The organism is Rouxiella badensis (genome assembly GCF_002093665.1).
GTDB lineage: Bacteria > Pseudomonadota > Gammaproteobacteria > Enterobacterales > Enterobacteriaceae > Rouxiella > Rouxiella badensis.
Genome location: NZ_MRWE01000011.1, coordinates 1 through 57671 on the forward strand (window position 1 = coordinate 1; position 57671 = coordinate 57671).

General features: G+C 49.9%; 50 protein-coding genes and 1 pseudogene (1 of these 51 running past the window's edge). 39 read left to right on the plus strand and 12 right to left on the minus strand.

The annotated features are described in order from the left end of the window. Positions 1-1277: hypothetical protein (locus BS640_RS22050; RefSeq protein WP_158086748.1), on the plus strand; the 1277-nt coding region annotated here is incomplete at its 5' end. Here BS640_RS22050 and BS640_RS08230 read toward each other — a convergent pair. Genes BS640_RS08230 through BS640_RS08265 form a run of 8 tightly spaced genes read right to left on the minus strand, consistent with a single transcriptional unit; the run spans position 1278 to position 5561 of the window. Beyond that, positions 1278-1802, minus strand: coding sequence for a hypothetical protein (locus tag BS640_RS08230; protein WP_084912352.1), 525 nt, complete (start codon positions 1800-1802; stop codon positions 1278-1280). Next, entirely contained in the window at positions 1796-2032 is a 237-nt protein-coding gene (locus BS640_RS08235) for a hypothetical protein (RefSeq protein ID WP_084912353.1), read from the minus strand. The genes BS640_RS08230 and BS640_RS08235 overlap by 7 nt, the downstream gene beginning before the upstream one ends. 9 nt (positions 2033-2041) lie before the next feature. After that, entirely contained in the window at positions 2042-2716 is a 675-nt protein-coding gene (locus BS640_RS08240) for a hypothetical protein (RefSeq protein WP_017493219.1), read from the minus strand. After that, on the minus strand, positions 2691-3251 hold the full coding sequence (locus BS640_RS08245) for a hypothetical protein (protein WP_017493218.1): 561 nt from the start codon (positions 3249-3251) through the stop codon (positions 2691-2693). Before BS640_RS08245 ends, BS640_RS08240 begins: the two co-directional genes overlap by 26 nt. Beyond that, positions 3244-3966: a type III secretion system inner membrane ring lipoprotein SctJ gene (gene sctJ / locus BS640_RS08250; protein ID WP_026110715.1), complete on the minus strand. Its 723-nt coding sequence runs from the start codon at positions 3964-3966 to the stop codon at positions 3244-3246. Before sctJ ends, BS640_RS08245 begins: the two co-directional genes overlap by 8 nt. Then, positions 3963-4262, minus strand: a complete 300-nt coding sequence (gene sctI / locus BS640_RS08255) for a type III secretion system inner rod subunit SctI (RefSeq protein ID WP_017493216.1) — start codon at positions 4260-4262, stop codon at positions 3963-3965. The genes sctJ and sctI overlap by 4 nt, the downstream gene beginning before the upstream one ends. A gap of 34 nt (positions 4263-4296) precedes the next feature. After that, entirely contained in the window at positions 4297-4575 is a 279-nt protein-coding gene (sctF, locus tag BS640_RS08260) for a type III secretion system needle filament subunit SctF (protein WP_017493215.1), read from the minus strand. 14 nt (positions 4576-4589) lie between these two features. Then, positions 4590-5561 carry a PrgH/EprH family type III secretion apparatus protein gene (locus tag BS640_RS08265; protein WP_084912354.1) on the minus strand — a complete coding sequence of 324 codons (972 nt, stop codon included), beginning with the start codon at positions 5559-5561 and terminating at the stop codon, positions 4590-4592. A gap of 138 nt (positions 5562-5699) precedes the next feature. Between BS640_RS08265 and BS640_RS08270 the strand changes: the two genes are divergently transcribed. The 16 genes from BS640_RS08270 (at position 5700) to BS640_RS08345 (ending at position 22159) form a co-directional block, all read left to right on the plus strand. After that, positions 5700-6467 (plus strand): helix-turn-helix domain-containing protein, encoded by a 768-nt coding sequence (locus BS640_RS08270; protein WP_084912355.1) that lies wholly within the window; start codon positions 5700-5702, stop codon positions 6465-6467. A 35-nt stretch (positions 6468-6502) separates the two neighbouring features. After that, the gene (gene sctC / locus BS640_RS08275) at positions 6503-8161 is read left to right on the plus strand and encodes a type III secretion system outer membrane ring subunit SctC (protein WP_017493211.1); all 1659 of its coding nucleotides are present in this window, start codon (positions 6503-6505) and stop codon (positions 8159-8161) included. A 32-nt stretch (positions 8162-8193) separates the two neighbouring features. After that, a complete protein-coding gene (gene sctW / locus BS640_RS08280) occupies positions 8194-9303 on the plus strand; it encodes a type III secretion system gatekeeper subunit SctW (RefSeq protein ID WP_084912356.1) in 1110 nt (369 codons plus the stop codon). A 17-nt stretch (positions 9304-9320) separates the two neighbouring features. Continuing rightward, positions 9321-11372: an EscV/YscV/HrcV family type III secretion system export apparatus protein gene (locus BS640_RS08285; protein WP_084912357.1), complete on the plus strand. Its 2052-nt coding sequence runs from the start codon at positions 9321-9323 to the stop codon at positions 11370-11372. Between the two features lie 12 nt (positions 11373-11384). After that, positions 11385-12677 carry a type III secretion system ATPase SctN gene (sctN, locus tag BS640_RS08290; RefSeq protein WP_017493208.1) on the plus strand — a complete coding sequence of 431 codons (1293 nt, stop codon included), beginning with the start codon at positions 11385-11387 and terminating at the stop codon, positions 12675-12677. Then, positions 12667-13113 carry a hypothetical protein gene (locus tag BS640_RS08295; RefSeq protein ID WP_017493207.1) on the plus strand — a complete coding sequence of 149 codons (447 nt, stop codon included), beginning with the start codon at positions 12667-12669 and terminating at the stop codon, positions 13111-13113. Before sctN ends, BS640_RS08295 begins: the two co-directional genes overlap by 11 nt. Further along, a complete protein-coding gene (locus tag BS640_RS08300; RefSeq protein ID WP_084912358.1) occupies positions 13101-13964 on the plus strand; it encodes a SpaN/EivJ family type III secretion system needle length determinant in 864 nt (287 codons plus the stop codon). Before BS640_RS08295 ends, BS640_RS08300 begins: the two co-directional genes overlap by 13 nt. Beyond that, complete coding sequence (locus BS640_RS08305) at positions 13961-14896, plus strand: FliM/FliN family flagellar motor switch protein (RefSeq protein ID WP_084912359.1); 936 nt, start codon at positions 13961-13963, stop codon at positions 14894-14896. Before BS640_RS08300 ends, BS640_RS08305 begins: the two co-directional genes overlap by 4 nt. Beyond that, complete coding sequence (locus tag BS640_RS08310) at positions 14886-15551, plus strand: EscR/YscR/HrcR family type III secretion system export apparatus protein (protein ID WP_084912360.1); 666 nt, start codon at positions 14886-14888, stop codon at positions 15549-15551. Before BS640_RS08305 ends, BS640_RS08310 begins: the two co-directional genes overlap by 11 nt. A 9-nt stretch (positions 15552-15560) precedes the next feature. Then, on the plus strand, positions 15561-15818 hold the full coding sequence (locus BS640_RS08315) for an EscS/YscS/HrcS family type III secretion system export apparatus protein (protein WP_017494061.1): 258 nt from the start codon (positions 15561-15563) through the stop codon (positions 15816-15818). Positions 15819-15831: 13 nt separating this feature from the next. Further along, positions 15832-16593, plus strand: coding sequence for a type III secretion system export apparatus subunit SctT (gene sctT, locus BS640_RS08320; RefSeq protein ID WP_038328422.1), 762 nt, complete (start codon positions 15832-15834; stop codon positions 16591-16593). A 7-nt stretch (positions 16594-16600) separates the two neighbouring features. Next, positions 16601-17710 (plus strand): EscU/YscU/HrcU family type III secretion system export apparatus switch protein, encoded by a 1110-nt coding sequence (locus BS640_RS08325; RefSeq protein ID WP_017494063.1) that lies wholly within the window; start codon positions 16601-16603, stop codon positions 17708-17710. Positions 17711-17828: 118 nt separating this feature from the next. Next, on the plus strand, positions 17829-18314 hold the full coding sequence (gene sicA, locus BS640_RS08330) for a type III secretion system translocator chaperone SicA (protein WP_376783504.1): 486 nt from the start codon (positions 17829-17831) through the stop codon (positions 18312-18314). Beyond that, on the plus strand, positions 18307-20082 hold the full coding sequence (gene sctE / locus BS640_RS08335) for a type III secretion system translocon subunit SseC family protein (RefSeq protein ID WP_158086749.1): 1776 nt from the start codon (positions 18307-18309) through the stop codon (positions 20080-20082). Before sicA ends, sctE begins: the two co-directional genes overlap by 8 nt. 18 nt (positions 20083-20100) lie before the next feature. Continuing rightward, positions 20101-21114: a hypothetical protein gene (locus BS640_RS08340; RefSeq protein ID WP_084912362.1), complete on the plus strand. Its 1014-nt coding sequence runs from the start codon at positions 20101-20103 to the stop codon at positions 21112-21114. 28 nt (positions 21115-21142) lie between these two features. Further along, the gene (locus BS640_RS08345) at positions 21143-22159 is read left to right on the plus strand and encodes an IpaD/SipD/SspD family type III secretion system needle tip protein (RefSeq protein ID WP_017494067.1); all 1017 of its coding nucleotides are present in this window, start codon (positions 21143-21145) and stop codon (positions 22157-22159) included. A 26-nt stretch (positions 22160-22185) separates the two neighbouring features. Here BS640_RS08345 and BS640_RS22365 read toward each other — a convergent pair whose 3' ends face one another. Beyond that, complete coding sequence (locus BS640_RS22365) at positions 22186-22725, minus strand: winged helix-turn-helix domain-containing protein (protein WP_084912363.1); 540 nt, start codon at positions 22723-22725, stop codon at positions 22186-22188. 836 nt (positions 22726-23561) lie between these two features. Here BS640_RS22365 and BS640_RS08355 point away from each other — a divergent pair. The 19 genes from BS640_RS08355 (at position 23562) to BS640_RS08450 (ending at position 50201) form a co-directional block, all read left to right on the plus strand. Then, positions 23562-24770, plus strand: a complete 1209-nt coding sequence (locus tag BS640_RS08355) for an aspartate aminotransferase family protein (protein WP_017490316.1) — start codon at positions 23562-23564, stop codon at positions 24768-24770. A gap of 34 nt (positions 24771-24804) precedes the next feature. Beyond that, positions 24805-25878 carry an arginine N-succinyltransferase gene (gene astA, locus BS640_RS08360; protein WP_084912404.1) on the plus strand — a complete coding sequence of 358 codons (1074 nt, stop codon included), beginning with the start codon at positions 24805-24807 and terminating at the stop codon, positions 25876-25878. After that, complete coding sequence (gene astD / locus BS640_RS08365; RefSeq protein WP_017490318.1) at positions 25875-27356, plus strand: succinylglutamate-semialdehyde dehydrogenase; 1482 nt, start codon at positions 25875-25877, stop codon at positions 27354-27356. Before astA ends, astD begins: the two co-directional genes overlap by 4 nt. Before the next feature lie 24 nt (positions 27357-27380). After that, the gene (astB, locus tag BS640_RS08370; RefSeq protein ID WP_017490319.1) at positions 27381-28727 is read left to right on the plus strand and encodes an N-succinylarginine dihydrolase; all 1347 of its coding nucleotides are present in this window, start codon (positions 27381-27383) and stop codon (positions 28725-28727) included. Positions 28728-28752: 25 nt separating this feature from the next. After that, the gene (astE, locus tag BS640_RS08375; RefSeq protein WP_017490320.1) at positions 28753-29733 is read left to right on the plus strand and encodes a succinylglutamate desuccinylase; all 981 of its coding nucleotides are present in this window, start codon (positions 28753-28755) and stop codon (positions 29731-29733) included. A 234-nt stretch (positions 29734-29967) separates the two neighbouring features. After that, on the plus strand, positions 29968-31641 hold the full coding sequence (locus BS640_RS08385; RefSeq protein WP_227953359.1) for a chloride channel protein: 1674 nt from the start codon (positions 29968-29970) through the stop codon (positions 31639-31641). Positions 31642-31926: 285 nt separating this feature from the next. After that, on the plus strand, positions 31927-35676 hold the full coding sequence (locus tag BS640_RS08390; RefSeq protein WP_084912364.1) for a nitrate reductase subunit alpha: 3750 nt from the start codon (positions 31927-31929) through the stop codon (positions 35674-35676). Continuing rightward, complete coding sequence (narH, locus tag BS640_RS08395) at positions 35673-37214, plus strand: nitrate reductase subunit beta (protein ID WP_084912365.1); 1542 nt, start codon at positions 35673-35675, stop codon at positions 37212-37214. Before BS640_RS08390 ends, narH begins: the two co-directional genes overlap by 4 nt. Next, on the plus strand, positions 37211-37945 hold the full coding sequence (narJ, locus tag BS640_RS08400; RefSeq protein ID WP_084912366.1) for a nitrate reductase molybdenum cofactor assembly chaperone: 735 nt from the start codon (positions 37211-37213) through the stop codon (positions 37943-37945). Before narH ends, narJ begins: the two co-directional genes overlap by 4 nt. Then, positions 37942-38619: a respiratory nitrate reductase subunit gamma gene (gene narI / locus BS640_RS08405; protein WP_017490325.1), complete on the plus strand. Its 678-nt coding sequence runs from the start codon at positions 37942-37944 to the stop codon at positions 38617-38619. Before narJ ends, narI begins: the two co-directional genes overlap by 4 nt. Before the next feature lie 740 nt (positions 38620-39359). After that, positions 39360-40463, plus strand: a complete 1104-nt coding sequence (locus BS640_RS08410; RefSeq protein ID WP_017490326.1) for a porin OmpC — start codon at positions 39360-39362, stop codon at positions 40461-40463. 265 nt (positions 40464-40728) lie between these two features. Further along, positions 40729-41742 (plus strand): N-acetyltransferase DgcN, encoded by a 1014-nt coding sequence (gene dgcN, locus BS640_RS08415; RefSeq protein WP_017490327.1) that lies wholly within the window; start codon positions 40729-40731, stop codon positions 41740-41742. Beyond that, positions 41739-42704: an N-acetyl-D-Glu racemase DgcA gene (dgcA, locus tag BS640_RS08420; RefSeq protein WP_017490328.1), complete on the plus strand. Its 966-nt coding sequence runs from the start codon at positions 41739-41741 to the stop codon at positions 42702-42704. The genes dgcN and dgcA overlap by 4 nt, the downstream gene beginning before the upstream one ends. 33 nt (positions 42705-42737) lie before the next feature. Further along, positions 42738-44654: an ABC transporter ATP-binding protein gene (locus BS640_RS08425; RefSeq protein WP_017490329.1), complete on the plus strand. Its 1917-nt coding sequence runs from the start codon at positions 42738-42740 to the stop codon at positions 44652-44654. 111 nt (positions 44655-44765) lie between these two features. Beyond that, positions 44766-46310 (plus strand): glutathione ABC transporter substrate-binding protein, encoded by a 1545-nt coding sequence (locus BS640_RS08430; protein ID WP_017490330.1) that lies wholly within the window; start codon positions 44766-44768, stop codon positions 46308-46310. Between the two features lie 91 nt (positions 46311-46401). Then, positions 46402-47322, plus strand: coding sequence for an ABC transporter permease (locus BS640_RS08435; protein WP_017490331.1), 921 nt, complete (start codon positions 46402-46404; stop codon positions 47320-47322). 8 nt (positions 47323-47330) lie between these two features. Next, a complete protein-coding gene (locus BS640_RS08440) occupies positions 47331-48245 on the plus strand; it encodes an ABC transporter permease subunit (RefSeq protein ID WP_017490332.1) in 915 nt (304 codons plus the stop codon). Between the two features lie 61 nt (positions 48246-48306). Then, positions 48307-49368, plus strand: coding sequence for a DmpA family aminopeptidase (locus BS640_RS08445; RefSeq protein ID WP_084912367.1), 1062 nt, complete (start codon positions 48307-48309; stop codon positions 49366-49368). 11 nt (positions 49369-49379) lie between these two features. After that, positions 49380-50201: a M55 family metallopeptidase gene (locus tag BS640_RS08450; RefSeq protein ID WP_084912368.1), complete on the plus strand. Its 822-nt coding sequence runs from the start codon at positions 49380-49382 to the stop codon at positions 50199-50201. 52 nt (positions 50202-50253) lie between these two features. Here BS640_RS08450 and BS640_RS08455 read toward each other — a convergent pair. After that, positions 50254-51335: pseudogene (locus tag BS640_RS08455) on the minus strand (type I restriction enzyme HsdR N-terminal domain-containing protein). A 785-nt stretch (positions 51336-52120) separates the two neighbouring features. On the opposite strand from BS640_RS08455, the gene BS640_RS08460 reads away from it, so the two are divergent. Both BS640_RS08460 and BS640_RS08465 read left to right on the plus strand, forming a co-directional pair. Further along, a complete protein-coding gene (locus BS640_RS08460; protein WP_017490335.1) occupies positions 52121-53014 on the plus strand; it encodes a LysR family transcriptional regulator in 894 nt (297 codons plus the stop codon). A gap of 164 nt (positions 53015-53178) precedes the next feature. Next, the gene (locus tag BS640_RS08465) at positions 53179-54702 is read left to right on the plus strand and encodes a YchO/YchP family invasin (RefSeq protein WP_017490336.1); all 1524 of its coding nucleotides are present in this window, start codon (positions 53179-53181) and stop codon (positions 54700-54702) included. 2 nt (positions 54703-54704) lie between these two features. On the opposite strand, the gene narL is transcribed toward BS640_RS08465, so the two are convergent. After that, positions 54705-55355 (minus strand): two-component system response regulator NarL, encoded by a 651-nt coding sequence (gene narL / locus BS640_RS08470; protein WP_017490337.1) that lies wholly within the window; start codon positions 55353-55355, stop codon positions 54705-54707. Next, positions 55352-57151, minus strand: coding sequence for a nitrate/nitrite two-component system sensor histidine kinase NarX (narX, locus tag BS640_RS08475; protein WP_084912369.1), 1800 nt, complete (start codon positions 57149-57151; stop codon positions 55352-55354). The genes narL and narX overlap by 4 nt, the downstream gene beginning before the upstream one ends. A 181-nt stretch (positions 57152-57332) precedes the next feature. Here narX and BS640_RS08480 point away from each other — a divergent pair, with 181 nt between their 5' ends. Continuing rightward, on the plus strand, positions 57333-57671 hold the 5' portion of the coding sequence (locus tag BS640_RS08480) for a NarK family nitrate/nitrite MFS transporter (protein WP_017490339.1). It continues 1056 nt past the right edge of the window; 339 of the gene's 1395 nt are visible here — the first part of the coding sequence; the start codon lies at positions 57333-57335; the stop codon falls past the right edge of the window.

The window sequence follows — 57671 nt, forward strand, 5'->3', positions numbered from 1 at the left end:
GTATCCTTGAATCTATATCTTCTGAGCAACGATCATTGATTGGCATGCTGTTAAAACCTTATGACATGATTTATCATATTTGTGAAAAAGGTACTGAAAATATTAAGAAAAGTTATCAAGAAAGTATCCTGGAAGCCGTTCGTAATTTTGAAAATACTTTGATGGTTGCGAAGAGTGAGTTAGCAAAAGTTCTCACTAAGCGGGAGATGATTAAGCTAAGTGAGTTATATGATAATAAGCAAATAAATAATGATGAAACTTTCAGCGCCGAAATAAAAAAAATAATAAATTCGATGCCCCATATTAGTAAATCACGAGCGATAATGCAGATCCTGACAGAAGGAGCCAGCTTAAGAATACCTTTAATGCTTTTTCAGGGGGCTTTTTCAACGCCAATTCCGGCACTCCCATTTTGCTATTCAAAAGCCGGTATTCAGATGCAAGTTGTTATCTCTTCAACCGAGGTTCTCAGGAAATTATTTGGTGCCGAAAATCAATCAGTCGGTGAGGTGTATTTACAAGCTTTTTTACATCTAGAAGGTGGAGTGAGTGGAGAACTGAATCTGGGCGATTATATCGACCTACCGGTCAGCGTTAAAGGGGTTCTGACGGGTTTGCGGGTTAATCACTTCGGCCTTTGCGTGCAGATTAACATACAGAACGAAGCCTGGAGTGTGGGTAACCTTGAATACATTATCGAAACGGTCCATCGGGTAGAGGGAAACGCTAGTTTCGGTGCTGATGTCGGGCCGGTAAATCTTGCCGGACAGCCCAAAGTAGGGAGTGATACCGTGCGACAGCTGATTTTTCCCTGTAACAGCACGGAACATACGGCTAAATTTATCTCTCATTTAGCGTTAAGGGCACTGGGCGCTGGGTTTTTTGGCGCGTCCGCATTAACACTCGGCGTCGATAGTTTTTCCATAAAAGATGCCGCTATCTTTGGCATTAACGTGGCGGGAATATTGGTTGATATGAGTGGACGTTTTAAACCAGACAGGGTCGTTGATATCATAGAAACAGCGACCATTGGCTTTGATATCGCGGTGACTACCCCAGTTGATATCGCTTATCTTGGGGCGTTAAACCCGATGCTGATGTTGCGATATAACGGTGCTACGGCAATGGTGCATGATGTCCTGGACAAGAAAAAGCATCCTGAAAATGATAATCTCAAAAATCCGTTTCAGGAAAAAGACATGCAGTTAAGATATCGAAAAACCGCTACGCCGTTGAAAATAACCTCGGCGTTTGCGGAAGATGTGATACGTATCTAGTCAGTTCTGTTTATTGCAGTGCAAATAACCCTCTTTTGCCATGTCCCAAAATTGCTGATGTATTGGCGCATCATTTCTTGTCGTTTGGATTAGAGGAATGATTATTTGGGCACAGAGTCTGGCTTTAGCATCCGAATTATTTAAGTTCTGTTCCAGGCTGGTTGACAGCCTGGACTTTTGGGACTTATTTAACGCACCAAGTGATTCAGCTAATAACCCATTGTGACGGATCCTATTCGCTTCGGAACTCTCTACCAGAGAATAATACCAGGTCATCGTGCCTGCTTCAGCATAGAGAACCGTGACTTGCTGAGTGTTTCCGTCCTTAATGCACTGGGTCATCTGCTGATATAGAACTTCGGGCCTGCTGTCGAAATTTATGCTGTCAGTTACGCACCCTTCAACCACGGGCGGCAAAAATACAGAGGAAGAGGTCGAGGTACAGCCAGTCAGTGACATCAGGAAAATAGCCTTCGCTGCAAGAATACTCCGCTTATGGCTAAAATATTTTATCTTTTCTACCACTGAACAGGTTCCTTCAGTTCGTTCATACGCTGTTCAAAGTCGTTATTAATCTGCGTCATGATGAATTTTAAAAAACCAGCTCGTGCTTCCGCTTTCTCTTCCTCTGTAGCTTGAGTCTCTTTCTGCGGATTGCTGAGCCTTTTCATTCTCTCTTCAAGTGACAGTGGGGCAGACGTCGCTGCATTTTGAGTGGTTACTAAGCCTGGGCGTGCGATCATTATGTTTTGCATCATGATTCCTTAGGTTTTAACTAATCTTTTGGATAATTCATTGAGCAGTTGCTGTTTAGCCTGTTGGGAAAGACTTTCACAGTCCCTTTCCAACTGCTGTGTAAAGCTGGTATCTATTTTCTGTTGAGCAATCCATACCTCGGGTGAGAATTCGGCAAGGCTATTTCCATATTTCACCACAAAGCGGTTTTCACGATGTTGCTCAATAATCACCGCACCCTTCCAGATCGATTGAATGAAAGACAGCAGACCCATTTTCTCACGGTGGGAAGTCTCGGGTATGAGTACAAATAACGGGCTAATAGCATCTACAGGCGAAGTTTCCGCTATCCATTCCTGAAGCAGCTGCGGGAAAATCTCCGGTTTACCGAGTGCCTGCCGAAGGTTGGCCACCACGCTTTCATGCGCCTTGTTGCAAAAACTTTGATAAATTGACTGATTATTATCGAGATATTCTGCAACGGATTTAATCGATATCATCAAGCCGGCCTGATAGCCGGCCGAGCGAGCCGAATCTCGCAACAGCACCGCATCGGCATTCGCCTGCTTGATTATTTTTGCCGCATGATGCTGTGCCTGTTGCAGCAAGCTTTGAATCCGCTTGCTTTGTGCAAGGGAAGAGGCCGGGATCAGTACTCCTTCAATTGCTGTCGTTTTCTCAGAAAATAGGGCGGTTTTTGGCATATTCTATGGCTCGTTTGAGGTCTATTTCTGCAATCTCTGGCAAATCGTTGGTGCAGAATGCGGGCCTCGCGCTGGCGCTAAATAGCAGGGGTATTCTCTGTGACAGAGCCAGGGGAAGCTGTCTGGTCAATCCCTCGAGGATTTGCAGCCCGCCGTGCTCCAGTTCTTCGATATCAACGGGATAACCGAATCGGACGGGCTGTCTGAAGGACACCGATAACTCACTGAATTGCTGAGCATGCTGCGGCAATTTTTCGAAATCACCCTGATAAACCAGCGCTGCACGATAGTGGCGGCAGGCGAGAAGATAGGCTGTATGAGGCAGTAGTCGCCAGTTATCGACGACCTCAGCGGCAAACGTTCCCGGCACCGCATCCTGACAGGTTACTGACAGTTGGAAATGTTTTATCAAAATCTGATTCAGTACTTTCCGACAGTCGGCCGAGTCAAACATCTCCGGTATCCTGAGTTGTTTAGGATGGATCCACTGACAGGGATTGAACAAAATATCTTCCAGAGCGGTCATTTCATACATCAGAAACGCTCCTGACACTGCGTTTAACCCAATAGAGATAGCCAGCGGCAAGCCCCAGGAATAGAGGTAATAAGGCGACCCACCAGAATCGAATCAGCGAGGTTGACTGCACAACCGGCGTTTCCGCTGGCGGAGACGGCGTTGGAGAGCGCGTCAGAACCACCGAAATATCATCGTAATTGAGGTTATTGAAGCTATTTTTTATAAACCTCTTAATATCACTGATCATTAATGACGAATCCTGAGTACGATCGTAGCTAATCAACGCGGCGACATGCTCTTGTTCGTTCTTCCGACTGTTTCCGGAGGTATCTATGCGATAACTCACGTGAACCTGTGCCGATGTCACTCCCTCTAGAGCAAGCAGTGATTGCTCTAGCCGTTGTTCGATAGCCGAATAGAGTCTGGCCGTCTCCGCTAAGGGGGAAGAAATCAGAGAATCAGCAGGAAACATTGCCGCGATTTCCATTCGCGGCTTGGAAGGCAGGTTATAAATACGCAGCAGTTCGACCGCAGAACTGAAATCTTTCAGATCAACAAATATCTGATAGCCTTCTTTTGCCGTATCTTTTTTATTGGACGCAATATTATTTCTCAGCAGAAGAGAAATCACTTCATTGGCCTGACGTTGCTCTAAACCCTTCAATAATTCCTGTTGCTTACAGCCCGTCAATAACAATGTTGCGGCGAAAAGGAGTGAGTATAAAATTTTCATGCACGTAACAATGTCTCAACGGCACTGGTCGCTTTTCTGGTTAGTGCACTGATCAATGAAACTTCAATATTGTAGTCGGCGGTTTTTTGCTGAATTTCAAATAGCGCCTGCGGCGAGGTAACGGAGTCAGCATTGTTGATTTTTCTCAAGACTTGCTGCTTTTGCATATCATATTTTTCGATGCTGTTGGCCAGAGTCGAAATCAGTTTCTGATCGAGCGTTGTAAGACTAACGTCGGGAGACTCAGAAATGATATTTTTAGATAGCGTCGTCGTGACGTCAGGTGCATACAGCATAATTTCTCCTGCGGGTAATGATAAAGATTAAATGTTATCTAAAGTTGGAAATAGTGGCAGACGCGATGTCTTTATAGGCCTTTATGGTACTTGATTGCGCATTGCAAAAAAGTGTATAAGCAGAAAGGGCAGCCTGATACTCAGCCAGCGCAATAGGATCCGATGTGTTGCTGGGGTTACCGTCAGGACCCTCACCTCTAATTTTATCCAGGGCATCTTTCAATTTTTTATTTAGATCGGTGGCACCTTTGTTAAACTTATGGGACATATCAATGATAAATTCTGGGTCGACGGATTTACTTATATTAACCATGGTGACTCTCCACGTTATAGTTTGTTTATTAACCAATGTTCAGATGATATTTTTATGTAACCTTGATTTCCAAATTTAAACGACTTGTTAGCCCTGTAATCATCCTGTAAGTTCACGGTGAAGTTAACAGGTTGGTCTTTATAACTCACTACCAATAATTTTAATTGCTGTAACGACTCATCATTAATAAGACCGCTAATAATAAAGTTAACATTATTATTATTATTGGAACGAGTATAGGTTAAAGACATCCCTCGCAGCGCGTTCTCCGCATCATCTGCCGTGAGAATAACGTTAGAGAGTGACGGAGCTTCTGGTAATGAATGAATTAATTTTTGCGGTAGAAGGGGGGTCACAATAGGTTGAAATTTAATTTTCGACTCTAATGTTGCAGCAGCGCCACCTTTTAACCAGATACAAAAAGTGAAGAGCAATAAAAATAGGCTCATCAACGTCAAAATCTTCTTCTTAATGCCGAGAGAGAACCGCCTCCTGCGAAAAGCAATCGGCTGGTTAATCTCTGGCAACCATGCTTCATTAGCCGTTTTAATTACCACCTTGAGAAGGCCAATATTAATAGTGGTATGAAATTTAACCGTAGTGGTGGTTTGTCCCTCTGGACGCTGTTCACGTATCTTAATGCCATTATCAACTGAGCCATCATTGATAACTTGAAAATTCACTCCGCCTTCTTCAAGAGGAATGATAAAGGCATTCGCCAGAATGTGTGTTCCTTGTTCAAGAATTTTTTCTGGAGCGACAATAAATAACGTACTTTCTTTCGTTAGCTCAAACTCACAACCACTAAGTGGGCCGTTAAGTAAACGTATCGTCAGTTTTTTTCTCGAAGAGGATGATAAGACTGCATCCTTGTCATTCTTCATCTTAACGATAATTCCTGGTGATGATAAATCAGTGGAGCACAGGCTAATAAAATCACCTTTAGAGATCTTGATTTCATTATGATCAATTATGATGATTTTCATTAGGCACAGCGTTGAGATAACGGGAGTGTGTCAGATTATTTCGATTTTTCAGTATCATATTCCCATCAAGATGGGGATAGTGCCTGTAGCTACAATCAAACTCATCAAATTAATCTATATCTACGGGAAATAGACTTTATGCGTTTTGAAACAATTCCGTATATTATCAAGGAAGGGGAAACAATCAAAGTTACAGAGAAAAAACTGTGTTTGATTGAAGCCCTTGATTCTGAGCCTTGTGAAGTTCTTTACACTGTAAGAAATAATGAAGAAAACTCTTTTTCACTCCAGAGTAACTGGCGTGGTTTAATTGCATTAGACGTTATGCAGTTCAAAGTATCAAAAGGTAGACTGCGTTTTTTTGATATGGATTTAATGAAGCTAGTTAAACTACAAGTCTTTATCGATTATTCTAACGGGAATATCGAGGTGGGCAGTTCTAATGAGAGTAATTGGCTCTCATTTTCAAAAGAAATAAAATTAATACAACCGGAAGACATGGAGTATTGGCTTCTGCAGCAAGCAATGCAGTCGGGGGATAAAGTAGACTCTATTGTTGCCTTTCTTCGTCACACCGAATGCTATAATTTGGTGCATTTCTTATTATCAGAAACTGATGATAATAATCAATGTCTGCAAACGCTCTGCGTTCGTTATGGCCTGTCAGCTGCGCATTTTCGTCGCCTTACAAGACATGCGCTAGGCCATACAACAAAAGTTACGCTTCGTGAATGGCGCATGACGAAAGCGATTCTGGCGTTTATTAATGATCCAAAAAACATGACCGACATTGCTTTTGCACACGGATACTCGTCGTTATCCCATTTTTCAAATGACGTCAAAAAAATGCTGGGCATGACCCCTCGTGCATTAAGAAAGTCAATTCTTGATATAGCAATGAAATGATAAATAGACTCTTATCAATAACAATGAAAAATTTAATGATTGCAGCGTTGAGCTTAATGATTATTTTGCCGGTTAAGGCTGAGAAAATAAAAAGCGAAGATTTAAGTCTATCCAGCGCGGGCTATGTCTCGAATAATGAGAGTATCAGTGGCTTTTTTAATGCTTTTTCTTCGCAAGTTAATAAGCCGGTAATTCTGAGTAAACTAGCGGCACGAAAAAAAATCAGCGGAGAGATCTCTTTAGTTAATCCTCGACTGCAATTAGATACGGTATGCAATCGTCTGGGGCTAATTTGGTATAGCAATAATGCAACACTTTATATTTATGACTCATCAGAAATAGTTAGCCGCATTGTTACGATGAGAAATATTTCTTATTCATACTTTACTCAATATCTCGGTAAGGTACAGTTACTAGATAACCGCTACCCGTTAAGGGGAGAAGAGGGTAACAAGACATTCTTTATCTCTGGTCCACCGATATATGTCGAAACAATTGCTCAGTTAGCCGCAACGCTTGACGAACAGGATACCAGTCGACGCGACATAGATGCCGTCTCCATGTTTTACTTAAGCAATACTTTTGCTGAAGACCGTTCCTATACCTATCAGGATAAAGTGATTGTTATTCCTGGCCTGGCGACGGTGATCAGAAAGTTATTCTCAACTCCGGGCGCTGTTTATAGCGATATCAGAACATCTACAACCGAGATAACAAAGGTAAGGTTACCACCGCCTTCACTCCCGACTGTTGATGACATCGAACCGTTTGATAGAGCAACGCAAGCGATAGTCAATACATCTTCAGCCGTGCAGATTATTTCTAACCCAAGCAATAACAGTCTGCTTATAAAAGGTAGCGAGGAGCAGATTGCGCTGGCCAAAAATATTATTGCCGCGATGGATAAACCGCGTAGACACATCGAACTCTCTGTATGGATAGTTGACGTACAAAAGAAAGCGCTGGAACAACTTGGGGCAAACTGGAAGGGGAATTTTACCATTGGTGACCGTCTCGGTTTTTCTTTGAATCAGGGCGCTTCCGCTTCTTCCACGGGCGGTAACCTCTCTAGTACGTTAGACGGAGGACGGTTTATCGCTGAAATTAACGCCTTAAGCCAAAACAATCTGGCGAATATAATTTCTCGTCCTGTCATTCTAACCCAGGAAAATATCCCCGCTATTTTTGACAACAGCCATAGCCTCTATACAAAGCTTCTCGGTGAACACAACGTTGAACTTCAGAAGATAACCTTTGGTACCTCTATTAGCGTATTGCCGCGTTTCACTCAAAATAATGAAATAGAAATGATGCTTAATGTTGAAGACGGTAACTCTGCAGGATCGACGTCAGAAAGTGAAAATCTGGTCTCGCCCCTGCCGTTAGTGATCAGGACAAATATCAGTACTGTGGCCAGAGTTCCGCGAGGCAAGAGCTTACTGATTGGCGGTTATACGCGTGATGAAGATAGAAACGATACCGTGAAGATCCCTTTTCTCGGCAGTATCCCTCTCATTGGGGGACTATTTCGCCATCGCATTACCCAAAACAGTAAGACAGTACGTATTTTTCTCATACAACCTAGGGAAATAACCTCAGAAAATGCCTCCGAGGCTAATACCTTATCTCCTGAAATGTTCACTTCTACCCCGTTAAGGGACTGGAAACAGAATTTTTCAATGAGTCTGTTATGAGTTCGATTAACAGGGATTAGTCGCATAGTCCGTTGCTTCGCGTTCGCGAGCAGCAGCGAGCAAAAGCCCAGGCCGAGAAAGAGTCGTCAAACGAAAAGGTGATGGATGAGGGGGAGCTTGACAGTGCGGCGCTTTCACTTACGGAGGACGACTCCTCGGCAGATCTCATCGCTCGCGCCTCCCAGAATGTCGATGAGAGTTTAATTGCGTTATCGCAGTTTAGATCACGCCGAGATCTCACGCTGAAAAGCGGAGCGGATGCTGAAAATAACTTTGATTCAATCCTGGATGACAACACACTCCCTAAAATAGCGCTACTGTTAAAAATGGTTTCTGGTGTTCAGGGAAATAGTATTCAGGATATGCACTTCAGATTTCTGAAATTGTTCCCAGATGAGAGCGATCGCGTACTGATATTACGTAAGTTGTTAAAGCGAAAGAACCTCGATGAAACAACACGAAAGAACATCAGCACATTGCTCGAAAATACGCTTCAGGCTGCCGACCCACGTAGATTGCAGGCTGGATTAAACATCGCGGTAAAAGCACGCCTGTTTGGTCAATTTTTAGATATTAATCCTCAGCTATTGAGAAGCGCTTACCGGTATTTTATTGAGTCAGATGATGCAGAGACGGTCATCTATAAAAATTGGATCTCTATTTTTGGCTATAAGAAAAGAAAAACAATTTTAGAGCTTATTGAAGAGTTTTTGTTAACAGACATCGATGCATTAGATCCAAGTTGTTCATTGACGGAATTTGGTAATGTATTATTAAAATTGAATCAATTAAAAAGATTAAGAACCGTCGACGGAGATTTCATCGGAAATCTGTTATTGAATGAAAATATCTTCAACGTTAATGAGAGTGAAGAGGCTTGGTTGTTATTCTTTTTTTGTGTCTTGCAGGACGCGAGAAATCTTGAGGAGTATCTGAACGAAGTTGCCGGGGAATTTTTAATGGCAGGGGAGCCTAGTGGCTGTGTTCGTTTTGTACAGGCCTTATATATTGAATGCAGTAAAATTCCTGTCGAATTTTTTGATGTGTCTGAAGATAAGTCTTGGCTTGAAGAGCATTTGAAAGACTCTATTTCCTTCCATTTCGAAAATGAAATCATCAAATTTAAAAAGCTTAATCATTAGAGTTTTATGGAAAATAAATGAACAAGATTTTGAAAAACGTTAGAGAGCACCCAGAAATTATCATCTTATTATTGATGGTGACAATAATATCAATGCTCATTGTCCCTCTACCAACTTATCTGGTGGATTTTCTTATTGGTTTGAATATTGTTATCTCTATGCTCGTTTTTCTGTCCTCATTTTATATCGATGGAATATTAAGCTTTTCAACTTTTCCAGCCGTGTTGTTGATAACAACACTTTTTCGACTTTCATTATCTATCAGCACCAGTCGGCTAATATTGAACGACGCGGATGCGGGGGAGATTATTGAGACCTTTGGTCTTTTTGTCATTGGCGACAACCTCATTGTCGGATTTGTGATTTTTTTCATTGTCACCATTACACAGTTTATGGTCATCACTAAAGGGGCTGAACGCGTTGCCGAAGTTGCGGCACGTTTCTCACTCGATGCCATGCCTGGCAAGCAGATGAGCATTGACGCTGACGTCAAGGCGGGGACCCTAGACGCCGATCAGGCTAAAAGCCGTAGAAATATTCTTGAAAGAGAAAGTCAGCTTTACGGATCCTTTGATGGTGCAATGAAGTTTATCAAAGGTGATGCAATTGCTGGGATTATCATCATTTTTGTGAACTTCATAGGCGGGATCAGCGTCGGTATGAATCAGCATAATATGTCGATGTCTCAGGCCTTGCACACCTACACCATGTTGACAATCGGCGATGGATTGGTTGCACAAATACCCTCATTGTTAATCGCAGTCAGCGCCGGATTTATTGTTACCCGCGTCAATGGCGAAGGTGACAATATGGGGAAAAAAATCCTTTCTCAGTTAATTAATCATCCTTATGTTATCGCCTTGGCCGCCATATTAACCCTTGCCGTCGGATTACTGCCTGGGTTCCCGATCATGGTATTTCTGACCCTGTCGTTACTACTTGCAGGAACTTATTGGTATAAGCAAAAGGCGCTTAGGGAGGGCAAGGATAGCACTAATAAAATTTCTCAGGGTGAGAGTTCTCACAATCAGGCGGCAGACACGGGCCTCGAAAGCTCGATGAAAATGATAGACCATTTTGAGAGTGTCAATGCAGAGGCTGTGCCTTTGATTCTTGTTTTACCCATTGAGCAATTTCAAAAGTTAAAGGATCAGGCTCTTTCGGAACATATTCGCAGCCAGTTCTTTATCGATTATGGTATTCGGCTCCCGGAAATAATATTGCATAGCGCTATAGTCGATAAAACAAATAAAGTCACCTTGCATATTAATGAAATTAAAGCGGCGGAGTTTACACTCTATTTTGATAAGCTTCGCGTCATTAATAAATTAGATGAAATCGAGATGTTAGCTATCGAGACGGTAAAAGATAGCAGCGGCATCTGGGTAGAGAGTAAAGACAGAGAGAGTCTAGAGTCGCTGGGATATTTGCTGAGAATGCCTGTCGATGAACTTTATTCTTGCCTGTCTATGCAGTTGTCGCATCATATCAATGAGTTCTTTGGTGTGCAGGAGGCGAAAGGCATGTCAGATCGGCTGGAACACTCCTGCCCTGAGCTTATCAAAGAAGTATTACGCCACATGACCATGCAAAAAATATCAGAAATATTGCAACGTCTGTTATGTGAAAGGATCTCCATTCGTAATATGAAGATGATCATGGAGGCTTTGGCTCTGTGGGCACCCAAAGAAAAAGACGTTATTTTACTAGTCGAGCATGTGCGCGGTGCATTAGCACGCTATATCTGTGACAAGTTCTCAATTCATAATCAGCTTCGTGTCATTATGGTGACGGCAGAGACGGAGGATGTCTTTCGCAAAGGAATAAGATCAACATCTGGTGGTTCATTTTTAAATATTGAGCCAGCAGTAGCAGAAAATCTAATGGATACCTTTTCGGTAGTGTTGCTAAATTATGACTCAGAGTTTAAGGACATTGTCATTATTTCATCGGTAGATGTGCGAAGGTTCATTAAGAAGTTTATTGAGACTCGATTCAAAGATATCGCCGTTATGTCGTTTGGGGAATTATCTCAACACGTCAACGTTGACGTCATACAGACCATTTAAGCAGGTGGGCAGGTGAAATATTCTGAACTGATGGTGAAGCAGGTACACCCGTTGATTTTACGTTCCAGCATTATTGAAGCTGAGCTTAAAGGCGTCAAAATTGGGGAAATATGCGAGATTCGCGGCAGTGTTTACAGTCTTAAGGTTATTGCTCGAGCGCAGGTCATTGGATTCAACCAACATACAACTGTGCTGAGCCTGCTTGGAAATGCCAATGGTTTATCACGTGAGTGCGTTTTGCACCCTACGGGTAAAGAGCTGGTTATTCCTGTCGGTGATTTTTTGTGTGGATGCGTGATCGATCCCGCGGGAAACATTACTGAGCGTTTTACAGAAACACCAGAAACGCAACTAAGCCATTTGTGTTCCATTCAAGCCAACGCGCCTGGCTGGCAGCATCGTCGGGGGATCTATCTGCCACTCTTGACGGGAGTGAAGGCGCTGGATGGTCTGATGACCTGCGGTGTTGGGCAGCGCGTCGGGATATTTTCATCCGCGGGCTGCGGCAAGACAACGTTGATGCATATGCTCATTGAGCACATTGAAACTGACATTTTCGTCATTGGCCTGATAGGCGAAAGGGGCAGGGAAGTCACCGAGTTTATGGATATTCTTCGCAAATCCGGGCGGCGAAAAGATTGTGTGATGGTCTGCGCAACCTCGGACAATTCGTCCATGGACCGTTGTAACGCCGTATTGGTTGCTACGACGATTGCCGAGTATTTTCGTGACAGTGGAAAGAACGTTGTACTGTTTATTGATTCTATTACTCGATACGCGCGCGCCTTGCGTGACCTTGCCCTGTCGGCAGGAGAGTCTCCTGCCAGAAGAGGATATCCGGCCTCGGTATTTGACAATCTACCGAAGATTCTCGAACGAGCGGGGAATGTAGAAGGAGGGAGTATTACCGCCTTTTACACCATTTTGCTTGAAAGTGATGATGAAGGGGATCCTATCGCCAACGAGATCCGATCAATTCTCGATGGACATATTTATCTCAGCCGAGAATTGGCAGCCCAGAATCACTATCCCGCAATCGATATTTTAAACAGTCTCAGCCGCGTGGCGACTCAGGTCTGCAAGTCTGATCATCTTAACGATGCGGCGGCGGTAAGGCGGAAATTGGCGAAGATTGAAGAACTCAAAATGTTTATCGATATGGGGGAATATAAATTTGGTGAAAACCAGGAGAACGATCGAGTAGTCAAGCAACGAGATGCACTAAATCAATGGCTCTGTCAGTCCTGCGATGAGATTGTCGACCACAAAGAAATGCTGAGTGAGATGAGTAAGCTTGCATCATAAATATGCAGCACTTCTGCAGCGTAACGAGATGCGGCTTCGGCGTCTTCATTGGCTACTAATGGAATTAGAGAGCCGTCAGCAACGGTTAAGTAGCGAAAAGCAAACGCAGGCAACCCAGGTCGAAACACTGCGTAATTTAATCAAACATCACAGTTTCGCCGGGGTTTCGACTCGGGCAGATTTATTTGCAGAACAGCGTAAGTTAGCAGTTTTGAGAAGACAGCTCTTTGCCATTATTCAGCAAGTTCAAGAGATTGATGAAAAATTAGATGATATCAAGCGTGAGATTATTCAACACCGGGTACTCATGCTAACGGGAATGTATCGTTCAGAAAAGTACAAACATCTGCTGCAAGGCGCCTTGAGTAAAAAAAGGCAAACCCAAAGTCGGCAGGATGAATCAGAAATGGAAGAGATGATTTTATGGAAAAAGTAACTTCGAAACCGGCCGCGGGTATATCAAGGCCGCAAAGTGATCCTACGGAAAATGTTTCTTTAGCTGAAAGAGCAATGAGAAAAAAACTGGGCCAAAAGAAGCTCCTGAAAGCAGAACCCTATGCATTAATTTTACCTTTCCGAATGCTTGAACATTATCGCCTGATCGTTATTAAGCAGAAGGACGAAAACGGTTCCGCTTCTTCAAAAACCGGCCTTGCTGAACCTTTACACGTCACTTCTTTGTTTAACAGGGAAGAGCAGGGGCAATCAGGTATCACCTTGCCTGCAACGAGAGTCGAGAGCGCACCTGTCGATGTTGCAAAGCGAACCACCCTCGCTTCGAATGAAAATACTCGTCCCGCCGACACATTGAGTGACAATACTCCTCCAACTGGCATCTCGAGTAAAAATACTCCTTTAGTCGACACCTTTCAGCCTAAACCACCCGTTGAAAATGCCGATGTTGATGATGAGTTTTCGCGTAAAACTCCGGACGCTCATTCACTTCAGTCCCTGATGGGGGGTGCTTCATTTGTTGCCAATCATCCTGGTGCACCGATTTTGAGCGAGAAGAAGAGCGCAGCACTAATACCACAGCCCCGAGAGGTTCAACCAGACAGCTCGGCATTCTCATCGGAATCGTTTACCTATCACTTTCAGCACTTACCCGGAAATCAGAGCGTAAAAATTAACACGGTTGTTCAAGGGCAACTGTCATTACATCCTTCCTCAAACCTTGTACAGAATCTGTTATTGCAGAAGAAAGGACTGCGAGAAATTGCGACAGAATGGTCATTATCCCCTGAATTCTCGCAGGAAAGGGACGATAAAAGTGATAATCAACAGTGATTGCTAACTACCTTCGCCGAGTCACCCCTGATTCGCTAAATGAAAACCAATGGGTCCAGCAATGGAAAGCCAAAGGTAAAGAAATCATATTTTCAGCCCCTGCAAAGGGTGGAGCACTCTTGTCCTTCAGTGCCGAAGGTAAATGGCGTGGCACAATCGATTTACATCACTGGTTCGCCATGGTCTTCCCGGACAGCAGCCGGTTGTCGAAAGAAAGCTGGGATGATGAACAGCTCACGGCACTCTTTTTTGGCTGTTCGCGCCCGCTGGATATTACCGAAGATGAGTTGCATTACGTTCGTTTAACAGCTTGCCGCCGCTCTATCGTTAAAAATTTTCCCGTTAAAGACATGCCGGAAATTTGCACCCCGCAGGGCACGCTATGGCTTAGTCAGTTACCTAAAGCGGTTAATCATATTTCTCTTTCACTTGGCAGCGTAGCACGAAGAAAGAATATGCCCCTAAGGCTGGATTTTTCGATGGGGGAAAGTCGAATTTCTTTGTCGCTGCTCTCCAGCATGAAAAAAGGCGATGCACTTCTCATCCAAAATATGCTGCATGATGTACTGATTAATAATTTGAAGATAGGGAATTACGAACAAAAGGAACGCCTTATGAATATCGAAACGAATAATATAACGACTCTATCAATTCAAAAGACCGTGGGGGAGGATGCTTTTTTGGAAACAAAAAACACGCAGTCCATTAAAAAAATTCCATTAAAGCTATCTTTCATCTTGCAGCAAGACGTTATTACGCTCGGTGAACTGGAGGGTATATATAATGGGCAATCAATCCCCTGCAATCCAGACTTTGAAAAAAAAATTATAATCCAGGCAAACGGATTAACCATCGCCCACGGAGAGCTTGTGGTTATTGACGATTGTATGGCCGTCCTTGTCACCGGTCTGGAAGCCGATCATGCCAGTTAACAATGATATTCCTCTTATTGTTGTTCTTGCCCTGGCAACGATCCTCCCCTTTTTGATTGCCTGCGGAACCTGTTATATCAAATTCTCGATAGTTTTTGTCATGGTCCGTAACGCTTTGGGATTACAACAAATTCCCTCAAACATGACGCTGAATGGCGTCGCGTTACTTCTGGCGATGTTTGTGATGAGTCCGATAATCAAAAGTGGTTATACCAATTATCAAGAAAGTAAGACAGATATTACGCAAATGTCATCACTGATCGACTATATCGATAATGGGATTGACCCTTATCGTAATTACCTGACGCGTTATTCTGATCCTGACTTAAGCGACTTTTTTGAAAAGATCCAGTCCGGAAGGGAGGCGACTGAAAATGGTGAACAAGATGAACCACAGAAGCTGTCAATTTTATCACTGCTGCCCGCTTACGCGTTAAGTGAAATTAAAAATGCGTTCAAAATTGGTTTTTACCTTTATCTGCCTTTTGTCGTCATTGACCTATTGATTTCATGCATATTGCTTGCGTTAGGCATGATGATGATGAGCCCCGTGACCATATCGGTACCGATTAAGCTGGTACTTTTTGTTGTCATGGACGGTTGGACCATTTTGTCCAAAGGTCTGGTGCTTCAATATATGGACTTACCGGCTTAGGAAAATACTATGAATGACATGCTTTATGCTGGTAACAAAGTCCTGTATCTAGTGCTCATTTTATCGGCGGGTCCTATTTTTGTTGCTACCGTAGTAGGATTGCTGGTTGGACTTATTCAGACGGTAACTCAGCTTCAGGAACAGACGCTTCCTTTTGGCATTAAACTGTTAAGTGTCACGCTTTGCCTGTTTTTACTGTCCGGTTGGTACGGAGAAATCCTTTTAGCCTATGGGCGAGAGGTCGTCAGACTGGCTTTGAGTCGCTAACTTATGGCCAATCATGTTAACTGAATATAATGAATTGTTTTACCATTGGTTGGGCGTCATGGCATTCTCTTCGGCGAGGATATTGCCAATATTTATTATGCTCCCATTCCTGAACAGCAATACTCTTAATAATTCAATTCGTGTGCCCGTTGCAATGTTGCTTGGGCTTTCTCTTTGGCCCAAAACAGCAGGGGTAAAATTTGATTTTCAGGCGGAGATGTATTTCGGTCTTTTAGTTAAAGAGTCTATGATTGGACTCTTATTGGGATGCTTAATTAGCCTACCTTTCTGGGTTCTTCACGCTGCGGGATGTATCATCGACAATCAGCGCGGAGCGACGATAAGCAGCAGTATTGACCCCGTGAGCGGTGTTGATACTTCAGAGTTAGCCAATTTTTTTAATATATTTTGCGCTGCAATATTTTTACAATCAGGAGGGTTGATATTGACACTAGAGGTAATAAAAGAAAGCTACGACCTTTTCGAACCTTTGACTTTTACCTTGCCGAATATGATCCCCTTGCTCAATTTAATCACTGAAGTTATTTCTCGTTCAATAATGGTTGCCAGCCCATTAATTGCTCTTTTTTTATTGACTGAGGCAACGCTCGGGTTGCTTTCACGTTATGCTCCTCAGATGAACGCATTTTCATTGGCGTTGACGGTTAAGAGTTTTCTGGGCTTTTTGCTATTAATCATTTATTTTCATCCAATTTTTTCAGACAGTATCCTACCCCTTATTTTTACAACCGAAAAACTACAGTTATGGAAGTAAATCACTCATGTCATTAAGCAAGACAGAGAAACCCACTCAAAAGAAGATTAGTGATGCCGTTAAAAAAGGCCAATCCTTTAAGAGTAAGGATTTGGTTATTACCTGTTTAATATTGGCAGGCGTCAATTATATTATTACTTTAGATTTTATCAAACAGATGGCCGGCGTCTGGGGAATGATAATTGAAGACGGCTTTAAACAGAATATAGCAGACTATGCTTCGTCAGTCTTTATCCTCGCACTAAAGATAATCATACCTTTTTTATTGCTTTGCGTTTTCTGCACCACGCTGCCTTCACTGCTGCAAACCGGATTTGTTTTGGCAACCAAAATATTTAAACTCAACTTTGGTGCTTTGAACCCGATCAACGGGACCAAGAAGTTGTTTAGTTTACGAACGGTTAAGGATACTGTGAAAGCAGTACTTTATCTTTTGGTCTTTATCATTATTTTTATGAATCTCTGGAGCGAGAACAAAATTCTCTTCCTGCTTCAAAGATACGGTACGCCTCAACAAACGCTGGTTATTTGGGGGCACCTTATTCAGCGAATGGTAACTACATGTTTGCTTGGCATGATTATTATCATGTTGTTAGATGCGATTGCAGAATACTTTTTATATATCAAAGATCTCAAGATGGACAAGCAGGAGGTTAAAAGAGAGCGTATAGATCAGGATGGTAATCCGCTCATTAAATCAACGAGACGAAGTTTGCATTCTGAAATTCTTGACGAGCAGACAAAACTCGATATCACTAACTCAAAAGTTATTATTGCTAATCCTACCCATATTGCTATAGGCATTTATTTCAATGCCGATATTGTTCCCATCCCTTTCATTTCAGTGCTCGAAACGAATCAGTGCGCCTTGTCAGTAAGGCGATATGCAAAAAAAATGGGCGTTCCGGTATTGGAAGACATTGCCCTGGCAAGGCGGATTTATAAGTCACACTCAAAATATTCATTTATCAGCGTTGATGAATTAGATGCCGTTTTACAAATCCTCGTTTGGCTTGAACAGGTCGACAATGCGTGGCAAGAAGATCAATCGTCTTTAATTTCTGAAGCCTCTGATGAGGTTAATAATAAAAATGGTGAGAATGAGCGATCTTTATAAGATTCATATAAATATCGATGATGTAATTCCAGCATCAAACAGTTCCCACTTTGGTCTGCGTAGTTAAGGAGTATTCATGGAACGAACTGACACGATTAACGATGATAAAATTGCAGATATGTTGCTTGGGTGTTTGAATGAACAGGCAACATTAAAGGATATTCACAATATTCCTGATGATATGATGAACAGTCTTTATGCCTATGCTTATCAATTTTATCAGCAGGGTAAGCTCGATAACGCTGAGACTTTTTTTCAATTTTTATGCATGTATGATTTTTATAATACAGATTATTTTATGGGTCTTGCCGCGGTCTATCAATTAAAAAAACAGTATCAAAAAGCCGCCGATCTTTACGCGGTGGTTTTTGCAATGAACGGCAATGATTATAGAAGCGTATTTCATGCCGGACAGTGTCAGCTAATGATGAAAGAAATGCTGAAGGCCAGAAGATGTTTTGAGCTGGTTTGCGAGCAAAGTCATGATGTTGAACTGGTTCAGCGGGCTGAAGCTTATACCATAAATATGAAACCCTGCTCTGAAGATGCCATGAACGTTAAGTCTGATGCGTTTAAAACTCAGCCGGAGAAATGCAATGAGTGAAACGGTTATTCTGCAAAAAGGGCCCCCCTTATCGGTACCTGAAACTTTAAAACCGAAAGCTGCCGACTTGTCCCAGGAACCTCCTCAAAGCGTTGAAATGAGTAATATCCAGGCTGCCGCGCAGCAGACTGCGTTCAAAATGATGGTGATTGGATTAAGTGAAACCGCGAATCTGACACTGGCGGCTTCGCTTAAAGCGGATATCCCTCGACTTGCTCTTCCTACCACGCCATTAAATGTTGAAGCCAAGCAACCTGCCGGCCTCTCAGCTTTAGTGGCAGGGTTAATGCAAATTTTTGCTGACGGAAACACCCATAAATTACAGAATCGACTTAGCCAGATTAATGCGCTGAGCTTGGCCAAGACGGCAAGTGGCCTTGCGCTTTTAAATGAGTACATCCAGGCAAACGCTGAGAGCGCCCAGGCAATTCAAGAGGCAACGGCTGACGGTGATGCGTTTGTCACTGCGAACAAGCACTACGAAGGTGCTAAATCTGACTATGAGGCTGCAAAAGATAAACTGGCAGGGATGAATCCTTCAGATATTGATTACGGGAAGGCTCAGGACTCACTCAATAAGGCAACGGGAAAACTCAGTCTTGCGTCAACGGCGCTGGGTATAGCAAAAGATAAATCGATAGCTTCAGCTAGTCTCGCCACCGAGAAGATGCTTATCGTTGATGGCCTTTGGGACAAACTTCAGAAGCAGCCGAATGTAGATAGAGTCGTACTCAAAACGACCAACGAACAGCATCTCACCGGCTTGGCGGCAATGACTCTGTTGCTCGGCACGCTATCCAATCTGATTGGAGACAATGCAGACAAAAAACTTCAAGCCAGCGCTAAACTCTCAAGACAGTTGCAGGAAGCACGGCAAAAAGAAATGGAGTCAAAAGCCAAAGAGCAGGCCGAGGAGATCCGTAAGGCAGAACATCTCAATAAGATCATGGGCTGTGTTGGTAAGATTTTAGGCGGAATAATCATGGCAGTAAGCATTGTCGGAGCCGTTTTCACCGGGGGGGCTAGCCTGGCGCTGGCCGCAGTAGGCATGGCATTGCTTATCGCCGACCCGATTGTTGCCAAAGTAACTGGAAAAAGTATTACCGACAGGGTGATGGCGCCAGTCCTGGAACATGTGATCCAGCCAATAATGAAATTTGTTGCGGAAAAAATTAAATCTTTTTTGAATGATTTAGGGGTGAAAGACGGAATTGCCAATATTATTTCTACCGTTACTGCTGCCATCACTGTTGCGGTAATCATGATTGCCGTCGGTGTGGTCGCTAAAAATGTGGCAAGTGCATTGCTTAAAAGAATCGTCCCAATAATGAGTAAAGTCATCAATAAGGTGATCCAAAAAACGGTACCGGCGGCAGTGAGAAGGACAGCCAGTAAAGTTTCGACCTCTATGAGTAAATCTGTAGCGCGGTTAGGTGAACAGCTAGGATTTAAAAATGATGTGGTTTCTTTAAGAAGTTATGGGCGTAATATAGACTATGCCGTTATGGGTGCCGAGGTTTCTAAATCTACCGTAGAGACCGCGAACAGTATCCAGTTAGGCATTTCAACTAAAAAAGTCGCCGATAAAGAAGCGGATATTATAGTCGCTATGGCAGATGTTAAATTCATTAGTAAATATCTCAAGCAGATGATCGAAATAATTGATGCAGATAATAGGGCTAAGTTAAATATTATCGAAACGGTGAGTTCTATTAATCTTGCAAGGCAGCAAACTAATTTATCGATTGTTAATTTACAGCGCATATAAGCGCTTTGGGAGAGAAGCATGACCACGAATTATATAAATCTACGACATATTCCAATATTTATTCCCACTAAGGGCTCTGAAGGCGACCGCAATGTCAGCCCTCTTGCCGATAAAGAGCCTGCTTCTGCGGCATTACAAATCAACCTGAGTCGGGTTATTACGGAAGAGATAACGCTGGAGTCACGTCCTCCTTCCTCGAGTTCCCCAGTCCTAAATACCAGGTCAAGAGGCACGGCGAGTGATTTTAGCCTGTCGATTACAGATTTAATTTTCTTGCTTAAAAAGCTGGACCAAATTGCTCTCAAACAGAGTGCCGATGGCATGATTAATGCGCAGTCTTCCGTGAACAGTAAGGCGACCTCAATTCGGCAGGAAGGGATATATAACTGTTCAGCAGCAGTCGCTGGGGGAATTACTCAAATTGCGGTCATGGGCGCCAGCTATGTACTCTCAGCGCACTCGTTAAGAAAGCAGAAGGGTATTGATGGTGCTGCTGAAAAAATAAAGCAAGACGGCATCTCGCAGATTGGCGCTAAAAGAGATAAAAACATTGCCGACATCAATGAAAAGTATAAACCTCAATTGGATGAAATCCATCCTAAAATCGATAATGAGTATGGAGGTGCTCTCTCACGTCCAATCCGTGAAGAGAGAGATGGTCACATTAAAAATGAAAATGCAAATTTCGAACTAGAAAAGGCAAAGTTAGAAAATCAGAGAAACGCCCTGTCTAACGATGATAAAAAAAGATATATGAATGCCAGTCTTAATGTTGAAAAATACCGTACATTAGGTCAGCTATCGCATTCAATGGGTAATATGATTTCCTCTTCTATTTCTATCGGCGCCTCAGAGGAACGTGCCAAGTCCTCATTGGCTGAGATGAGCTCCTCGGTTGAAAATAAAGTTACCGATAATAACCGTGAGCGCAGCAATAACTATAAAAATACGGCCTCTGAGCTGATTAACAGTATGAATCGAATACTGGAGAATATTTCAAACACCATAGGTGAGATCGCGAGAAAATGCTAGTGCTCCCTAAATCACCAAGGATAATAAAATGACTACCAGCATTGGATTACAACTCTCTACTTCTAGTGTTAGATACGACGCACAGCAAGCTCCTGTATTACCTAACCCTAAGGCGTTATGGGTTGATACGGAGGAAAACGTTAATTCATCGGTCACGGAAAAAAACAGCGAGCTTGTGCAGTCGCTTAATGCTTTTGAAAAGGCGTTACTTGCCAAGGATAAATCCGATGCCCCCTTCATGACGCAGTTGATGCTTAAAAACCTTAGGGAATATGAAAGTAAGTTAACCCTTGTCAAGGCTCAGGATAATCTAGTCTTTGTCGCTGAGTTCAAAAATCTAAAACAACAGATGCAGGATAAATTGTCGGTAAAGAGTTCAGCGGTGGCCTATCTTTCTGACAATGATTCAAACATCTCTGACCAGATTGGTGAAATAATAGGCGAGGTTAAAGAGGGGTATTATGATATCTTTGAGGGGGCTTTAGCTAAATATATTAATTTTTATAAAGAACTTAGTAACATTATGTCTGAAATGGGTAAGCTCATTAAAAAAAGTGATAAAGAAGGCTATCTAAAGTACGACTTTAAAACGCTGCAAGGAAAGCTTGATAATCTTTATGATAAATACAATAAGAAGGCAGATGACGGTTACAAGCTGTCTCAACTTTACCCTAAAGATCCTAAAGATAATGTATCCAAGGTCGAGGCTGAAAAATGGGCTAAGGACATGGGATTACCATCAGGCAGCGTATTACAATCCCAATATGGTGGAGATTGGTACTATGTTGCGATTGATTTAACCCCGTTAAAACAGATGAAGGATAATCTTATCTCTAGTACTTCAAATGACTACGAATTACTCAATACCCAGTATGAATCTTGGGTGACGGGTTTTAACGCCCAGGAAGATCAAATAAAAACGACGCTTCAATCTTTAACCGGGCGTTTTGCGAACGCTAATTCGGTTTATGATAACATGGTTAAAGTCTTATCAAGCACGATCGGCACATTGGCCGAAATGTCCAGGCGCTATTTTTCAATATAATTTACCGTATTTGGGTTACAGCATGGTTAGCACTTTCTCTTTTTATCTGTTAATTCGTTTGTTGGTAATAAAATTTTAACGCCGATAGCCATGTGTTTTTTTCCGGATATTTCGATATAGGTAATATCCATACCGAAGATCTTTTGTAAAATCTCTTCATAATCGACGGCCTCGGGCGCTGGTATGGGCGTGGGCACAGACACGGGGTCGGGGCTTATTTCATAGGGTACAGGAATAAACTCACAGACTTCAGCAACGAAAACATACCCTTTTGAGTAAATTGTTTGGATATAAACCTTTTCTTTGTCTTGCCTGAATATCTTCCTTAATACATAAATGCAGCGTGCAAGAGACTCCTCTGAAACAATAGCCGATCCCCAAACCTTATCGAGCAAATCATTTTTCTCAACGAGCTGTCCTGCAGACTCTATGAGCACTCTCAATACGGCAAGCTCTTTTGCTCCGGTCCTGATAAAAGTACTTTTCCTCATCAACTGATTGTCTTGAGTCAGAGTGAAATCAAAAAATCTATAACCTATACCTTGAGTCCTTTGCTGATGACGCATATTATTCCCTTGATTTTTAGTTAACGGGTAAGATCATGTCCGACTTGAATTTTATTTACAATAATAAATATGCCGACTGTCGATATATATTCTGATTTTTTAGATTTAATTCATAAATGTTTAATATGAAGCTAGTTACAGCTTAAATTTGGGATTTATTAATTTAATTAATTTAATCTATCGGCATTAATGTATTTTAATTTCTTATCAATAGATAATCCAGTGACTTAATAATAGAAAGCTCTTATTGGCCTTTGTGAAGGCCAATAAATAATGGCTATGTGCACCATTTTGGTGAGGATTTCGCTCTAAAAAGAGGCATTTATTTTCTTAGTCTGCGCCTTCCCTGTGTAACAGATCACAAATACGGCAGATATTTTTAGTTATTTTTCGTTGCATACTCATTCTCTTAAAGTATGACCCGTAAAGGGGTTTTTCATAAATATTCACTTTTTATGCAGTTAAAGTGAATAGGGTTAGGGTTTAACTCCTTGTTTTTTGGTGTCTCGACCTTTTTTATTCACTTTTTTTCGTTGCTGGCACGATGTCTGCACTCTATTATCAATTCATCAGGGACAAAATTTTAAATCCCTTAACTCTAAGACGCTTACAGACAGTTAAGTTGATTTTACCCTAAAAGAGCTGCTCGTTATGCGTGCAGCGACAATTTGTAGAAAAGATGACTCATTAAAAATTTTCCTTCTCTTTAAGAGGGAAAGGGAGTCTGCACCCTTAATTTAGGAAATGCGTTCTCAAAAATTAACGTCAACCGTCTTATCAATGGCTTGCACTAAGGCCGAGAGACGATGGCATAAGCAAATAACGATGAGGTTGATATGGAACAGCGTGTAACCCGCAAAGCGTTTGATGAATACATGGTCCCGGTCTATGCCCCGGCTGATTTTATCCCTGTACGTGGGGAAGGCTCATGGCTGTGGGACCAGTCTGGTAAAGACTATGTCGATTTTGCCGGCGGAATTGCGGTCAATGCGCTGGGGCATCGCCATCCAGAGGTATTAAGTGCGTTAACCGAGCAAGCACAAAAAGTCTGGCATTTAGGAAATGGTTATACCAATGAGCCAGTACTGAAGCTTGCGAAACAGCTTGTGGATGCGACCTTCGCCGACAAGGCGTTCTTCTGTAACTCAGGTGCAGAAGCAAACGAAGCGGCCCTTAAACTTGCGCGTCTGGTCGGACACTCTAAAAACGCCGACCATAAAAACGAGATTATCGCCTTTAAAAATGCCTTCCACGGCCGGACTCTTTTCACCGTTAGCGCAGGCGGACAGCCTAAGTATTCCCAGGACTTCGCCCCGTTACCGCCTGCCATCACGCATTTGCCGTTCAACGATTTATCGGCGGTAGCGAACCATATTTCCTCTCGTACCTGCGCCGTCATTGTTGAACCCGTACAAGGTGAAGGTGGCGTAGTGCCTGCTGATCCTGAGTTCCTCCATGGCCTGCGCGCGCTGTGCGACCAGCATGATGCCGTGCTTATCTTTGACGAAGTGCAAACCGGCGTGGGCAGAACCGGCGAACTCTATGCCTATCAGGCCTATGACGTTGTCCCCGACATCCTGACTACCGCGAAAGCGCTCGGCGGTGGTTTCCCTATCGGCGCCATGCTTACCGTCGACAGTCTGGCCGCACATTTCCAACCCGGCACCCACGGCACCACTTACGGCGGTAACCCGCTGGCCACCGCAGTCGCCGGTAAGGTGTTTGAGCTGATTAATACGCCTGAAGTCTTGGGCGGCGTCGCGCTGCGCCATCTGTGGTTCACCGAGCGTCTTAACCTGATTAATCATCAGTATCACGTATTTTCTGAGATTCGCGGCATGGGCCTGCTGCTCGGGGCGGTAATGCACGAACGCTATAACGGACAGGCTAAACAGCTGAACCAGCTGGCGGCAGAAGAAGGGTTGATTGGCTTAATCGCAGGTCCTAACGTGCTGCGATTCGCGCCATCCCTGATTATTCCGCAGGCTGACGTCGAGGAAGGTCTGAACCGTCTTGAGCGTGCCATCGCGCGGCTTTGTTCCTGAAAACCGCGTCATCTCTTTGAATGAGGTAATTATCATGATGTTGATTCGTCCTGTGCGGCTCGGCGATATCGCCGATATCCTGCAGTTGTCAGGGAAAACCGGCATCGGTTTAACGTCTCTGCCTAAGGATGAGGCCCACCTGCGAACGCGAATTGAGCGCTCTGTGGCAACCTGGAAAGGTCAGCTGGACAAAGCCGAGCAGGGCTATCTGTTCGTGCTCGAAGACCTGAGCCAGCAGAAAGTCGTTGGCGTCAGCGCGCTCGAGGTGGCCGTGGGGCTCAGCGAGCCTTGGTACAACTTCCGACTCGGTACGCTTATCCATGCGTCGAAGAGCCTGAACATCTACAAACCGGTCCCGACCCTGTTTTTAAGTAACGATCACACCGGTTACAGCGAGCTTTGCACGCTGTTCCTCGATCCGGACTATCGCCATAGTCGCAACGGACAGCTGCTGTCAAAAGTGCGCTTCCTGTTTATGGCCGCTTTCCGCGAGCGCTTTGCGCCGAAGGTGATTGCCGAGATGCGCGGTGTATCAGACGACAAGGGCCACTCGCCTTTCTGGGACAGCGTCGGGCAGCATTTCTTCGCCATGGAATTTGCCGAAGCAGACCGTCTGACCGGGATGGGACAGAAGTCCTTTATTGCCGAGCTGATGCCGAAACACCCTCTCTACACCGAGTTGTTAAGCCCGCAGGCGCGTGCGGTGCTGGGCGAGGTTCATCCTCAAACTGCCCCAGCGCGTGCATTGCTTGAAAAAGAAGGCCTGCGCTATCAGGGGTACGTGGACATCTTCGACGCGGGTCCGACGCTTGAAGGCGAGGTAGACAACCTGCGTGCGGTGAAAGAAAGCCAATTATTGCCGGCAAGAATCACTACCGCCACGTCGTTCGAAGATGAAACTTTCTACCTGGTCGCCAACGAAAATTACGCAAATTTTCGCGCGACTTTGGTCACGGGGCCCGCAGATATCAGCCGGTTAACGCTCGACGAGCGTACCGCTGAGGCGCTGTGCGTCACCCATGCCACCCCCTTGCGCGTTGTGCCGCTGTTCCCCGACGCGGCAACAGCGACCTCAACCCGACAATTATCACAAGCGAGTGAACTATGACCCATCCAGCACTATTTATTCAGGGACAGTGGCGCAGCGGGCAAGGCACGCTGCTGGAAAAGTCTAACCCGGTGAGCGGTGAAAAGCTCTGGTCGGCCATGAGCGCAAGCAGTGAAGACGTCGAGTCGGCCTGCCTTGCCGCACGTGAGGCTTTCCCGGCGTGGGCGCGCCTGACGCTGGCCCAGCGTGGCGAAGTCATTCAGAAATTTGCCGCGCTGCTGACTGAAAACAAAACCAGACTGGCCGAAATCATCAGCCTTGAAACCAGTAAACCGCGCTGGGAGACACTCACCGAAGTGCAGGCAATGATAGGCAAGGTGGCGATTTCGCTGGAAGCCAATCAACAGCGTACCGGCGAGAAACATACGCCAATGCCGGACGGTGAAGCGGTACTGCGTCATCGTCCACACGGGGTGCTGGCGGTATTTGGCCCCTACAATTTCCCAGGGCATCTGCCAAACGGTCACATCGTACCCGCGCTTTTGGCCGGTAACACGCTGGTGTTCAAACCGAGCGAACTCACGCCGGTGACCGCCGAAGAGACGCTCAAGCTGTGGCAGCAAGCGGGACTTCCTGCCGGCGTGATCAATCTGGTGCAGGGTGGACGTTCTACCGGTGAGGCGCTGGCCGCTTCATCGCAGATTGACGGCCTGCTGTTTACCGGCAGCGCGGGCACCGGTTATCAGCTGCATCGTCAGCTGGCCGGGCAGCCGGAAAAAATTCTGGCGCTGGAGATGGGCGGTAACAATGCGCTGATCGTTGAGCCGGTTGAAGACATCGACGCCGCGGTCAATCTGACCATTCAATCGGCGTTTATCTCTGCCGGGCAGCGCTGCACCTGCGCGCGTCGTCTGTTGGTCAAACAAGGTCAGGCGGGGGATGCCTTCCTCAAGCGCCTGATTGAGGTTACGTCCTCGCTGCGCGTTGGCGCATGGAATGACGAGCCGCAGCCGTTCATCGGCGGGGTTATTTCCGATACCGCTGCGCGCAATATGCTGAGCGCACAGGACAAACTGGTCGAGCTCGGCGGCAAGTCGCTGTTGACGATGAGCCGCCTGCGTCCCGACAGCACCTTATTGACGCCGGGTATCATCGAGCTGACCGACGTGGCCGGTGTGCCGGATGAAGAGTATTTCGGCCCGTTGCTGAGCGTTATTCGCTACCGCGAGTTTGATGAGGCAATCCGTCTTGCCAACCAGACGCGCTTTGGCCTGGCCACCGGGCTGATTTCGGCGCAGCGTGCACAGTTCGATCAGCTTCTGCTCGAGGCCCGTGCCGGTATCGTCAACTGGAACAAGCCGTTGACCGGTGCCTCCAGCAATGCCCCCTTTGGTGGGATTGGTGCCTCGGGCAATCATCGTCCGAGCGCCTACTATGCCGCGGATTACTGCGCCTGGCCGATGGCCTCGCTGGAAACCGACCGTCTGGAACTTCCTTCCGCGCTGTCGCCGGGAATCGATTTTGGTCAGCAAGGGTAACCTTGGCTGTCACTGGAGAGCATGATGTCTGGATATGAAGTCAATTTTGATGGTCTGGTAGGACTCACCCACCACTATGCGGGGCTGTCGTTTGGTAACGAAGCCTCGACGCGCAACCAAAGCGCAATTGCCAATCCGAAGCTGGCGGCGAAGCAGGGACTGTTGAAAATGAAGGCCTTGGCTGACCTTGGCTTCAAACAGGGCGTACTGCCGCCGCATGAAAGGCCGCATCTTAGCACGCTGCGCCAGATGGGATTTGAGGGGAGTGATGCGCAGGTGCTGGCCAAAGCCAATGCCTATTCGCCGCGCCTGCTCTCGTCGCTAAGTTCCGCATCGGCGATGTGGGTCGCCAACGCCGCCACGGTATCGCCATCGGCCGACAGCGCCGACGGGCGGGTGCATTTCACCGTGGCAAACCTGAATAACAAGTTTCACCGTGCGATTGAAGCCGACACCACCTCGGCTATCCTGCGCGCCACCTTTAATCATCGCGAGCACTTCGCGCACCATGCTGCGCTTCCTCAGGTCGCAAATCTCGGCGATGAAGGCGCGGCTAACCATAATCGACTGTGCGGCGAGTATGACAGGCAGGGCGTGCAGGTGTTTGTTTATGGCCGTAACGGACTGGTGACCGGTGATAACGAACCGGTACGCTATCCGGCAAGGCAAACGCTGCTGGCGAGCGAGGCAATTGCCCGTTTACATCAGCTTGACCCAGTGCGCACGGCGTTCGTTCAGCAGAATCCCGAGGCTATCGATCGCGGCGTATTCCACAACGATGTGATTTCGGTCAGCAATCGCCAGGTGCTGTTCCACCATGAGCAGGCATTTGTGAATCAGCAGGCGGCATTCGACGAAATTCGCCGCAAGATGGCCAGCGTTGAGGCGGACTTTAAACCGATTGAAGTGCCTAAGTCGCGCGTTTCTCTCGATGATGCCGTGGCCACCTACTTGTTCAACAGCCAACTGCTGAGCAGGGCCGACGGTAAAATGACTATCGTCGTGCCAGAGGAATCTCGCCAGCACGCCGCGGTATGGGACTATCTGTCGGATCTGCGCGCCAGCGGCGGCCCGATTGACGATATCCAGGTCTTCGATTTGCGTGAGAGTATGCGCAACGGCGGCGGTCCGGCCTGCCTGAGGCTGCGCGTGGCATTAAATGCTACCGAGCTGTCGGCGGTTAATCAGGGTTCACTGATTGACGATACTCTGTTTGCTCGCCTCAATGATTGGGTTGACAGCCACTATCGCGACCGGATGCAGCAGGAAGATTTAGCCGATCCGCAGCTGCTGCTGGAAGTCCGCCGCGCGCTGGACGAGCTAACGCAGATCCTGCGTCTGGGAAGTATCTATCCTTTCCAGCAGGCCTGAAGAAAGTGATTAAGGAACGCGTGTCATGTTTGATGTATTAACGCTTACTTTGGACGGAACGCCGCCTGTTCTCCCCTCCGGTCAACTGCCGCATCTTGACTGGCAGTGGTTGGCCGAAGGCGTGCTTGAGCTGTCGCCGCGTCACGCCTGTAAAAAGGCGGTGGTGCTGTCGGCGGGGGTTCACGGCAACGAAACGGCACCTATCGAGCTGCTGAATCAACTGGTGGCCGAGCTGCTTGCCGGTACGCGCCCGCTGAGGGTGCGTCTGCTGGTGGTGCTGGGTAATCCACCGTCGATGCGTGCCAACAAGCGCTATCTCGTGGCGGACATGAATCGTATGTTTGGCGGTCGCCATGTGCGATTCACCCCAAGTGATGAAACACGGCGTGCGCAGCAGCTTGAGCAACTGCTGGCGCAGTTTTATCGCAGCGCCAGTGCGGCCGGCGCCAGGCAGCGTTTCCATTATGATCTGCATACCGCGATTCGCGGCTCGCTGTACCTGCGTTTTGGCCTGTTGCCTTTCCAGCTGCGCCCGCACTCGCCCGAAATGCTGGCCTGGCTTGAGCAGGCCGGGTTAGACGCGCTGGTCTATCATCGCTCCCCCGGCGGGACGTTTACGCACTTTAGCAGTGAGGTTTTCGATGCCGAAAGTTGCACCCTAGAGCTCGGCAAGGCGCTGCCGTTTGGCGAGAATGACCTTAAGCAGTTCATCCAGATAAAGCTGGCGTTGCAGGCACTGGTGAGTGATTTACCTGCGCCCGCACGTCAGGGTGAGCCGATGAAGCACTTTCAGGTGGTGCAGGATATTTTGCGCGAACAGCCGGACTTCCAACTGCACGTGCCCGCCGATGCGCTGAATTTTACCGCTTATCCGCAGGGCTACGTGCTGGCCGAGCAGAGCGGTAAAACGTATCGGGTCGAGCACCCCGAAGAAGTGGTGTTATTCCCGAACCCGAACGTTGCACTGGGACTGCGTGCCGGTTTGATGCTGGTTGAAATGTCTTAGATTTGTTATTCAAAGACCTGACTGCCTGATTTCATTCACATAAACAAAATTGTGCGTGCTGAACCGGTGATGTGCCAAGCTAAGCGGTTCAGCACTTTGGTCGAATGAAATCTCGTCAATGATCCTCTCGGCGCTAACTTCCTTATTTCTAAATCGTTGAGGGATGCTATGATTTCGTCTAAGGAAATCCTTTAGATTCGACAACCGGTTTGGGAAATAATGGGCTTTAAAGCGTTGCAAAAATCTGATTGGGTAAACTTGTTGATAGCCATTCCCGCCGGGATTATTGCTGCGCTTGTGACGATAGGATTTCGGCTGGCGATCGGCGGCATTGATGGCTTGATGTTTAAAGACGGCAGCGACATAACCCGCGCGTTTAACGAATACCCTCTGATTGTCTGGCCGATTATCACCGCCGTGGGTGGCGTGGTGGCGGGCTTTATTCTCCACTGGGCGCTCCGCTACGAGTCGCGCAACGGCAAGATGCCGGACTATCTCGACGTCATCGATAAACGCTTACCGGGTATTCCTGTGGTCAGCACGCTGCTGAGATCGCTCTCTTCACTTGCCAGCATCGCGAGCGGCAGTTCCATTGGTCGCGAAGGCGCGATGGTGCAGCTTTCTGCACTGAGCGGCAGCCTGCTGGGCCGCTTTACACGTTTTACCTCTCTTCACCAGTCAGACGTGGTGGCGATGGCGGCCGCAGGCGGGCTGGCTGCGGTGTATCACGCGCCGTTTGCCGGCGCGCTGTTTGTCGCCGAGATTGCCTTTGGTGTTACCGCCGTACAGCGGCTTATCCCACTGTTTATTTCCGCCTCGGTTGCGGTGCTGACTGTGCGCTCCGTTACCCACTATGCGCCGCTGTACCTCTATTCTTCCGCCGTATTCAGCCCAACGCCCGGCGCTATCTTTACCGTACTGGCGATTGGCGCGGCGACCGGTATTCTCGGGCCGATGTTTATTGCCTCAATTGATAAGGTGCGCAGGGCGATGCAGCCGATATCCCATCCGGCGCTGCGCCTTGGCCTCGGAGGACTGGCGGTAGGCGTGGTGGCGATGGTCTCGCCGCTGGTGCTGGGCAATGGGTTCGAGGTTATCGACCTTATCCTGAATAACCGCGACCTGCATACCTCGCTGGGGCTGCTGCTGCTGCTCAAGATTGTTGCCACCGCTATCACCGTAGGGTCTGGCGCGGTCGGCGGCCTGTTCACGCCTTCGCTGCTGATCGGAGCCGCCAGCGGCGCACTGGTCTGTACCTGCCTGCAATGGCTGGGCTTTGATCCGGGGCCGATGGGCCTGTATGCCGCCATCGGCATGAGTGCTTTGCTCGCGGCAACCAGTCACGCGCCGCTGATGTCGATCATGATGGCGTTTGAAATGACCCTCAACAGTTCGCTGCTGTTCCCGTTGATGCTGGCGACGGCCATTTCCTACGTTGTGGCGTCGCGCTTCAAGGCCAGCGGTACCTACCCAGTGTTGACCCGGCTCAACGCGCGGTTCGCCGCCAAGAGTGATTTTGAGAACGGGACCGTCGCCGCGTTGATGTGTCCCTGTTCAAAAATGTACCTCGATGCCACGCTGGTCGAGTTAGTCAGTGAGGGCCTCAAACAGCGCACACGTTACGTCTATGTTATCGACAGGGAAGAGCGCTTCGTTGGCGTGGTCGCGACCAATGTGCTGGCAACCGGCATCATTGACGGCAGCCTGGATAAAGAGGCGCCCATCGACCCCTATATCGAGCATGAATTTACCGTGCTCTATCAGCAGTCGAGCTATGAAGAGGCGTGGGCCGTGTTCAGTTCATCACCGCTCGAACGTCTGCCGGTGCTGGAAAATGCCGAGACGCGTCGCCTGCTCGGCGTCATAACCAAGGCTGCGCTGCTCAGCAAGGCGAAAGATTTTTTGTAATCCTTTTCCTACTCCCAAATAGCTGACCACAACTCCAATTCTTAAATAGCGCTCAATCACGAGCTATATTTTTATATTTTACAATAGGTTAAGAATTTTAAGTTTATACCCCCTAGGGGGTATGTTTCGTCGCCGTAACTATTTCCTTCCTGAATCGATTGATCGTCATCAACGCGTCTGTTCACACCCGCGACTACCCTAGCGCCAATTTAAGCAATGTCATTGCGTTGATTTTTGCCTGCAACGCTACCCAAATAAAGACAGAACGCCTCAGGAGGTTCCTGGATGAGCAAGTTTCTAGACCGGTTTCGCTATTTTAAGCAGCTGGCCGAACCCTTTGCCGACGATCACGGTCAGACGCTAAACGCCAATCGCGACTGGGAAGAGGGTTATCGCAGCCGTTGGCAGCACGATAAAGTTGTGCGATCCACTCATGGCGTCAACTGTACTGGCTCCTGTAGCTGGAAAATCTACGTCAAAAGCGGCCTTGTTACCTGGGAAACTCAGCAGACCGACTACCCGCGCACGCGCCCAGACCTGCCGAATCACGAGCCACGCGGCTGCCCGCGCGGAGCCAGCTACTCCTGGTATCTCTACAGCGCCAACCGTCTGAAGTATCCTCTGATGCGCAAAAAGCTTATCCAGCTGTGGCGCGAGGCGAAGCAGCAGCATGCCGATCCTGTCGATGCATGGGGCTCAATCGTCAGCAATCCTGAAAAATCCAAAAGCTATAAAGTCGTGCGTGGGCGCGGCGGCTTTGTGCGCTCCAGCTGGCAGGAGGTCAACGAACTGATCGCCGCCTCCAACGTTTACACCGCCAAAACCTTTGGGCCAGACCGCATCATCGGTTTTTCACCTATTCCGGCGATGTCGATGGTGTCTTACGCCTCGGGCGCCCGCTATCTCTCCCTGATTGGTGGCGTGTGTCTGAGCTTCTATGACTGGTACTGCGACCTGCCTCCGGCCTCGCCAATGACCTGGGGTGAGCAGACCGACGTGCCGGAATCGGCCGACTGGTATAACTCTTCCTATATTATCGCCTGGGGCTCTAACCTGCCGCAGACGCGCACGCCGGACGCGCACTTCTTCAGCGAAGTACGCTACAAAGGCACGAAAACGGTGGCGATCACCCCCGATTATGCCGAAGTTGCTAAACTCTGCGACCACTGGCTGGCACCGAAGCAGGGAACCGACAGCGCGCTGGCGCTGGCGATGGGCCACGTGATCCTTAAATCCTTCCATCTGGATAACCCGAGCCGCTACTTCATCGACTATGTTCGCCGCTATACCGACATGCCGATGCTGGTATTGCTCGAACCGCGCGAAGGGGGACACTTCGCCGCAGGCCGCATGCTGCGCGCCTCGGATCTGGTCGATAACCTCGGGCAGGAAAATAATCCGCAGTGGAAAACTATCGCACTGGACGAACAGAGCGGAGAACTGGTTTCCCCGCTCGGCTCCATCGGCTATCGCTGGGGCGAAAAAGGGCAGTGGAATCTCGAAGCGCGTGAAGGCAAAAATCAGCAGGACGTCAAACTGGCGCTGAGCCTGCTGGACCAACATGACGACGTCGTTGAGGTCGGTTTCCCGTATTTCGGCGGCATCACTCACGAGCATTTCAACAGCGTTGCGCTGGAAGAGATCCTGCTGCACAAACTGCCGGTGAAGCGGATTCTTCTCGCCGACGGCAGTGAAGCGTGCGTTGCCAGCGTCTATGATTTGACGCTCGCCAACTACGGTATCGAACGCGGTCTCAATGACGCCAACTGCGCGCAGAGTTTTGACCAGATCAAAGCCTACAGTCCGGCGTGGGCTGAACAGATTACCGGCGTTTCACAGCAAAATATTATCCGCATTGCCACCGAATTTGCCGACACCGCCGACAAGACCCACGGCCGTTCGATGATCATCGTCGGTGCGGGCCTGAACCACTGGTATCACATGGACATGAACTACCGTGGCCTGATCAACATGCTGATTTTCTGTGGCTGTGTGGGACAGAGCGGCGGCGGTTGGGCGCACTACGTCGGCCAGGAAAAACTGCGTCCGCAGACCGGCTGGCAGCCGCTGGCCTTTGGTCTCGACTGGCAGCGTCCGCCTCGCCAGATGAACGGCACCTCATTTTTCTACAATCATTCGAGCCAGTGGCGCTATGAAAGCGTTACGCCACAGTCGCTGCTTTCTCCGCTGGCCGACGGCTCACGCTTTAGCGGTAGCCTGATTGACTTCAACGTACGCGCCGAGCGTATGGGCTGGCTGCCTTCTGCGCCGCAGCTCAACGTGAATCCGCTGAATCTGGCCGCGATGGCTAAAACGGCGGGGAAAAATGTACAGCAATACACCGTCGACAGCCTAAAGGACGGCAGCGTACGCTTCGCCGCCGAGCAGCCGGATGACCCGCAAAACTACCCACGCAACCTGTTTGTTTGGCGCTCAAACCTGCTCGGTTCGTCGGGTAAGGGCCATGAATACCTGCTGAAATATCTGCTCGGCACCGAAAACGGCATTCAGGGGAAAGATTTGGGGATTCAGGGTGGAATCCTGCCGGAAGAGGTGGAATGGCAAGACCAGGGCGGCGAAGGCAAGCTGGATCTGGTGGTGACGCTCGACTTCCGGCTGTCGAGCACCTGTCTGTACTCCGATATCGTGCTGCCGACCGCCACCTGGTACGAGAAAGACGACATGAATACTTCGGACATGCACCCGTTTATTCATCCGCTGTCTGCCGCCGTCGATCCCGCCTGGGAATCTAAAAGCGACTGGGATATCTACAAAGGGCTGGCGAAGGAGTTTTCTCGTGTCTGTGTCGGGCATCTGGGCGTAGAGACTGACCTGGTCACGCTGCCGATTCAGCACGACTCCGCCGCCGAGTTGGCTCAGCCACTGGGCGTGGAGGACTGGAAAAAGGGCGACTGCGAACTTATTCCGGGCGTGACCGCGCCGCATCTGGTGCCGGTCGAACGCGACTATCCGAATACCTATGCCCGCTTCAGCGCGCTGGGGCCGCTGCTCGACAAGCTCGGTAACGGTGGCAAAGGCATCAACTGGAATACCGACAGCGAAATTGCGCTGCTGAAGAAACTCAATGACACCCAGCCTGATGGTGCAGCGGCCGGTCGTCCGAAGATTGAAACGGCGATCGATGCGGCAGAAATTATCCTGACGCTGGCGCCTGAAACCAATGGTCAGGTGGCGGTTAAAGCCTGGAAAGCGCTGGGGGAATTTACCGGCATTGACCATCGCCATCTGGCGCTGAATAAAGAAGACGAGAAAATCCGCTTTCGCGATATTCAGGCACAGCCGCGCAAGATTATCTCCAGCCCGACCTGGTCGGGTCTCGAAGATGAACACGTCTCCTATAACGCCTGTTACACCAACGTGCACGAGCTTATTCCTTGGCGCACGCTGACCGGCCGCCAACAAATTTATCAGGATCACGAGTGGATGCGTGCGTTCGGTGAAAGCCTGCTGGTTTACCGTCCGCCGATTGACACCCGTGCGTCTCAGCCGTTCCTGAATACGCGGCCTAACGGTAATCCAGAGAGGGCGCTGAACTTCATCACCCCGCACCAGAAGTGGGGCATTCACTCCACCTACAGTGACAACCTGCTGATGCTGACCTTGTCGCGCGGCGGGCCGATTGTCTGGCTGAGTGAAGACGATGCGCGCCAGCTTGGCGTCACGGACAACGACTGGATAGAGGCTTTCAACGCCAACGGTTCCTTGACTGCGAGGGCGGTGGTCAGTCAGCGCGTTCCGGCGGGCATGACCATGATGTACCACGCGCAGGAAAGGCTGGTGAATATTCCCGGCTCTGAAATCACCCAACAGCGCGGCGGGATCCACAACTCGGTAACCCGCGTTACGCCTAAACCAACGCACATGATCGGCGGTTATGCCCATCAGTCTTACGGTTTCAACTATTACGGCACCGTAGGCTCCAACCGCGATGACTTTGTCGTGGTGCGGAAAATGAATCGCATTGACTGGTTAGACGGCGAAGGTCACGACACCGTGCAGGAGAAAGTTAAATGAAAATTCGTTCACAGATCGGCATGGTGCTAAATCTCGACAAATGCATCGGCTGTCACACCTGTTCGGTGACCTGCAAAAACGTCTGGACCAGTCGCGAAGGCGTCGAATATGGCTGGTTTAATAATGTTGAAACCAAGCCGGGTATTGGCTTCCCGAACGACTGGGAAAATCAGCAGAAATGGAAGGGCGGCTGGATCCGTAAAATCAGCGGCAGGCTCCAGCCGCGTATGGGCAACCGTCTGCAGCTGTTGGGTAAGATTTTTGCTAATCCTTATATGCCGGAAATCGACGACTACTACGAGCCTTTTGATTTCGACTACCAGCATCTGCACACCGCCAAAGAGGGGAAACATCAGCCGATTGCGCGTCCACGTTCGCTGTTGACCGGCCTGCGGATGGACAAAATTGTCAGCGGCCCAAACTGGGAAGACGATTTAGGCGGCGAGTTCTCAACCCGTTCCGCCGACAGCAATTTCGCCAACATACAAAAAGAAATCTACGGCGAGTTTGAAAACACTTTCATGATGTATCTGCCGCGCCTTTGCGAGCACTGCCTGAATCCGGCGTGTGTGGCGACCTGTCCGAGCGGTGCCATCTACAAACGTGACGAAGACGGCATCGTGCTTATCGATCAAGACAAATGCCGCGGCTGGCGCATGTGCCTGACCGGCTGTCCTTACAAGAAAATCTACTTCAACTGGAAAAGCGGCAAGTCCGAGAAGTGCATCTTCTGCTATCCGCGCATCGAGGCGGGGCAGCCAACGGTGTGCTCTGAAACCTGCGTTGGACGTATTCGCTACCTGGGCGTGCTGCTGTATGACGCAGACCGTATCAAGCAGGCCGCCAGCGTCGAGAACGAGCAGAATCTCTACCAGAGTCAGATGGAAATATTCCTGGACCCCAACGATCCGCAGGTGGTCGCCGAGGCGATAAAGCAGGGGATCCCGCAGTCGGTTCTTGATGCCGCACAGCGATCGCCGGTCTACAAGATGGCGATGGAGTGGAAGCTGGCGCTGCCGCTGCATCCTGAATACCGCACCTTGCCGATGGTGTGGTACGTGCCGCCGCTGTCGCCGATTCAGTCGGCGGCCGATGCGGGCGCGATACCGCACACCGGCGTGCTGCCGGACGTCGAAAGTCTGCGCATTCCCGTCCAGTATCTGGCCAATCTGTTAACCGCAGGCGACACCCAGCCGGTGCTGCTGGCCCTGAAACGTATGCTGGCAATGCGTCACTTCAAGCGCGCCGAGTCGGTTGACGGCGTGGTCGATACTACCGCGCTGGATCAGGTTGGCCTGAGCGAACGGCAGGCACAGGAGATGTACCGCTATCTGGCGATTGCCAACTACGAAGACCGCTTTGTGGTGCCGTCGAGCCATCGCGAGCTGGCGCGCGAAGCCTTCCCTGAAAGTAAAAGCTGCGGCTTCAGTTTCGGCGATGGCTGCCACGGCAGCGACGGAAAATTTAATCTGTTTAACAGCAAGCGTATCGACGCCATCGACGTGAGCCCTAAAACCTCGTTCGGAGCTGAAAAATGATCGCCTTACGCATTATCTCTCGTCTGCTGGACTATCCCGACGACGCGCTGTGGGCGCATAAGCAGGACCTGCTGCTGGCGTTGACGGAATCCCCACTGCTGAGCCTTGAAGAAACGCAGCAGCTGGCCGATTTCATTCGACAGTTTTGTGCCGCCGACCTGCTCGACAGACAGGCCGAATACTGTAGCCTGTTCGATCGCGGCCGCGCCACTTCTTTGCTGCTGTTTGAACACGTGCACGGTGAATCGCGGGATCGCGGGCAGGCGATGGTCGATCTTTTGGATCAATACCGCGCCGCGAATCTGGAGATAGACAGCAAGGAGTTACCGGACTATCTGCCGCTGTACCTCGAGTATCTCGCTATGCTTGCAGCGGAAGAGGCCCAAGCCGGTTTGCTGGACATTGCCCCAATTCTGGCGCTGCTGAGTGCGCGCCTGACCCAGCGTGAAAACCACTACGCGCTGTTGTTCAACCTGTTGCTGAGCCTGTCGGGTGCCACACTGACCGCCGACAGCGTGGCGAAAAAACTGCAGCACGAGAGCCGTGACGATACGCCTCAGGCGCTTGATGCGGTGTGGGAAGACGAGCAAATCAAATTCCTCGGTGAGCAAGGTTGCCTGAGTGAAGAAGAAAAGGCACGCGGCCAACGTTTTGCAGGCGCGGTAGCCGCGCAGTACATTCAACTCGATGCCGGACACCCCGGCGTCTCCCGTGAGGAGAAACGTCCATGAATTTCCTCAGCAGCTTCTTTTTTGATATTTATCCGTATATTGCGGGGACGATTTTTCTGGCCGGCAGCTGGCTGCGCTATGACTATGGCCAATACAGCTGGCGTGCAGGTTCCAGCCAGCTGCTGGATAAAAAAGGCTTACGCATTGCCTCGCCGCTGTTTCACGTCGGTATTCTTGGCATCTTTTTCGGCCACCTGGTCGGCATGTTAACCCCGCACTGGGTTTACGAACCTTTCCTCTCTATTGCCGCGAAACAGCAGTTGGCGATGGTCGTGGGAGGCATTTTTGGGCTGATGACGCTGGTCGGTGGTGCGATGTTGTTTAAGCGCCGCTTAACCAATGTGCGGGTGCGCGCGACCTCAAGCGTTGGCGATATCATGATAATCGCGCTGCTGGTGGTGCAGGTTTGTCTAGGGCTGGGCACCATTCCTTTCTCGGCGCAGCATCTGGACGGCAGCGAAATGATAAAGCTGGTCGGCTGGGCACAGGCCATTGTCACCTTCCAGGGCGGCGCATCGGCACATCTTGATGGCGTTGCGCTTATCTTCAGGCTGCATATGGTCCTTGGCATGACGCTGTTCCTGCTGTTTCCGTTCTGTCGTCTGGTGCATATCTGGAGTGCGCCGGTGGAATACCTCACTCGTCGTTACCAGCTGGTGCGTAACCGCCGTTAATTCTCGCTACCGTTAACCTCCTGATGCTCTTCTCCCACTCTGCTGAATATTGTCAGCGAGAAGGGGAGAAGAGCGCGATTACCCTCTCATTCTCTGCGCTCGTTATTAATATCCCTTTCCTGGCCTTGTTTGTTATTTGTGCAAAACAGTCATTATCAATACGGAGTATTGTTCAAATTAATAACCAAGGTAATTATGATCCTCTTACGTGATTTGTAATTTGACTTAAATAATCCTCTCGGTGGGAATAATAAATATTAAGTCGATAGTCAAATGCGGTATTTGCTTAACTGGATTTTCGATATAGCAGAGGAATAATAAAAAACGCTTACTCTGCTATGCACTTTTTAAAGGCAAGTGATCTATTTCTCATTTAATTTTTTTAATGATTGTTAACACATAAAAATGCTTTGAAAAACGTGCTCTATAGCACAGTAAAAAGACAATTCTTTAAGAAGTTTGCACCAAAAAACGCGCATGCACTATTTTGGTGCAACCTGTTATGCAAAATATGCATAAAATCAGGGGGTTACAAACCTGATTTTGAATCATTTTGTTACACATCATTTCGATAATTTAACCAATAGCGCCGAACTTTTTCATTTTAACTTTTCGTGCTTAGTGCTAATGTTCGATTCGATTTACAGATAGCAGCAATTATAAATATTAAGAAACTCGCAGCCTGATATTTAAAATTTGGCACGGGGAAACCTATATATAAAATTCTAGGAACTTAAATAATGATGAAGCGCAGTGTTTTGGCCGTAGCGGTCTCTTTAATTGTTGTAACCACTGGTGCAAATGCCGTAGAGATTTATAACAAAGATGGCAACCAGTTGGATCTGTATGGCCGCGTTAACGGTAAACATTATTTCAGTGACAGCACCAGCAATAATGGCGATGGTTCTTATATGCGTTTTGGCTTTAAAGGCCAGACCAAAATTAGCGATACTCTGACCGGCTACGGCCAGTGGGAATATCAAAACAGCCTGAGCAACTCCGAAGGTTCAGACGCGCTGAACGGTAACAAAACCCGTCTTGGCTTCGCCGGTCTGAAATTCGCCAAGTTTGGCTCATTGGATTACGGCCGTAACTACGGCGTAGTGTATGACGCAATTGGCTACACCGACATGCTGCCAGAATACGGCGGCGACTCCGGTTACACCGACAACTTCATGGTGGGCCGTTCTACCGGTCTCGCAACCTACCGTAACAGAAACTTCTTCGGCTTGGTTGATGGTCTGAATCTGGCATTACAGTACCAGGGCAAAAACGAAGCGACCAGCGTATCAAGCACCTCACGTCCTACCAGCCGCTCTAACGGCGACGGTGCTGGCGCGTCTCTGACCTATGAAGACATCGGCGGCACCGGTATCGGTGTCGCATTGGCCGGTTCTCGTTCTGACCGTACGACTGCTCAGTCTGAAGCAAAAATCGGCGGCGGCGACACGGCTTCAGCCTGGTCTGCGGCGGTTAAATATGACGCTAACCAGTTCTACCTGGCGACCATGGTTGAAGAAACTCACAAGCAAACCAACATCACCGCAAACGGTGTAGCCGGTTTTGCCAACAAGACGCAGATCTTTGAAGCCGTTGCACAGTACCAGTTCCTGAACGGCTTCCGTCCTTCACTCGCTTACGTGTCTAACAAAGCGAAAGACGTCGAAGGCGTGGGCGATGCGTACCTGTACAAATACGTTTCTGTTGGTGCTTACTACTACTTCAACAAAAACATGTACACCTACGTTGACTACAAAATCAACAACCTGAGCGATAGCGACAGCAGCAAACTGGGCGGCAACAAGAAAGACGTGACAACCGTCAGCCTGACCTACCGTTTCTAAGCTTCAGAAACGACGCGTTATCACCCCCGTATTACCCTTATCTGTGTCTGAAAAGGTAATCTCAAAGGCAGGGCCGTCTGGCTCTGCCTTTTTTTATGCTGAAAAAAACCTTCCCATTCAACTATCTGCTGTTTTTCTCTCCCCATAACCTCAGGTTATACCCTCTGACTAAACAAGTATTCGCCGTGGGGCGGCGCGCGTGAAATAGTCGTGATGTCAGGCAATCGAGGTTGCCCAATCCTACAACTATTGACGAGAGAAACTCATGCAACAAATCCCTATGCCGTATCTGCTGTTCTTAGGTGACGTGATGGACCCGCTGGCGGCGAAAACGGCGCGCGGCATTCACGTCTGGCGTCCCGAGTCCTGCGTGGGCCAGATTCGTCTGGCGACCGATTCCGTGTCACTGGGACTCGAGGAGCTGGACATCGCGACCGCTAAAGCGCGCGGCGCGAAAACGATGGTGCTGGGCACCGCCAACGCCGGCGGTAAGCTGCCAGGCCACTGGATTGATTCGATTAAAACGGCCATCCGCGCCGGCATGAACGTCGCCAACGGTCTGCATCAGGGGTTGAACGATATTCCTGAACTGGTTGAACTTGCCGCCGAACACAACGTGCAACTGTTTGACGTGCGCCACATGCGCCCTGAACTGGACGTCGGCAGCGGCAAGAAGCGCAGCGGTAAGCGCATTCTGACCGTGGGAACCGACTGCTCCGTCGGCAAAATGTATACCTCATTGGCGCTCGAATCGGCGATGCGCGAGATTGGCATGAAGGCCGATTTTCGTGCGACCGGACAGACCGGGGTGCTGGTCGCCGGTGCGGGCATTGCCATCGACGCGGTGATTGCCGACTTCATTTCTGGTGCGGTGGAGTCACTTTCCCCGGCCAACGACGACGACCACTGGGACATCATCGAAGGGCAGGGATCGCTTTATCATCCGTCGTTCGCCGGGGTCAGCATGGGCCTTATCCACGGGGCGCAGGCGCATCTTCTGGTGATGTGCCACGAGCTTGGCCGCAAACACATGCGCCACCTGCCGCATCAGTTTATGCCAACCCTAAAACAGTGTGTTGATACCAACCTCGCCGCCGCCAGCCTAACCAATCCAGACGTTCAACTGGCCGGTTTCTCGCTCAATACCTCCGGCGTAGATGAAGCCGAAGCCAAAGCCGCGCTTGCCGAAATCAGCCGTGAATTTGGTGTGCCTGCCACTGACCCGGTGCGTTTCGGCATCAGTGAGCTGGCACAGTCAATCAAGGACCGTGGCTTATGATTAGCATGGAATTCAGGACGCTGGAGCTGCCTTTGGCGCGACCTTTTGCCATCTCTCGCGGTGTGCGCACGGCGGTGACCGTAGTGCGCGTTACCCTGACCGAGGGCAGCCTTGTCGCGATGGGCGAGTGTACGCCGACCGCCCATTATCAGGAGTCGGCGGAAAGCGTCTGCGAACAGCTCGCCGTCATAAAGCCACAGGTTGAAGCCGGTTTAACGCGTGAAGCGCTGCAACAGGCGCTGCCGGTAGGCTCTGCGCGTAATGCGCTCGACTGTGCAATGTGGCGTCTCGATGCTGCAAAACAGGGCAAGACGGTCTGGCAACTGCTTGATATGCAAGCCCCTCAAAGCGTTGTCACCGCCGAAACACTGAGTCTCGATACGCTCGACAATATGGCAAAAGCGGCTGCAAACGCCGTGTCACGTGGGGCGAAACTGCTGAAAATCAAACTCGATCGTGAGCAGATAATCGAGAAAGTTGCCGCCATTCGTCACGCTGCACCGCACACCACGCTGGTGATCGACGCGAACGAGGCCTGGCTGGGTCTCGATCTCGAAAGTCTGTTCCATGCGCTGCACGAATTTAATATCGCGATGATTGAACAGCCCTTACCTGCCGGAAAAGATAAAGACTTGGTGCGTTGTTTGCATCCCATTCCTATCTGCGCTGATGAAAGCTGCCATCAGCGCTCGGATATCGCCGGGCTGCGTGACCGTTACGAGATGATTAACATCAAGCTCGACAAGTGCGGCGGCCTGACCGAAGCGCTAGCGATGGCCGCTGAGGCCAAGGCGCTTGGCCTGCGCCTGATGGTGGGCTGCATGCTCGGCTCTTCGCTGGCGATGGAGGCCGCGCTGCCGGTGGCCGTGCAGGCCGAGCGCGTGGACCTCGATGGTCCTATCTGGCTGGCTCAGGACTCTCAACCGGCGCTGCGCTACGAGCACGGTGAAGTCTGGCTTTAAACGTCTTGAAATGAACAGAGGAGCACGCTTTTGATGACTGAAATGCCCGTGAGTGAGGCGCCTGCCGTCGAGCCAACCGACCTGTCAGTGTCGGAAAGTCCCATCAGGCCCATTCTTCAGGTTAAGGATTTATCGGTCAGTTTTAGCGGCCGACAGGGGAAGACTCAGGCACTCAAAGGCGTCTCTTTTTCTATTAATAAAGGTGAAGTGGTTGCGGTGGTGGGGGAGAGCGGTTCGGGTAAATCGGTAACCTCGTTGGGCATCATGGGGCTGCTGGCCGATTCGGCAACCATCGATGCTGGAAGCATTGATTTTACTACCCGTAGCGGCGCGAAACATTCACTGGTCAAGATGGGGACGGAGGCACGGCGTAGGTTACGCGGTCAGGAAATGTCGATGATTTTCCAGGAGCCTATGACCTCGCTCAATCCGGTGCTGCGCGTGGGTGATCAGCTCACCGAAGGCCTGATTGACCACGGCATCAGTAATAAAAACGATGCGTTGAACAAGGCGCGACAGTTGCTCAAACAGGTGCGTATCCCCGACGTTGAGCGCATTTTGAGCTGTTATCCCCACGAACTTTCCGGCGGTATGCGTCAGCGCGTGATGATTGCGCAGGCGCTGGCCTGCGACCCCGCACTGTTGATTGCCGACGAACCCACCACCGCGCTCGACGTCACCGTGCAGGCGCGCATTCTGCAAATCTTGCGTGATTTGCAGCGCGGTTCAGACATGGCGGTGCTGTTTATTACTCATGACATGGGCGTGGTCGCCGAAATTGCCGACCGCGTGGTGGTGATGTACCACGGTGAGGTCGTGGAGGAGGGCCGCGTCGAGCAGATTTTTGCCCACGCACGACACCCTTATACCCGTGCGCTGCTGGCCGCGGTGCCTAAACTGGGCGATATGCGTGGGCTACAGTGGCCACGGCGTTTTCCGTTGATTAAAAAAGACGAATCGGCGCTGGCTGATGTGGCCGGCCTCGATGCACTCGATGAGCAGACGACCGCCGATTACAGCGTACCGCCCCTGCTCGATGTCCGTGGCCTTCGGGTCAGCTACCCCATTCGTTCCGGCATTCTCTCGCGTATTACACAAGAAGTGCACGCCGTTGAACAGATAGATTTCTCCATCTGGCCCGGCGAAACGCTGGCGCTGGTGGGCGAGAGCGGCTGCGGAAAATCCACCACCGGGCGCGCGATTCTGCGACTGGTGGGCAGCCAATCGGAAAGCATTCATCTCGAAGGGAAGGAAATTACCCTGATGCGCGACAAGCCTTTTCAGGCGGTGCGGCGGCAGATTCAGATGGTGTTTCAGGACCCCTACGCCTCGTTGAATCCGCGCCTGACGGTCGGTTTTTCGATAGCTGAACCGCTGCTGCTGCACGGGCTGGCGCGCTCGCTCGCCGAGGCCACGCCGACGGTCAATAAACTGCTGAAAAGCGTGGGCCTCGAGCCGTCAGTTGCCCGCCGTTATCCGCATGAATTTTCCGGCGGACAGCGTCAGCGTATCGCGATAGCGCGGGCGATGGCGTTACAGCCGCAGGTGATTATCGCCGACGAGGCCGTCTCGGCGCTGGACGTCTCAATTCAGGCGCAGGTGGTGAATCTGATGATGGATCTCCAGCGCGATACCGGCGTTGCCTGGTTGTTTATCTCTCATGACATGGCGGTGGTCGAACGCATCGCTAACCGCGTGGCGGTGATGTATCTCGGACAGATAGTCGAAATCGGCCCGCGCGACGCCATTTTTAGCCATCCGCAGCATCCTTACACTCAACGTTTGCTTAACTCGGTGCCGATTGCCGATCCCACGCAGCGAACCTCGCGCAGTTTTGACGATACCGAAGTGAAATCACCGGTTCACCCGGTCGGATTACAGATAGAGAAAGTGAAGTATCGGGAAGTTTCACCACACCACTGGGTTGCTCTAGATGTCCCTCGTCCTTGACGCTGCCGCTGCGATGGGCTCGTTCGCTCACGGCCTTGCTGTAGAGCTCATGACAAGGGCATTTGTTTATTTTTAATTGTTTTTACATTCCGGGACACACAGGAGAAGTTCATGCATTCGATGTTAAATCGCAAGACATTACTGGCCGCCAGTCTCACGCTCTGTTTCGCTACCTCGGCGTTTGCCAAGGACCTCAGTATCTCGATGTATGCCGACGTGACGGGCTTTGACCCGCACGATACCACCGACACGCTGAGCTATTCGGTGCAGACCGGTATCTTCCAGCGTCTGTTTGAATTTGACCAGAGCATGAAAGTCATCCCGGTGCTGGCGACCGACTACACCAGCAACGATTCGGCGACCGAGTTCACCATTAATCTGCGTCAGGGCGTCACTTTCCAGGACGGTACGCCGTTTAATGCCGATGCGGTCAAGGTTAACCTCGATCGTCTGGCCAATCCTGCGAATCACCTTAAGCGTAATTCCTTGTTCAGCATGATTAAAAATGTTGAGGTGACCGGCCCTTATCAAGTCAAAATCTTCCTCAACAAACCTTTCGGTGCGATGATCAACACACTGGCACATCCTTCTGCGGTGATGCACAGCCCGGCGTCGCTGAAGGCTTATCCGAACGAGGCCGACCTCAGCGTGCATCCGGTTGGCACCGGGCCGTTTAAGTTCGTTGAATGGCAGCAGGGCAAAGACGTCAAGCTGGTGAAGTATGACAACTACTGGCAGAAAGGCTGGCCGAAGGTGGACTCGGTGACCTTCTACCCAACGCCGGAAGACTCGACGCAGGTCGCGAAGCTGAAGTCTGGCGCGGTGCAGGCGGTGTATCCGCTGCCGTCAGACTTGGTCGATACCGTGAAGAGTGACCCTAAGCTCGATATTCAGCGTGACCCCGGTATCTACCTTTATTACATTGCGTTTAACACCCAGCTCAAGGAGTTTAAGGACCCTCGCGTCCGTCAGGCGATTAACTACGCCATTGATCGCAACCTTTGGCTGAAGGTCGGTTTTGCCGGTCTGGGTGAACCTTCGACCTCTCCGCTGCCAACGCACGTACAGTTCTACCACAAACAGACCTCACCGGATTACAGCTATAACCTCGCTAAGGCAAAAGAGCTGCTGAAGGAAGCCGGTTATCCAAACGGCTTCGACGTTGAAATGTGGAGTTCGAATAAAACCGACCGTATTCGTACCGGCCAGTTCCTCAAGCAGCAGCTGGGGCTGATTGGCGTGCGCGTTAAGCAGGTCCCGATGGACGCAGGCAGCATCACGCAAAAACTCTGGAGCACGCCGAATCCGGCGGACGCCAAGGTGCAGATGTACTACGGCGCCTGGTCCACCTCGACGGGTGACGCCGACTGGGCGCTACGTCCGCTGTTTGCGACCGAATCCTTTATTCCAAAAGGCTACAACGTCTCCTACTACAGCAACAAGGCCGTGGATGCCGACATCAGCGCTGCGCTGCAAACCGCCGACATGGACAAGCGTAAAGCCGCCTATGACGACGCGCAGAAACTGCTGTGGGCCGACGCACCGGTTGCCTATTTAGGCTCTCCTGACAACCTGGTCGGTAAGACCAAAGATCTCTCCGGCGTATTTATGCTGGCAGACGGTACGCTGCTGTTTAATCAGGCGCAGTTCAAATAATCGATGCAGTTTAATTACGGGCGAAATGTTTCGCCCGTAATGCGTTTTTAGCGACAGATTGGTGGTCATTGGTTATTGAGGAACAGGATTTATGCTGACATATTTTATCCGACGAATACTGGAAATGATCCCGGTTCTGCTGGTGGTGTCATTATTGATATTTGGTTTTATCAAGCTGCTGCCGGGTGACCCAGCGCGTATTTATGCCGGTCAGGACGCAACGCTGGCGGCGGTCGAGTCAGCGCGGCAACTGCTTGGTTTAAACGATCCTCTTCCGGCGCAGTATTGGCACTGGATAAGCGGTGTGTTTCACGGCGATTTGGGAACCACCTATCGTACGCGCCAGCCGGTATTGAGCGTGATTGAGGCCGGGTTTATGCCAACGCTTTATCTGGCCATGGCCGGCTTTGCCTGGTCGGTGGTGCTTGGCCTGATTATCGGCGTTTGGGCCGCGCTCAAGCGGGGGAAATGGCAGGACTGGACGCTGATGAGTTTCGCCATCGGCGGAATTTCGATGCCCCCTTTCTGGCTTGGCCTGCTGTTAATCCAGTTTGTTGCGATGCCGTTTGGCATCTTTTCAGTCAGTGGCTTCAACAAGCCAAGTGACATTATTTTACCCGCTATCACGCTGGGTTCATCGGTGGCGGCGGTGATGGCGCGCTTTACCCGTTCGGCGTTTCTGGACGTGGCGCAGGAAGATTACGTACGCACCGCCAACGCCAAGGGCCTGCGGGCGCGGCTGGTGACCTGGAAGCACGTGATGCGTAATGCGCTTATTCCGGTGATAACCATGCTCGGGCTACAGTTCGGTTTTCTGCTCGGTGGCTCGATTATCGTCGAAGCCGTGTTCAGCTGGCCGGGTCTGGGCTGGCTGCTTATTCAGTCGATTCAAACACAGGACCAGCCGGTTATTCAGGCACTGGTGATGCTGTTTGTCTTCGAGTTTATTGTGATTAACACGCTGGTTGACCTGCTTTATGCGGTAGTGAACCCGGCGATTCGACTGAGTTAGGAGCAACGATGGTACAACCCGCCAATACCCTACCGCAGCTGGAACCGGCACCGGCGCCACACCGCACTGCCGATGATATCCGCTCGCCGTGGCTGGATTTTTTCCAGTCTTTCATTCGTCATCCCATGGCGATCGTCTCGTCTATTTTTATTCTTTTACTGCTGATGGTGGCGATTTTTGCCCCCTGGCTCGCGCCTTATGACCCACAGACGCCGGACTGGATGGCTCTCGGTGCCGGGCCTTCCGCTGCGCATTGGTTCGGCACGGACGATCTCGGTCGCGACGTGCTCAGCCGCATCATCTACGGCGCACGCATTTCACTTTACGTCGGTCTTTTGTCGGTGACGCTGGGGATGATCCTCGGAGTCTTCCTCGGCCTGCTCGCCGGTTATTACGGCAAATGGCTCGACATGCTGATTATGCGCGGCTCCGACGTCCTGTTTGCTTTTCCCGGCGTGATGCTGGCGATTGCCGTGGTTGCCATTCTTGGCCCCGGCCTGAATAACGTGATCATTGCCGTCGCGGTGTTCAGCGTGCCGGTTTTCGCCCGCATCGTGCGTGCCTCGACGTTGTCTATCAAGCAGAGTGCCTATGTAGAAGCGGTGCGCTGCGTCGGTGCGCCTGACCGCGTGGTGCTGCTGCGCCATATTCTGCCGGGTACGCTGTCGAACGTGATTGTTTATTTCACCCTGCGTATCGGCACCAGTATTCTAACGGCGGCCAGCCTGAGTTTTATCGGCCTTGGCCCAGAGCCGGACGTGCCGGAGTGGGGCAACATTCTGGCCATGAGCCGTAACATGATGATGGCAGGAAAGTGGAACGTGAGCGTATTTCCGGGGCTGGCCATTTTTCTGACCGTGTTGGCGTTTAACCTGTTGGGTGACGCATTGCGCGATACGCTTGACCCGAAACTCAAAAAATAAATCACCGTCTTTCCTGGCGCTACGGCGGCCATGACTAAGAGGGTGTTGACAGGGAGATAAGATGTTTGCGGATGATTTTAACCAGCAGGGCGTGGATGCCTTGCTGGCAAGATGGCGGGCGCAGCGGAAGATTTTTACCCCGCGTTTCCCTACGGGGGCTAACAACCGCATCAGCGACGTGGTCGGGGTGACCGTGGGTCATAGCACCCTGAGCGAAGGGGATATTCAGACGGGGGTTACTGCTATCGTTCCGCCGGGCGGCAATCTTTATACTCATCCGTTACCCTGCGGCGCGGCGGTGTTGAACGGCTTTGCCAAGCCGATGGGGCTGACGCAGGTGAGGGAACTCGGCGAGCTGCAAACGCCGATTTTACTGGGAAATACCTTCTCCGTGGGCACGTTGTTCAACGCGATGGTGCGCCAGAGCTGTGTCGACTTCCCGCAGATTGGCCGAGGCAGCGCGACCATTAATCCGCTGGTGCTCGAGTGCAACGATGCCTTTCTCAATGATATTCAGGCGATGGCGGTCGATGAACGGCACGTGCTCGAAGCCTTACGGTCCGCGAGGCCCGAGTTTGCGCGCGGCAGCGTAGGAGCAGGGCGAGGTATGAGCTGCTTCGGCCTTAAGGGCGGCGTGGGAACGGCCTCGCGATATCATCAATCCCTCGATGCCCATCTCGGCGTGCTGGTGCTGGCCAACTTTGGCGTCTTGTCCGAACTGACGCTTGACGGCGTGCGCATCGGCAGTGAAATCGAAAGCATATTGCCGGATCTTGCGCCGCAGGTCGATGCGGGTTCAATCATTATTATCATGGCCTGTGACCGTCCTCTCGACAGCCGTCAACTGACCCGCATCGCCCGCCGCGCGGGAGCGGGGATCGGGCGACTTGGGAGCTACTGGGGGCACGGCTCAGGTGATATCGCGGTGGCATTTTCTACCCGTCGTGAATGCACCTTACTGCAAGACGATGACCTCGAACCGCTGCTGGCGATGGCCGCTGACGCCACCGAGCAAGCGGTGCTCGACGCCATGCTGGCCGCAGACACGGTGGTTGGATTCCAGCAGCACGCTCGGCTCGGTTTAACCGCCGTTTTAGACTATCTTGTGACACGTAAGGGATGATGAGATAACCCATGAAAGTATTTATATCGGCCGATATTGAAGGTATAGCGGGCGTCATGCGCCCTGATCAGTGCAGCCCGGGCAACGTGGAATATGAAACTGCCCGTGGCCTGATGGAGCAAGAGGTCAACGCGGCCATTGCCGGTGCGTTCGAGGGAGGTGCTGTCGACGTGGTTGTCGCCGACAGCCACGCAATGATGCAGAACCTGCGCGCCGCGAATATCGACCCACGGGCGCGAATGGTTCAGGGTAAACCCCGTGGACTCTCAATGCTCGAGGGACTCCAGCAGCAGGGCTTCGACGGCATGATGTTTGTGGGTTTTCACAGTGCCGCCGGTGAGATGGGCGTGCTGGCGCATACCATCAACGGCCGGGCGTTTTATCGTATCAGGATTAATGGCAGTATCATGGGCGAGACCGACCTCTACGCGGCCGTGGGGGCTGAGCTTAACGTTCCACTGTGGCTGGTAACCGGTGACGACCAGCTTGAGCAGTGGGTAAACCGGCTCTATCCCGAGACTGACTACGTTTGCGTAAAACGCGCAATTTCAGCCAACGCCGCCGAGTCACTAAGCCCCGAGTTCGCCCGCAACAAAATTCATCAACAGGCGGCAGACAGCGTCCGCGCGGCGTCAAAGCGCATCGAAAGACGTTTTTGCGCGCCGTATCATCTCGAACTCATGGTCGCCAAACCCGTACTCGCAGACCTGTTTTGCCTGGTCCCTGGCGTAACGCGTCTCGACGCCATCACCGTCGGCTACACCAGTAAAACCGTTGCCGCCATCATCAGCCTGCTTGCCGCATTTTCATACCTCGCGTCGACGCAGAAGTGAGGTGAGATATTGGGCTCTAAATGACTGGAGCCCATCACGCAAAAGGACTTTCCTACTTATAAGCTGACGCTGTTTGTGTCAAAGGCTCACTGAATAAGTATATGTCATCTAAGGAGTTAATTGGATGACGTGTTTCAATTTTATTAGAATCAAAAATGCCTATGTACATTTGGCTACGGTTTAAATGAAGCCTGCAAACCGGTTTTCTATTATTATCATCAATAAGAATACCGAAATAACTCTTGGTATCACGGTAAGTCACTCTTTCTGCTGCAATTACCGTTCGAATTATTGATTTTACAATATGATAGCCTTCGATCTCTTCTGGTGTCGTGACCACGCCATTTTCTTCTTTATGAACACTCTCTTTATCTTCTGCTGTTTCAACAGAGGCTTCTTCTTTTGGGGTTACCTGAACATTGGCACTAATTGCCGATTTAAGCCTTTCATTGACTTGGTCATTTAGCCATTGCGTGAGAGATTTTTTCGTAAGCGTTAAAAAAAGCTCTCGGACTTTTTGTGTTAAAATTCCGTCATATACTCGCGAGGCTATGAGTCTGACGAACTCATCTTCAGGGTTTTGAAATTGAGAAGATATGATTTTCTTTATCTGACTGACATATTTTAATTCGCCAGCTGCATTAACAATTGACTCGACGTCAAATGCACCTTTCGTCAACTTTAACAGTTCAGGGACAACGTTATGATCAATATCGAGCAGGTCCAGCTCTAAGAAGGGTTTTTCATCCATTTTATTTGGAGCATCAAGGTCTGTAAAAATTTATAGACTTGACCATTAGTGAGAATGGAAATTCTTGCGCTTGTAACATGAAAATACCTAAATAACTGTGAGGCATGATTAACATTCAGCAGCTCACCAATTTTCTTGCACTCTATAAGTATTTGTATTTCATTGCTTTTTATTATTGCGTAGTCAATTTTTTCTCCCTTCTTAGTTCCAACGTCACAGATGAATTCAGGGATAACTTCGAGAGGGTCAAACACATCATAACCCAATATTTGATTTATAAATGGCATCACAAAAGCGCTTTTGGTGGCCTCCTCAGTCTGGATAAGAGAGGCCTGCTGTTTTACTTTGTCTGAGAGTGAGTTTAACTTTTCTAAAATTTCCATCGTTCACCATTATTTTCAGGTTATCTTCGGGGAATATGCTGGTTATGATTAGAATTAAACTTTAGGGCGAATGACTTTTAATTTTTTTTAAAAAAATGTTTTACTACGGCTTAGTCAGTATAGAACGCTAGGCTAAACATCTTAAAAAATATCCATGAAATGTTTTTATTTGTCAATCCAATCCAGAGGAGGCTTGTCTTTTTTTGACCTTACTCAACCTATTTCGTCCATTTATAGAGGACGAACTCAAGTTATAGAGAGGTTATTACAGGTCGGCTTAGCTTTAAGGTTTAAATTTAACATCTAAAAGATAACCTTACTTTTTTTCCTATTGTGACGTTTTTGTAGTTTATAGACGGGCACTCTTAATAAAAGATTTTATCCAACTAGTAAAACACTTAATGTTTATCTGTTCTGCATTTGCTAAGTCTAGCCCGCATCAATCAGGCCTTCTAATAGCTCAGGGCTCTTATGGCTTATTTTTCTCTCCTCAACGGGTAAGTTAGATGATTACTTGACGAAACGATGGCTTAAGAATCATGCAAGTTCATATTGATGAAGAGCGGCCAGTGCTTAATTTATTCGATGCAAACACCTTCTCTGTGCTCATACATTCTTATCCTAGACTTGCGGTGAGGGCCCTTGAACATCTCCATATAGGCAAACAGATAAAATCTCAGGTTCAGCCAGGTTTCACCCGGGGGGGGTATTTTTGTTATAAGGCTTGATAAAGTCGGCAAAAGCCAGTGTATTGGTGACATTTAGCCTTAAAGGAAAAAGCCAGCATGCGTTTGCGTCATATTGAAGTGTTTCAGGCGGTTTTGCAGGCCGGTAGCGTGAGCGGTGCGGCGCGGTTGCTCAACGTGTCGCAGCCCAACGTCAGTCGTGTGCTGAACCACGCCGAACAGCAGCTAGGCTTCAATCTTTTTGACCGCACGCCGCAGGGACTGGTTATCACACCGGAAGGACGTCGTCTGATGCCTGAGGTTGAGGCGCTGTTTAGCCACATTCAGGCGATTGGTTTTCTGGCGGAGCAACTCCGGCAGGGAGAAGGGCAGCACGTTAGAATTGGCTCAGCGCACGCGCTGGGGCATAGCGTAATGGCGCCGGTGCTGGTGGACTTTCACCGCAAGACGCCCGCTGGCAGCGTCGAACTGGTGACCGGACACTTCAATACCCTCTGTCAGGACCTACTACAGTATAAAATGGATTTTGCTCTGGCGTTTGGCGAGCAGGTCTCCGCCGAGCTGGTATCCGAGACGCTGTATGCCGCGAATATGGTCGCACTGCTGCCGCTGGACTTTTCGGTTGAGGGGCCGGTTACGCTCGAGTGGCTCAGCGAAAATAATTTGTTAATGCTACAACAGCAGGACCCGCTGGGGCAGGTGCTCAATCGCGTGCTCCGTGAGCAGGGGCTTACCCCGCAGGCCTCGCTACACATCAAAACCTATTCCGTTATTGCCGACATGGTACTGGCCGGAGGGGGCGTCGGCGTTGTCGACACCTTCACCGCCCAGCGCTATCTCCATCAGCTCAAGATTGTGCCGGTAGTGGATTCATTGCCGTTCGAGGTTATCCTTCTGAGCCGCCGTGATCAGCCGCAGTCGCAGGTTGGGCTGGCATTGCAGCAGTTGATCCGCCACAAGCTGTGGGAGCTCTCCGATAAGCCGCTAGGTTGATGAGCCAGCCACAATAACTGTCTGTTTCAACAGTATAAAAACCACATAGATTGCAACATTTTGGGGCATTTTTTGCCGATAAATGCGGGTCGCCAAAGGCGTCTGGACTTGAATTTCTGCCCTCGTCCGGTAAGCTAACCCCTTAATGACAAAATGTGTGGACTATGACGAACGTCACAGCAAAAATTTTCCATTTTGATAAGCGTTTGCTTTGCCTCTCGGCGTTAGCCGTCGGCATTGGGCTTAACTGTGCCTTGATGTCGTTCAGTGCCCAGGCATTTATTACTGATTCCGCCTTAACGCTTAATCCTGACGTTGATTATGCGGCTCCTGCATCGGACAGTCATTCTCCCTTCAACAGCGCAGCATCCGATTCAAACCCCAATGCCTTGCCCGATTTGGGCAGTTCGGTGAAGAATGGCCAGAGTTCGCAGACGCAGGTCTTCGAAACCAAAGTTGCGACCACCCTTAAAGAGTTTGGTGAGACCACCAGCACCAGCGACGATCCGCTGCGCGAGGGGGCCGAGACCCTAGCCCTACAGCAGGCCGCGCGTCTGGTGAAGCAAGAGACTTCGAGCCTACTTTCTCCTCTCGGCACCACGACAATGAATATCGACGTCAGCGGCGGTAATCTCAGCGGCAGCTCGGCGGCTTTGTTAAGTCCGCTTTACTCCAGCAAGTCGTTACTCACCTACAGTCAGGTAGGAATTCAGCACGTGAGCGGGGCGGACATCGGCAACTTCGGGCTGGGGCAGCGTTGGTCGCGCGGCGCGTGGATGTTGGGCTATAACGCGTTTATCGACGATGATTTTGTCAGCGACCTCAAGCGTGGCAGCGTGGGCGCAGAGGCCTGGACAGATTACCTGCACTTCTCGGCCAACTATTATCAGCCGATTTCCGGGTACAGCCCCGAGTCGGAGAACGCGACTACCCTGCGCCGTATGGCTGCCGGTTACGATATTCGTACCCGCGCCTATTTGCCTTTCTATCGCCAGATTGGCGCTACGCTGACCTACCAGCAGTATCGCGGTGACCACGTTGACCTGTTTGGCGATGGTACCTATCAAAGCAACCCGTCGGCGCTTTCGTTGGGGGTTAACTATACGCCTGTGCCGTTGTTTACCCTGAGCGCTGAACGTCAGGAAGGGCAGAGCGGCGATAACCAAAATCTGCTGCAACTCTCGTTGACTTACAAGCTGGGCGTGCCGCTGAGTCAGCAGCTTTCCCCTGACTACGTGTCCGACAGCCATTCGCTGCGCGGCAGCCGTTTTGATACAGTCGACAGAAACAATATTCCGGTGCTGGAGTTCCGCCAACGCAAAACGCTGTCGGTATTTTTGGCCACGCCTCCGTGGACCTTGCAGCCCGGCGAGAGCCTGCCGCTGAAGCTTGAGATCCACGCGGCAAACAAAATACAGGCGCTAAGCTGGCAGGGCGATACGCAGGCGTTGAGCCTGACCTCGGCCAAGACCAACAGTGACCCCGATGGCTGGACGGTGATCGTGCCGAAGTGGGACGACAGTCCGAATGCGAATAACACCTATCATCTGTCCGTGACCGCCGTTGACAGCAAACAGCAGCACGTGACGTCAAACTGGATAACCTTGACCGTGGCACCGCCGCCGCTTAGCGCTTATCCGCAGGAACCGGCCCTGAGTTTCAGCAACGACAATAACGGCGACGACTGAGCCTAAATATGGTTGCTTTGCAGGACCCAGACGGCGGCCTCGACGCGCGATTTCAGCTTCATCTTCTTCAATAAATGCTTCACGTGAACTTTAACCGTGCTTTCGGTGATGTTCAGGCGTCTGGCTATCATCTTGTTAGGCAAGCCCTCGGCGATAAGCTTGATGATGTCGCGCTCTCGCGGCGTGAGTGACTGAATATCGCGCTCGGTGCTGGGGCGTCTTTCGCGCAGGCTGGCGGTCAGTACCGGCGTTAACGCCTCGCTCAGCACCATCTTGCCCGCGGCCGCATGGCGCAGTGCAATCAGCAAATCTTCAGGCTCCATATCTTTCAACAGATAGCCATCGGCCCCGCGTTTAAACGCGGTCACTACGTCGTCTTCATTGTTCGAGACGCTAAAGACCACAATACGACCCGACAAATCGGTTTCGCGCATTTTATCGAGCGTATCAAGTCCGTTCATGCCCGGCATGTTGAGATCCAGCAGGATCAGGTCCGGATCGAGGGTTCGTGCCAGTTCAACGCCCTGTTCGCCGTTATTGGCTTCGCCAACCACCTGCAGGTCGCTGTCGAGGGCAATAAGCTGTTTGACGCCGTTACGTAGCATCGGATGATCGTCAATCAGCAAAATAGTGGAAGGCGTTGGGTCACTCATCGTGGCTCCTGTGGAGTAAAGGGAAGGGGATCGGGGGAGAAGTTTACGCACACCGTGGTGCCGCCGCCGTCGCGCGCATAGATGTGGCATTCACCCTGAAGGCTGCTTGCACGATCCTGCATTATCATCAGGCCATAGTGATTCTGCCGCGAGGCGATAGCAGGGAGGCCGAGGCCGTTATCCGTTATTTTCATGGTCACCGCGCCCTCTTTGTAGCACAGGCTCAGCGTTACCTCGCTGGCATGGGCATGCTTATAAATATTGTTCAGCGCCTCGCGAGCAATGTGCAGCAGGTGCACGCCCTGATTGGCCGGAACCAGCTGCGGCGGAAGCTGATAATCAAACGTGATCGCCAGTTCCATTTTTTTAGAGAATTCATCGACCGTATGTTGCAGCGCCGATCGCAGCCCCGGGGTTTCTAGCTTGAGCCGGAAGGTGGTCAGCAGCTCACGTAATTGCCGATACGCGGTGCTAAGCTCTTCGCGCATCTGTTTGATAAGCAGCTGGCTATCTTCATTAAGCGGCAGATTTTGCATTTGCAAACAGGCCATCTGAATTTTAAGACAGGAGAGCGACTGGGCCAGCGAATCGTGCAGCTCGCGAGCGATGGTCGAACGTTCTTCCATCAGCATTAGCTGCTGCTGATTATCGGTTTGTCTGTCGAGCGTAAGCGCGCTGGCGAGCTGTTCGAGCAGGGTGCCAATCAACTGTAGCTGATCCTGAGACAGCTGTTGGTCTAGAGGAAGCTGGGCCAGCAGCAAACCATAGTTAACGTCACCGTCGCGCAGCCGCCAACTGAGCGGATAGGAATCTTCCAGCCCGCAGCCTGCTTCTCGGTCTCCCCATTCCAGCCGCTGAGGTTGTGATTTCTGGCTATCAATCTCGTGGAAAAACTCGGCGCTGTTGTTATCGTAAAGGCGAACCTGAATCGCACGCAGTGGCGTCAGTTTTTGCAGCTCCTGTAACACCGGCGGCAGCTTTTGCTCAAGGTTTTGATTGGTATGCAGCCGTTGACTGACGCGGTAGAGGAAGTCCAGCGTCTGGTTTTTCAGCTGTAGGCTGGCGGTTTTCTCCTCGACGCGCTGGCCCAGATTTTCGACCATTTCGGCAAGCGCCTGCGACATGCTATTCAGCGACTCCCCGAGCACGTCCATTTCGTTTCTTAACGCGCTGGCACCCTTTGAACGGCGACGATAGCGCAGGCTGAAATCGCCCTGCGTGATGGCATTGGCCTGCGTGAACAGCAGCTGCCAGGGTTTACTCAGACGCTGACGAAGAAAATAGATGGTCAATAACAGGAACAGCAACGTCAGGATGATGAATACGGTTTGCACCGCCGTAATCAGTATCAGGTGACGCTCCGTCTTGTGGTCGAGGTCGGCGACCAGTCCGTCGATGCGACGAACGAACTCCGTCACCGCAGCTTTCGCCTGTTCGGGCTGATGCGCCTGCAGAAGCTCAGGCTTGAGATACAGCTGCCAGTAATCAAGTATGGAAGCGTATTGGTTTTGCAGTCCTTCGCAGGCAACTACCTTTGAAAGCTCGGCGTTGTTCTGGTCATTCTCAATCTGGCGAATATCGTCGTCATTCTGGGGCGTGAGCGGTAATTCGGCCAGCAGTCGATAGGCCTGCATGCGCAGTGAGCCTGCCTTGTTAATGGCATGGGCGTTGCCCTGGATACTTTGCGCCATCCAGGAGGCAATGCTCATTCCGGTGATGCCAAACAGGCCAAGAAGCAGCATGAACAGGGGGATTTGTTTGACCAGCGACAGGCGAGTCAGTGCAGATTTAATCATGGTTTCCTTTCCCGCAGTTTCGGGCTGGGCGCATTCTTTACCATCTTTAGAGCGAACCCTATACCTATAAAGTATTACTTGGGCCATTACCTGTGGTCCCGTTGATACATATCAAGAACCGCGCAGGTCCTACTCCCTAATGTGCACGCCAATCGTACGACTTTTTTAGGTTGAGGCACAAATGACTGACACGACATCACACCACGCGGCAAAAACGCCCAAAGTAATTAAAGATTGGAGGCCGGAGGAGGAGGCGTTCTGGAATCAGCAAGGGCAACGCGTTGCTCGCCGTAACCTGTGGATTTCAGTGCCCTGTCTACTGCTCGGATTCTGCGTATGGATGCTGTTCAGCGCCGTCGCGGTGAATCTCAACAAGGTCGGCTTCTCATTTACTACCGAACAGCTGTTTTTGCTGACTGCGATACCGTCCGTTTCAGGGGCAATCCTGCGCGTCCCTTATTCCTTTATGGTTCCCCTGTTCGGCGGACGTCGCTGGACCGCCATCAGCACGGTATTTCTG

What these genes read in the sequence shown, in the direction of transcription:
- BS640_RS08390 (WP_084912364.1), top strand. Translation starts at nt 31,927, where the DNA reads ATGAGCAAGTTTCTAGACCGGTTTCGCTATTTTAAGCAGCTGGCCGAA.
- narJ (WP_084912366.1), top strand. Translation starts at nt 37,211, where the DNA reads ATGATCGCCTTACGCATTATCTCTCGTCTGCTGGACTATCCCGACGAC.
- BS640_RS08440 (WP_017490332.1), top strand. Translation starts at nt 47,331, where the DNA reads ATGGTACAACCCGCCAATACCCTACCGCAGCTGGAACCGGCACCGGCG.
- BS640_RS08465 (WP_017490336.1), top strand. Translation starts at nt 53,179, where the DNA reads ATGACGAACGTCACAGCAAAAATTTTCCATTTTGATAAGCGTTTGCTT.
- BS640_RS08460 (WP_017490335.1), top strand. Translation starts at nt 52,121, where the DNA reads ATGCGTTTGCGTCATATTGAAGTGTTTCAGGCGGTTTTGCAGGCCGGT.
- BS640_RS08310 (WP_084912360.1), top strand. Translation starts at nt 14,886, where the DNA reads ATGCCAGTTAACAATGATATTCCTCTTATTGTTGTTCTTGCCCTGGCA.
- BS640_RS22365 (WP_084912363.1), bottom strand. Translation starts at nt 22,725, where the DNA reads ATGCGTCATCAGCAAAGGACTCAAGGTATAGGTTATAGATTTTTTGAT.
- astD (WP_017490318.1), top strand. Translation starts at nt 25,875, where the DNA reads ATGACCCATCCAGCACTATTTATTCAGGGACAGTGGCGCAGCGGGCAA.
- sicA (WP_376783504.1), top strand. Translation starts at nt 17,829, where the DNA reads ATGTTGCTTGGGTGTTTGAATGAACAGGCAACATTAAAGGATATTCAC.
- astB (WP_017490319.1), top strand. Translation starts at nt 27,381, where the DNA reads ATGTCTGGATATGAAGTCAATTTTGATGGTCTGGTAGGACTCACCCAC.
- narX (WP_084912369.1), bottom strand. Translation starts at nt 57,151, where the DNA reads ATGATTAAATCTGCACTGACTCGCCTGTCGCTGGTCAAACAAATCCCC.
- sctF (WP_017493215.1), bottom strand. Translation starts at nt 4,575, where the DNA reads ATGGTTAATATAAGTAAATCCGTCGACCCAGAATTTATCATTGATATG.
- BS640_RS08410 (WP_017490326.1), top strand. Translation starts at nt 39,360, where the DNA reads ATGATGAAGCGCAGTGTTTTGGCCGTAGCGGTCTCTTTAATTGTTGTA.
- BS640_RS08265 (WP_084912354.1), bottom strand. Translation starts at nt 5,561, where the DNA reads ATGAAAATCATCATAATTGATCATAATGAAATCAAGATCTCTAAAGGT.
- sctI (WP_017493216.1), bottom strand. Translation starts at nt 4,262, where the DNA reads ATGCTGTATGCACCTGACGTCACGACGACGCTATCTAAAAATATCATT.
- narI (WP_017490325.1), top strand. Translation starts at nt 37,942, where the DNA reads ATGAATTTCCTCAGCAGCTTCTTTTTTGATATTTATCCGTATATTGCG.
- BS640_RS08450 (WP_084912368.1), top strand. Translation starts at nt 49,380, where the DNA reads ATGAAAGTATTTATATCGGCCGATATTGAAGGTATAGCGGGCGTCATG.
- BS640_RS08235 (WP_084912353.1), bottom strand. Translation starts at nt 2,032, where the DNA reads ATGCAAAACATAATGATCGCACGCCCAGGCTTAGTAACCACTCAAAAT.
- dgcN (WP_017490327.1), top strand. Translation starts at nt 40,729, where the DNA reads ATGCAACAAATCCCTATGCCGTATCTGCTGTTCTTAGGTGACGTGATG.
- astE (WP_017490320.1), top strand. Translation starts at nt 28,753, where the DNA reads ATGTTTGATGTATTAACGCTTACTTTGGACGGAACGCCGCCTGTTCTC.
- dgcA (WP_017490328.1), top strand. Translation starts at nt 41,739, where the DNA reads ATGATTAGCATGGAATTCAGGACGCTGGAGCTGCCTTTGGCGCGACCT.
- BS640_RS08285 (WP_084912357.1), top strand. Translation starts at nt 9,321, where the DNA reads ATGAACAAGATTTTGAAAAACGTTAGAGAGCACCCAGAAATTATCATC.
- BS640_RS08300 (WP_084912358.1), top strand. Translation starts at nt 13,101, where the DNA reads ATGGAAAAAGTAACTTCGAAACCGGCCGCGGGTATATCAAGGCCGCAA.
- sctJ (WP_026110715.1), bottom strand. Translation starts at nt 3,966, where the DNA reads ATGAAAATTTTATACTCACTCCTTTTCGCCGCAACATTGTTATTGACG.
- narH (WP_084912365.1), top strand. Translation starts at nt 35,673, where the DNA reads ATGAAAATTCGTTCACAGATCGGCATGGTGCTAAATCTCGACAAATGC.
- BS640_RS08315 (WP_017494061.1), top strand. Translation starts at nt 15,561, where the DNA reads ATGAATGACATGCTTTATGCTGGTAACAAAGTCCTGTATCTAGTGCTC.
- BS640_RS08325 (WP_017494063.1), top strand. Translation starts at nt 16,601, where the DNA reads ATGTCATTAAGCAAGACAGAGAAACCCACTCAAAAGAAGATTAGTGAT.
- BS640_RS08435 (WP_017490331.1), top strand. Translation starts at nt 46,402, where the DNA reads ATGCTGACATATTTTATCCGACGAATACTGGAAATGATCCCGGTTCTG.
- BS640_RS08340 (WP_084912362.1), top strand. Translation starts at nt 20,101, where the DNA reads ATGACCACGAATTATATAAATCTACGACATATTCCAATATTTATTCCC.
- BS640_RS08430 (WP_017490330.1), top strand. Translation starts at nt 44,766, where the DNA reads ATGCATTCGATGTTAAATCGCAAGACATTACTGGCCGCCAGTCTCACG.
- narL (WP_017490337.1), bottom strand. Translation starts at nt 55,355, where the DNA reads ATGAGTGACCCAACGCCTTCCACTATTTTGCTGATTGACGATCATCCG.
- BS640_RS08245 (WP_017493218.1), bottom strand. Translation starts at nt 3,251, where the DNA reads ATGTATGAAATGACCGCTCTGGAAGATATTTTGTTCAATCCCTGTCAG.
- BS640_RS08355 (WP_017490316.1), top strand. Translation starts at nt 23,562, where the DNA reads ATGGAACAGCGTGTAACCCGCAAAGCGTTTGATGAATACATGGTCCCG.
- BS640_RS08445 (WP_084912367.1), top strand. Translation starts at nt 48,307, where the DNA reads ATGTTTGCGGATGATTTTAACCAGCAGGGCGTGGATGCCTTGCTGGCA.
- BS640_RS08270 (WP_084912355.1), top strand. Translation starts at nt 5,700, where the DNA reads ATGCGTTTTGAAACAATTCCGTATATTATCAAGGAAGGGGAAACAATC.
- BS640_RS08425 (WP_017490329.1), top strand. Translation starts at nt 42,738, where the DNA reads ATGACTGAAATGCCCGTGAGTGAGGCGCCTGCCGTCGAGCCAACCGAC.
- astA (WP_084912404.1), top strand. Translation starts at nt 24,805, where the DNA reads ATGATGTTGATTCGTCCTGTGCGGCTCGGCGATATCGCCGATATCCTG.
- sctT (WP_038328422.1), top strand. Translation starts at nt 15,832, where the DNA reads ATGTTAACTGAATATAATGAATTGTTTTACCATTGGTTGGGCGTCATG.
- BS640_RS08240 (WP_017493219.1), bottom strand. Translation starts at nt 2,716, where the DNA reads ATGCCAAAAACCGCCCTATTTTCTGAGAAAACGACAGCAATTGAAGGA.
- sctE (WP_158086749.1), top strand. Translation starts at nt 18,307, where the DNA reads ATGAGTGAAACGGTTATTCTGCAAAAAGGGCCCCCCTTATCGGTACCT.
- sctC (WP_017493211.1), top strand. Translation starts at nt 6,503, where the DNA reads ATGATTGCAGCGTTGAGCTTAATGATTATTTTGCCGGTTAAGGCTGAG.
- BS640_RS08345 (WP_017494067.1), top strand. Translation starts at nt 21,143, where the DNA reads ATGACTACCAGCATTGGATTACAACTCTCTACTTCTAGTGTTAGATAC.